Source organism: Neisseria sp. N95_16 (assembly GCF_002551535.2).
Lineage (GTDB): Bacteria > Pseudomonadota > Gammaproteobacteria > Burkholderiales > Neisseriaceae > Neisseria > Neisseria brasiliensis.
Map to the genome: position 1 here is coordinate 1 of NZ_PDBT02000013.1, position 41,491 is coordinate 41,491.

General features: G+C 47.5%; 41 protein-coding genes and 3 pseudogenes. 34 read left to right on the forward strand and 10 right to left on the reverse strand.

What is annotated here, in order from left to right; genetic code table 11:
* Positions 1–66: 66 nt before the first annotated feature.
* From CRG49_RS03345 to gatC, 5 genes and pseudogenes are all read right to left on the reverse strand, one after another.
* A complete protein-coding gene (locus CRG49_RS03345) occupies positions 67–420 on the reverse strand; it encodes an HpaII family restriction endonuclease (RefSeq protein WP_095503422.1) in 354 nt (117 codons plus the stop codon).
* Between the two features lie 6 nt (positions 421–426).
* Positions 427–1,197, reverse strand: a complete 771-nt coding sequence (locus tag CRG49_RS03350; protein WP_095503465.1) for an HNH endonuclease — start codon at positions 1,195–1,197, stop codon at positions 427–429.
* 61 nt (positions 1,198–1,258) lie between these two features.
* Positions 1,259–1,531: pseudogene (locus CRG49_RS03355) on the reverse strand (very short patch repair endonuclease); the annotation flags it as partial.
* 28 nt (positions 1,532–1,559) lie between these two features.
* Entirely contained in the window at positions 1,560–3,005 is a 1,446-nt protein-coding gene (gene gatA, locus CRG49_RS03360) for an Asp-tRNA(Asn)/Glu-tRNA(Gln) amidotransferase subunit GatA (protein ID WP_095503424.1), read from the reverse strand.
* A gap of 70 nt (positions 3,006–3,075) precedes the next feature.
* Positions 3,076–3,366 carry an Asp-tRNA(Asn)/Glu-tRNA(Gln) amidotransferase subunit GatC gene (gene gatC / locus CRG49_RS03365; protein WP_095503425.1) on the reverse strand — a complete coding sequence of 97 codons (291 nt, stop codon included), beginning with the start codon at positions 3,364–3,366 and terminating at the stop codon, positions 3,076–3,078.
* A 234-nt stretch (positions 3,367–3,600) separates the two neighbouring features.
* Between gatC and CRG49_RS03370 the strand changes: the two genes are divergently transcribed.
* From CRG49_RS03370 to CRG49_RS03405, 8 genes and pseudogenes are all read left to right on the forward strand, one after another.
* Positions 3,601–4,641 (forward strand): rod shape-determining protein, encoded by a 1,041-nt coding sequence (locus CRG49_RS03370; RefSeq protein WP_095503426.1) that lies wholly within the window; start codon positions 3,601–3,603, stop codon positions 4,639–4,641.
* 15 nt (positions 4,642–4,656) lie between these two features.
* Positions 4,657–5,508 carry a rod shape-determining protein MreC gene (gene mreC, locus CRG49_RS03375; RefSeq protein WP_095503427.1) on the forward strand — a complete coding sequence of 284 codons (852 nt, stop codon included), beginning with the start codon at positions 4,657–4,659 and terminating at the stop codon, positions 5,506–5,508.
* 4 nt (positions 5,509–5,512) lie between these two features.
* Positions 5,513–6,013, forward strand: a complete 501-nt coding sequence (gene mreD / locus CRG49_RS03380) for a rod shape-determining protein MreD (protein WP_095503428.1) — start codon at positions 5,513–5,515, stop codon at positions 6,011–6,013.
* A 43-nt stretch (positions 6,014–6,056) separates the two neighbouring features.
* Positions 6,057–8,069 (forward strand): penicillin-binding protein 2, encoded by a 2,013-nt coding sequence (mrdA, locus tag CRG49_RS03385; protein ID WP_229436969.1) that lies wholly within the window; start codon positions 6,057–6,059, stop codon positions 8,067–8,069.
* Complete coding sequence (gene rodA / locus CRG49_RS03390) at positions 8,062–9,201, forward strand: rod shape-determining protein RodA (RefSeq protein ID WP_095503430.1); 1,140 nt, start codon at positions 8,062–8,064, stop codon at positions 9,199–9,201. The genes mrdA and rodA overlap by 8 nt, the downstream gene beginning before the upstream one ends.
* A gap of 3 nt (positions 9,202–9,204) precedes the next feature.
* On the forward strand, positions 9,205–9,867 hold the full coding sequence (locus CRG49_RS03395) for a MarC family protein (RefSeq protein ID WP_095503431.1): 663 nt from the start codon (positions 9,205–9,207) through the stop codon (positions 9,865–9,867).
* Positions 9,868–10,031: 164 nt separating this feature from the next.
* Positions 10,032–11,204, forward strand: a complete 1,173-nt coding sequence (locus tag CRG49_RS03400) for a 5-methyltetrahydropteroyltriglutamate--homocysteine methyltransferase (RefSeq protein ID WP_095503432.1) — start codon at positions 10,032–10,034, stop codon at positions 11,202–11,204.
* Positions 11,205–11,366: 162 nt separating this feature from the next.
* Positions 11,367–12,722, forward strand: a pseudogene (locus tag CRG49_RS03405) (aldehyde dehydrogenase family protein); the annotation flags it as partial.
* Positions 12,723–12,988: 266 nt separating this feature from the next.
* Here CRG49_RS03405 and CRG49_RS03410 read toward each other — a convergent pair.
* Complete coding sequence (locus CRG49_RS03410) at positions 12,989–13,333, reverse strand: GNAT family N-acetyltransferase (protein ID WP_095503434.1); 345 nt, start codon at positions 13,331–13,333, stop codon at positions 12,989–12,991.
* A 55-nt stretch (positions 13,334–13,388) separates the two neighbouring features.
* Entirely contained in the window at positions 13,389–14,723 is a 1,335-nt protein-coding gene (gene ribBA / locus CRG49_RS03415) for a bifunctional 3,4-dihydroxy-2-butanone-4-phosphate synthase/GTP cyclohydrolase II (RefSeq protein ID WP_095503435.1), read from the reverse strand.
* Between the two features lie 226 nt (positions 14,724–14,949).
* Between ribBA and CRG49_RS03420 the strand changes: the two genes are divergently transcribed.
* Complete coding sequence (locus CRG49_RS03420) at positions 14,950–15,552, forward strand: DUF4230 domain-containing protein (protein ID WP_095503436.1); 603 nt, start codon at positions 14,950–14,952, stop codon at positions 15,550–15,552.
* Positions 15,553–15,765: 213 nt separating this feature from the next.
* Here CRG49_RS03420 and CRG49_RS03425 read toward each other — a convergent pair whose 3' ends face one another.
* Positions 15,766–16,992 carry a uracil-xanthine permease family protein gene (locus CRG49_RS03425; protein ID WP_095503437.1) on the reverse strand — a complete coding sequence of 409 codons (1,227 nt, stop codon included), beginning with the start codon at positions 16,990–16,992 and terminating at the stop codon, positions 15,766–15,768.
* A 201-nt stretch (positions 16,993–17,193) separates the two neighbouring features.
* On the opposite strand from CRG49_RS03425, the gene cmk reads away from it, so the two are divergent.
* The 9 genes from cmk to ispG all read left to right on the forward strand — a co-directional run bounded on the left by cmk (position 17,194) and on the right by ispG (position 26,142).
* Positions 17,194–17,853, forward strand: a complete 660-nt coding sequence (cmk, locus tag CRG49_RS03430) for a (d)CMP kinase (RefSeq protein ID WP_095503438.1) — start codon at positions 17,194–17,196, stop codon at positions 17,851–17,853.
* 220 nt (positions 17,854–18,073) lie between these two features.
* Positions 18,074–19,756 (forward strand): 30S ribosomal protein S1, encoded by a 1,683-nt coding sequence (gene rpsA / locus CRG49_RS03435; protein WP_095503439.1) that lies wholly within the window; start codon positions 18,074–18,076, stop codon positions 19,754–19,756.
* Positions 19,757–19,767: 11 nt separating this feature from the next.
* Positions 19,768–20,082, forward strand: coding sequence for an integration host factor subunit beta (locus CRG49_RS03440; protein WP_095503440.1), 315 nt, complete (start codon positions 19,768–19,770; stop codon positions 20,080–20,082).
* A 153-nt stretch (positions 20,083–20,235) separates the two neighbouring features.
* Positions 20,236–21,378, forward strand: coding sequence for a cell division protein ZapE (gene zapE, locus CRG49_RS03445; RefSeq protein WP_095503441.1), 1,143 nt, complete (start codon positions 20,236–20,238; stop codon positions 21,376–21,378).
* Positions 21,379–21,500: 122 nt separating this feature from the next.
* Positions 21,501–21,926, forward strand: coding sequence for a nucleoside-diphosphate kinase (gene ndk / locus CRG49_RS03450; RefSeq protein ID WP_095503442.1), 426 nt, complete (start codon positions 21,501–21,503; stop codon positions 21,924–21,926).
* 227 nt (positions 21,927–22,153) lie between these two features.
* Complete coding sequence (gene rlmN / locus CRG49_RS03455; protein ID WP_095503443.1) at positions 22,154–23,248, forward strand: 23S rRNA (adenine(2503)-C(2))-methyltransferase RlmN; 1,095 nt, start codon at positions 22,154–22,156, stop codon at positions 23,246–23,248.
* 3 nt (positions 23,249–23,251) lie between these two features.
* Complete coding sequence (gene pilW, locus CRG49_RS03460; RefSeq protein ID WP_095503444.1) at positions 23,252–24,007, forward strand: type IV pilus biogenesis/stability protein PilW; 756 nt, start codon at positions 23,252–23,254, stop codon at positions 24,005–24,007.
* A 3-nt stretch (positions 24,008–24,010) separates the two neighbouring features.
* Complete coding sequence (locus tag CRG49_RS03465) at positions 24,011–24,874, forward strand: helix-turn-helix domain-containing protein (RefSeq protein ID WP_095503445.1); 864 nt, start codon at positions 24,011–24,013, stop codon at positions 24,872–24,874.
* 2 nt (positions 24,875–24,876) lie between these two features.
* Positions 24,877–26,142: a flavodoxin-dependent (E)-4-hydroxy-3-methylbut-2-enyl-diphosphate synthase gene (gene ispG, locus CRG49_RS03470; protein ID WP_095503446.1), complete on the forward strand. Its 1,266-nt coding sequence runs from the start codon at positions 24,877–24,879 to the stop codon at positions 26,140–26,142.
* A 56-nt stretch (positions 26,143–26,198) separates the two neighbouring features.
* Here ispG and CRG49_RS03475 read toward each other — a convergent pair whose 3' ends face one another.
* On the reverse strand, positions 26,199–27,122 hold the full coding sequence (locus CRG49_RS03475; protein WP_095503447.1) for a pseudouridine synthase: 924 nt from the start codon (positions 27,120–27,122) through the stop codon (positions 26,199–26,201).
* A 142-nt stretch (positions 27,123–27,264) separates the two neighbouring features.
* On the opposite strand from CRG49_RS03475, the gene hisS reads away from it, so the two are divergent.
* The 15 genes and pseudogenes from hisS to CRG49_RS03555 all read left to right on the forward strand — a co-directional run bounded on the left by hisS (position 27,265) and on the right by CRG49_RS03555 (position 39,254).
* Positions 27,265–28,560, forward strand: a complete 1,296-nt coding sequence (gene hisS, locus CRG49_RS03480; RefSeq protein WP_095503448.1) for a histidine--tRNA ligase — start codon at positions 27,265–27,267, stop codon at positions 28,558–28,560.
* The gene (locus CRG49_RS03485; protein ID WP_095503449.1) at positions 28,561–29,190 is read left to right on the forward strand and encodes a tetratricopeptide repeat protein; all 630 of its coding nucleotides are present in this window, start codon (positions 28,561–28,563) and stop codon (positions 29,188–29,190) included.
* A gap of 176 nt (positions 29,191–29,366) precedes the next feature.
* On the forward strand, positions 29,367–30,836 hold the full coding sequence (der, locus tag CRG49_RS03490) for a ribosome biogenesis GTPase Der (RefSeq protein ID WP_095503450.1): 1,470 nt from the start codon (positions 29,367–29,369) through the stop codon (positions 30,834–30,836).
* A gap of 312 nt (positions 30,837–31,148) precedes the next feature.
* Positions 31,149–31,439, forward strand: coding sequence for an RNA chaperone Hfq (gene hfq, locus CRG49_RS03495; RefSeq protein ID WP_095503451.1), 291 nt, complete (start codon positions 31,149–31,151; stop codon positions 31,437–31,439).
* 86 nt (positions 31,440–31,525) lie between these two features.
* Positions 31,526–32,095 carry a class I SAM-dependent methyltransferase gene (locus tag CRG49_RS03500; RefSeq protein WP_095503452.1) on the forward strand — a complete coding sequence of 190 codons (570 nt, stop codon included), beginning with the start codon at positions 31,526–31,528 and terminating at the stop codon, positions 32,093–32,095.
* 49 nt (positions 32,096–32,144) lie between these two features.
* A complete protein-coding gene (locus tag CRG49_RS03505) occupies positions 32,145–32,516 on the forward strand; it encodes a SirB2 family protein (RefSeq protein ID WP_095503453.1) in 372 nt (123 codons plus the stop codon).
* Between the two features lie 13 nt (positions 32,517–32,529).
* A complete protein-coding gene (gene folK, locus CRG49_RS03510; protein ID WP_095503454.1) occupies positions 32,530–33,027 on the forward strand; it encodes a 2-amino-4-hydroxy-6-hydroxymethyldihydropteridine diphosphokinase in 498 nt (165 codons plus the stop codon).
* A 115-nt stretch (positions 33,028–33,142) separates the two neighbouring features.
* On the forward strand, positions 33,143–33,778 hold the full coding sequence (locus CRG49_RS03515) for a deoxynucleoside kinase (RefSeq protein ID WP_095503455.1): 636 nt from the start codon (positions 33,143–33,145) through the stop codon (positions 33,776–33,778).
* A 30-nt stretch (positions 33,779–33,808) separates the two neighbouring features.
* Positions 33,809–34,249, forward strand: a complete 441-nt coding sequence (locus tag CRG49_RS03520) for a peroxiredoxin (RefSeq protein ID WP_095503456.1) — start codon at positions 33,809–33,811, stop codon at positions 34,247–34,249.
* Between the two features lie 59 nt (positions 34,250–34,308).
* Entirely contained in the window at positions 34,309–35,181 is an 873-nt protein-coding gene (gene xerD / locus CRG49_RS03525) for a site-specific tyrosine recombinase XerD (RefSeq protein WP_095503457.1), read from the forward strand.
* A gap of 52 nt (positions 35,182–35,233) precedes the next feature.
* Entirely contained in the window at positions 35,234–35,662 is a 429-nt protein-coding gene (locus tag CRG49_RS03530; RefSeq protein WP_095503458.1) for a molybdopterin-binding protein, read from the forward strand.
* Positions 35,663–35,903: 241 nt separating this feature from the next.
* Positions 35,904–36,107, forward strand: coding sequence for a (2Fe-2S)-binding protein (locus CRG49_RS03535; RefSeq protein WP_095503459.1), 204 nt, complete (start codon positions 35,904–35,906; stop codon positions 36,105–36,107).
* A gap of 340 nt (positions 36,108–36,447) precedes the next feature.
* Positions 36,448–37,773, forward strand: coding sequence for a branched-chain amino acid transport system II carrier protein (gene brnQ, locus CRG49_RS03545; protein WP_095503461.1), 1,326 nt, complete (start codon positions 36,448–36,450; stop codon positions 37,771–37,773).
* A 238-nt stretch (positions 37,774–38,011) separates the two neighbouring features.
* On the forward strand, positions 38,012–38,986 hold the full coding sequence (locus CRG49_RS03550) for an AEC family transporter (protein WP_095503462.1): 975 nt from the start codon (positions 38,012–38,014) through the stop codon (positions 38,984–38,986).
* A 27-nt stretch (positions 38,987–39,013) separates the two neighbouring features.
* Positions 39,014–39,254 (forward strand): annotated as a pseudogene (locus CRG49_RS03555) (glutaredoxin family protein).
* A gap of 437 nt (positions 39,255–39,691) precedes the next feature.
* Here the strand turns inward: CRG49_RS03555 and rfbD are convergent.
* Positions 39,692–40,621 (reverse strand): dTDP-4-dehydrorhamnose reductase, encoded by a 930-nt coding sequence (gene rfbD, locus CRG49_RS03560; protein WP_095503464.1) that lies wholly within the window; start codon positions 40,619–40,621, stop codon positions 39,692–39,694.
* Between the two features lie 156 nt (positions 40,622–40,777).
* Here rfbD and CRG49_RS03565 point away from each other — a divergent pair, with 156 nt between their 5' ends.
* Positions 40,778–41,368 carry a LemA family protein gene (locus CRG49_RS03565; RefSeq protein WP_095503466.1) on the forward strand — a complete coding sequence of 197 codons (591 nt, stop codon included), beginning with the start codon at positions 40,778–40,780 and terminating at the stop codon, positions 41,366–41,368.
* Positions 41,369–41,491: the final 123 nt, after the last annotated feature.

A 41,491-nucleotide genomic window follows, 5' to 3' on the forward strand; every position in this document is an offset into this window, starting at 1 on the left:
AAACTTTTGCTCTGAAATTTTGCTGAACTTTTGATACTTATTTTTTAGTTTCATATTAGGAGCTTATCAGGTTTTTTGATGATTTTGCTTCCTAAGCCCCTTAGCAAAAATAATGTTGTCTGTTTGCTTGAACGACAACCGGCAGTTTTTGCTGTCAAGTAAAGACATTCTTCGGCGGAAGTCTTTTTTACCCCTGCTATTAAGCAAGCTATTGAAGTTGTCTGTAATTTCGTCATTGCAACCTTCAACTTCATAGAGAAAGTTAGCTGTCTTACTTCCAAAAATCAAGACTTTATGACTAATTAAAACTGTTTGCTTACTCTTATCGTACTCATAATTCCTACCTAAGAAATTTTCACTAAAAGGAATCTGAACTGTATCTTCGTTCACTCGTCTTAGGAACTCGAATGAAATAGACATAGAAAATCACCTAGCAATAAATATATGGTTTTGATGATATTTGACAAAAGATAAATCAGGTTCCAGTCTTTCGGGCAGCTTTATTTGCTTACCTTCATAAGGCTTAAACATTTTTTCAAAGCTGTTTGAGTTTACCTGTTTCAATTTGGGCGAAAATATCAGTGTGAAATCGTCATCCAGTGTAAGTAGCCCTCTATCAAATGCCTTATCATGTAAGGCATTCAAACATAAACCGTTTTTAGGGTTTAAACGATTGGCTTCATCAGATTTCCATGGTTTTATATGGCTGGCGACCAATAATTCAGGTAGATTTATACCTGTAATGCAGCATTGGTTGTTATAAGAAGCCAGCACACTAGCACGGAAGAAATCTTGGTTGTTGCGGATAGATACTATCGCCAAGCGTTCCGTGTTTTTTATTTTGAAATCAATTTCTCCAAGAACAGGAGTAGCAGAGTTCTTCTCTATTTCAAACTCCTGTACAACAGAATGAAACTCCTTCTCTAATTTTTCCCATTCTCCTTCAAATTCATCCCAAACTGTTTCATCCATTTTACTCCCATTAATGAGTCCTGAGATTTGTTGTGCTTTTAATGTAGGATCTAAACGTCCTAAATTACCAATTTTCATACCCAATGCGGAAGGGGTTCTTTTAATTAATTCAGCATAGCTTTGAATAACTTTGTTACTTTTGCCAACTTTTTGGAATGGAATTGTGTAATAAAGATATAGAGCAATCAGTGTTTCTTCGCGAGACCAATTTCTTTTCTTATTCATTTTAAATTCCAAATTCAGCTTTCTAAAAATTCAGTCCAAAAGTCTTTTACAAAGGCTTGAGCTTGACTTTAGCTATCCAGAATTCGCGGTTGCTTTTGATATCGGCTTTGCGTATTTCCCAATTCTTGCCGTGCCAAAATTCGCCATCCACAAAAACAGCTACTTTGTACTTCTTAAAGCTGAAGTCAGGTACTCCGAATACGGTTTTATTACTTTTTCTGTAACGCAAACCAAGTTGCCACATGGCTTTTGCTAGCAAAAGCTCGGGCTTTGTTCCCTTGCTTTTGTTGGCCTGCATACATTTTCTGCGTTGTTCGGGGGTTAATCTGTCCATATTTAGGTTCAGTTGCTTCTTACCGCAATTATAGTGGCGATTTGGTATGCCAATCACTATTCTGCTGCATTTGATTGGCTACGCCCAAGATCTTCGCTTCGGTAAAGTAGTTACCAATCAATTGCACACCAATCGGCAGGCCGTCTGAACTGAAACCGGCAGGCAACGTTAAACCAGGCAAACCGGCAAGATTTACAGCGATGGTGTAGATGTCGCTCAAGTAGGTTTCCACCGGTGTGGCGTTGGCACCAAGTTTGGGCGCAGCGGTCGGGGCAGTTGGCGCGAGAATGATGTCGCATTGGGCAAAGGCCGTCTGAAAATCATTGGCCACCAAGCGGCGCAGTTTTTGGGCTTTCAGGTAGTAGGCATCGTAGTAGCCGTGACTCAATACGTAAGTACCGATCATGATGCGGCGTTTCACTTCGCTGCCGAAACCTTCGGCGCGGGTGTTGCTGTACATTTCTTCCAAATCGCCAAATTGAGCGGCGCGGTGGCCGTAGCGTACGCCGTCGTAGCGCGACAGGTTGGTGCTGGCTTCGGCGGAAGTCAATACATAATAAGCTGGGATAGAAAGCTCGGTTTGCGGCAGGCTGACTTCTACCATTTCTGCGCCTTGAGCCTTCAATAAATCAATAGCATTTTGTAAGGCCGTCTGAACATCGGCGCTATTGCCTTCGCCGAAATATTCTTTTGGTAAGCCGACTTTCAAGCCTTTTAACGGCTGGTTCAAATCGCGGGTGTAATCTTCTTTTTCACGTTCCAAGCTGGTGGAGTCGCGCTCGTCAAAGCTGGCCATGGCGTTGAGCAGCAAGGCGCAGTCTTCGGCGGTTTGCGCCATCGGGCCGGCTTGGTCGAAGCTCGATGCATAAGCCACCATGCCGAAGCGGGAAACCACGCCATAAGTTGGTTTGATGCCGGTGATGCCGCAATGTGAGGCAGGTTGGCGGATAGAACCGCCAGTATCGGAGCCCAGCGCGGCAGGGGCTAAACGCGCGGCAACTACTGCGGCCGAACCACCTGATGAGCCACCCGGTGCGTGTGCGGTATTCCAAGGATTTTGCGTGGCACCGTAGAATGAAGTTTCATTGGTCGAGCCCATGGCAAATTCGTCCATATTGGCGCGGCCTAAAGTGACCATGCCTTCATCGAGCAGGTTTTGCACCACGGTAGCGGTGTAAGGTGAAACAAAGCTGTCGAGCATTTTCGACGAGCAGGCAGAACGCCAGCCTTGTTGTACAAAAATATCTTTATACGCAATCGGCACACCGGTGAGCGCGGTGGCATTGCCTGCAGAGATACGGGCATCGGCGGCTTTGGCTTCGGCCAAGGTCAAGCCTTTATCTAAGGTAATGTAGCCGTTGATGGCCGGATTTTTGGCATCGATGGCGACAAGATATTCTTGCGCGAGTTCGACGGCGGAAATTTGCTTGGCTTGCAGCAATTCGCTGGCTTGTTTTAAGGTATATTGAGGCATGATGGTTTCCGAATTTTGTGTTTCAGACGGCCTCTCGTTTGAAATTTATACAGGCCGTCTGAAAATAAATTTATTCTTCGATGACTTGCGGTACGATGTATAAACGATTACGCACTTCAGGCGCAACAGCTTGGTATTCGGCAGCGTGGTCGCTTTCGGTAACGCGATCATCACGTAGGCGCAGCGCGACTTCATGCGGGTGTGCCATTGGATCAACACCATCGGTATCCACGTTTTGCATTTTTTCAACCATGGCGAAAATGTCGTTTAATTCCTTTAAGGTTTGCGTTTGTTCTTCGTTGGTTAAACGCAGACGGGAAAGCTTGGCAATTTTTTCCACATCGTTTAAGGTTAAAGCCATAAAATGTCCTTGTCTGATAGCAAATCCAACCTTTATAAGGTATCATTGCGTTCATCTTCAATGAAATGAAGAATTATAACCGAAAACCCATCAGGGTGGCATGGTGATTTTGGGATGGCTTGGTTTTATTCATTAAATAATGGCAGGCCGTCTGAATTGTTGTGTCTATGTATTCTGAGAAGATTATTTAAAATAACACGTTAGGGGCGGTTGCCCGATATTTCAGGTATTTTCATGTTTCGTTTTTTATCCCGTTTTCTGTCAAATGATATTGCCATCGACTTAGGTACGGCCAATACGCTGATTTATGTGCGTGACCGCGGTATCGTATTGGATGAGCCGTCGATTGTGGCGGTGCAAACTGGTCAGGCCAACAGTAAAGCCAAAATTTTGGCGGTCGGTACCGAAGCCAAAAAAATGCAGGGTCGTGCGCCGCGAAATATTGAGATTATCCGTCCGATGAAAGACGGTGTGATTGCTGATTTTAATATTACCGAACGGATGCTGGGTTTGCTAATTAAAAAGGCGACCGGCGACCGCATGGTGGTACCACCGCGCGTGGTAATTTGTGTGCCGGGTGGCTCGACTCAGGTAGAGCGCAAAGCGATTCGTGATTCTGCATTTGCAGCAGGTGCATCCAGCGTGCATTTGATTGAAGAACCAATGGCTGCGGCTTTGGGCGCAGGTTTGCCGATTGAAGAAACCTCTGGTTCGATGATTGTCGATATTGGCGGTGGTACGACTGAAATCGGCATTTTGTCACTTGGGGGCATGGCTTATTCGGATTCGGTACGCGCCGGCGGAGATGCATTTGATGAAAGCATTGTTCATTATGTGCGCCGTAAACGCGGTGTCTTGATTGGAGAGGCGACCGCGGAAGAATTGAAAAAGAAAATCGGCTCGGCATTTGATGACGATGATATGAGTGCTTTGCGTGTGAAGGGGCGAGATTTGGCAGAAGGTACGCCGAAATCGATTGCGGTTACCACAGATGAAGTTCGAGAAGCATTGAGCGAACCATTAAATCAAATTGTCCGTGCAGTGCGTTTGGCGCTGGAGCAGGCACCACCGGAATTGGCGGGCGATATTGCCGATCGCGGCATTATGTTGACCGGTGGCGGTGCGTTACTCAAAGGCATCGACACTTTATTGGCCGATGCCACCGGGTTGCCGGTCGGTATTGCCGATGAGCCTTTGAATTGTGTGGCTTATGGTGCAGGTAAGGCTTTGGACTATATCGGCAAGTGGGATGCCATTTTTGCTGAAAATCCTTAACCGTAAAGGGTAGGTATGAAACAATCGTCTTTACGGTTTGACGGTGACAATAATAGCCGTAAGCCATTATTTAAGTTGGCGGTTTACGTGGTGTTGGGCATCGCTTTGATGATGCTCGACAGCCATTTTGCCGCCGTTCAATCTATTCGTCAGGTTGGTGCAACCATTTTGTATCCGATACAGTGGTTGGCCAATCAACCTGTGCGACTCTATCAATATGTCGGCAATTTGTCGCAATCTCAGGCTGAGCTTCTGGAGCAAAACCGTATTTTGCAGGAAGAAAATGGCCGTCTGAAAATCCGTTTGCAGCGTGATAAAGTCAACTTAAGCGAATTGAGTGAGTTGAAAAAGCTTTATGGCTTGCAACAGCGCGGCATCAGCGATGTGATTGGTGCTGAAGTGATTTCCAATGGTAAAGATCCACTTTCTGAAAAGCTGATTATCAACAAAGGCAGCAGCAACGGCGTGAAAAACGGTGACGCGGTTATCGATACCGAAGGCTTAATCGGTCAGGTCACTCAAGTGCAGATGAAAAGCTCGGAAATCAGTTTATTGTCTAGCAGTAAAACCATCGTGCCGGTGGTGGTGGAGCGTACCGGTGAACGCAGCTTGCTTTACGGCAGCGGCAGTAAATTGGATTTGCGTTATTTTCCGACGGCCTCTGATTTAAAGCCCAACGATATTTTGTTAACTTCAGGTTTGGATAGTGTGTATCCGGCCGGTATTCCGGTGGCAACGGTCAATCAAGTGGTGCGTGCTTCGGGTACGCCTTATTACGACACGACACTCACACCTTTTGCTGCGCTGCAAGGCAGCCGCTTTGTGCTGGTTTTGCCGCAACATATTTACGCGCCGACGGAACCTTAATTTCATGAACGAATTTGATGATTCTTTCCACGCTGTGCCGTTGAGTATGGTGGTTACCTTTATTGTGGCGATGCTGCTGGATTTCATGCCGTTTCCTTTCGACGTGTTTTTCTGGCTGCCGGAATTAACGGCTTTGACCTTGCTGTATTGGACCATGCAACGGCCGCAAGCTGTCGGTATGGGCGTGGCTTTTGTGGTTGGGCTTTTGGTTGATATCGGTACGGCCGCTTCTTTGGGCTTGCACGCCTTGTCTTATACGATAATGGTGTTTTTTGTGTTGAGCTATCATCGCCAAATTATGCTCTATGGTCATGTGATGCAGATTTTAGTGGTGCTGGCGGCTTTGTTGTGTAATCAAGCTTTGCTTGTTGCTGCGCGTTTGTTCCTAAACCATCAAATCATTACTTGGCAAAGTTTTATTGCGCCATTTATCGGTGCACTGCTTTGGCCTTTGCTCAGTCAATTGATGCTGATTCTGATCAATTTCAGCCGTTCCCGTCGATAAAGTCATGTTGAAACGAAATTTGTCCGCCGAGCCGGTGAAATCTATGCCTAAACCATCAGCCGCCAATGCGTCGCAATCAGATTCTATCTTGCGACTGTTGGTGGTTTTTGTGCTGATTTTAATTTTTTTCGCACTATTATTGGCACGCTTTGTTTATCTGCAAGTAGTGCGCCATGATGACTTTACCGGTCGGGCATCTACCAACCGCATCACCATCATTCCCAAACCGCCCATTCGCGGTGAAATTGTTGATGTCAATGGCGTACCTTTAGCGAAAAATTATCCGGTGTTCTCATTGGAAGTGATTCCAAGTGAAATTGAAGGCAAGATGGATGATTTAATCGAAGCCTTAAGGCAGTATGTCAACATCAGCGAAACGGATTTGAAACGTTTCAAAAAATACCGCGAAACTTATCGTAAATACGAAAATATTCCGCTCAAATTAAAGCTGACGGATGAAGAAGCTGCCAAGTTGGCCGTGCATTTGCATGAGTTTAAAGGGGTTGAAGTCAATTCGCGTACTTTCCGTTCTTACCCTTATGGCGCGTTAACTTCACATTTTGTCGGTTATATCGGTCGTATCAGCGATCGAGACCAAGAAAAGCTAAAAGAAGAAGACTTGACCGCCCTGTATCGCGGCAGCACCCACATCGGCAAATCTGGTTTGGAAAATTATTATGAACACCAGCTGCATGGTGTGCCGGGTTATCAAGAAGTAGAAAAAGATGCCTATGGCAATATCGTCAAAGTGTTGAAAGATGTGCCGCCTAAAATGGGGCAAACTTTGCGCTTAGGCATGGATATCCGCATGCAGCTTGAAGCCGATCGTATTTTAGGCGGCAAGCGTGGCGCTGTGGTGGCGATTAATCCGCAAAACGGTAATGTTTTAGCGTTTGTTTCCAAACCCTCTTTTGACCCGAATTTGTTTATCGATGGCATTGATACGGAGACATGGAAGTCGCTGAATGAAGATTGGCAGCGCCCGTTAATCAATCGTGTGACGCAAGGTCTTTATCCGCCGGGCTCGACGTTTAAACCTTTTATCGGTATGGCTTTTTTGGAAAGCGGTAAGCTGACCCAATCGACAGTATTACCTGCGCCGGGTGCGTGGAGCATTCCCGGTAGCCGACATTTATTCCGCGATGCGGTGCGCAGCGGTCATGGTTCGGCAAATTTGAGCCGAGCGATTCAGGTTTCATCAGATACCTTCTTTTATCGTGCCGGCTATGAATTGGGCATTGATAAAACACATCCTTATCTGGCTGAGTTTGGTTTAGGTGCGCAAACCGGTATCGATTTACCGAATGAATACCGCGGCATCCTGCCAAGCCGTGAATGGAAAGCAAAACGTTTTGCTAAAGCCAAATCGCCATCGGCGCGCGAATGGATGCCGGGGGAAATGGTGTCGGTGAGTGTGGGGCAGGGGTATAACGCTTATACCCCTTTACAGATGGCGCATGCCACGGCCTCTTTGGCTAATGATGGCGTGGTTTACCGCCCGCATTTGGTTAGAGAAATTTTGAATTACAACAATCGGGAAATCACCAAAATCAATCCAGTTCCTGAACGCACCATTCCATTTAAGCACGATAATTTTGAATACATCAAAAATGCGATGGTGAAAGTATTGAAACCGGGCGGCACAGGCCATCGCATCGGTGCAGGCTTGGCCTATCCCATGGGCGGTAAAACCGGTACCGCACAAGTGGTGCAAATTCAGCAGGGTAAATCCTATAATGCGGCCGCTTTGCGCGAGCAGCATCGCGACCACGCATGGTTTATTTCGTTTGCGCCGGTGAATAAACCGGAAATCGCCATTGCGGTATTGCTGGAAAACGGTGGTTGGGGTGCGAATGCAGCACCATTGGCGCGCAGTTTAACCGATTTTTATATGCTGAACGTGAAACAAAATCAGTTTCCGCCTGAATCTGAAGCATGGGTCAAACAGGCAACAATTGGTGTGCAACAAGCCAAACCGGTTCCCCCTTCGATTTTTCAGACGGCCTATCAACATTCTGTAACCTCACAACCGACAAAGGAAACGCATAATGACTGAACCTCAAAGCGTCGGTTGGGCGAAAAAAATCAAGCAAACCGTATGGGCGCCGATTGATCCTTGGCTGTTTTTTGCGATGCTGGCCGTGTACATCATGAGCCTGTTTTTGCTTTATTCGGCCGATGGGCAAGAATTTGGTCAGCTGGAAAACAAAACGCTGCACACGGTTATCGGCTTTATTTTATTGTGGGTTGTCGCGCAAGTCCCGCCCAAAACTATTGCCAAATGGGCGTTGCCGATTTATGCGGTGGGCGTGGTCTTGTTAATTGGCGTTGAAGTTGCGGGCGTAACGGTCAACGGCTCAACCCGTTGGCTTGATCTCGGTATCAGAATTCAGCCGTCTGAAATCATGAAAATTGGTTTGCCGATGATGGTGGCGTGGTTTTTCCAGCGCTTTGAAGGCCGATTGCGCTGGTGGCATTATCTGGCCGCGTTGGGCTTGATGGCGGTGCCGGTGGCGTTGATTTTGAAACAGCCTGATTTGGGCACGGCCACGTTGATTATGGCTTCGGGTCTGTTTGTGGTTTATTTTGCCGGATTGCCGTGGAAAGTGATTTTTGCCGCCATTGTAGGCTTTGTGGCCGTATTGCCCTTAGTTTGGAATTACGGCATGCACGATTACCAAAAAACGCGCGTGTTGACCTTGCTTGATCCGACTAAAGATCCACTTGGCGCGGGTTATCACATTATCCAATCGATGATTGCCATCGGCTCGGGTGGTGTGTGGGGGAAAGGCTGGCTCAATGGCACACAAACGCATCTCGACTATATTCCTGAAGCCACGACTGACTTTATTTTTGCCGTGTTTGGCGAAGAATTCGGTTTAATCGGCAATATCTTATTATTGCTGGTGTATTTGGTGATTTTGGGGCGCGGTTTGTACATTGCCGGCCGCGCACAAACTTTATATAGCCGCACATTGGCCGGCGCGTTGACCATGACCCTTTTCTGCTACGCCTTTGTGAACATGGGCATGGTGAGCGGTATTTTACCGGTGGTGGGGGTGCCATTGCCACTGGTGAGCTACGGCGGCACGGCAACCATTTCCATCATGATGATTTTGGCGTTGTTGATGGGCATTGCCAACGAACAAAAACTACCGCGACCAAAAACAGAAACACAAAAGGGATAAAACATGGAACTCGGTGTTGAAATCACCAAATTAATTGTCGCCTTTATGGTGTTGATTAATCCATTTAGTGCGTTGTCGATTTATCTCGATTTAACCCGCAACCACAGCACACGCGAGCGACGTAAAATTGCCAAAGTGGCGACTTTGTCGGTGTTTATCGTGATTTCAGTTTTTGCCGTCAGCGGCGGTTTGATTTTGAAGCTGCTGGGCATTAGTGTTGGTTCGTTCCAAGTTGGCGGCGGTATTTTGGTGCTGTTGATTGCCATTTCGATGATGAAAGGCGACGACAATCCGGCTAAGCCTGATTTGGGCACCAGTGAAGACAGTGAGATTACGATTACGGCAAAACCTAAAGATAATGTGATGTCGTTTGCCGTGGTGCCGATTGCTATTCCTATGATGATTGGCCCGGGTGGTATTTCTACTGTGATTATTTATGCCTCTGCGGCGCAAAATTATTGGGATGTGGTCAGCATCATTGCTGCCGGATTTTTGATTAGCCTGTTTTGCTATATTGTGTTGATGGCATCGGCAAAAGTCAGCAAATGGCTGGGCGATACCGGTTTGAGCATTCTCAACCGGATTATGGGCATGCTGCTGGCAGCGGTATCAGTGGAAATTATTGTGGCCGGTTTGAAGGCTATTTTCCCTCAATTGGCTGCTTAAGATACAATCAACAAAAGGTTTTCAAGGCCGTCTGAAATATTTCAGATGGCCTTTTTATGAATGAAATTCATGTTTTTTGCGAAAATTAAGCGTTTGATTGTTGTATAGAAGCTTGGGTATAGTGGGACATCTCAATAAAAAATAACGCCAGAGAAGGAAATAACATGACAGAACAAGTAACTTCAAAACGCTTTTTAACCGTAGGCTCATTCCTGCGCCCTGAAGATTTATTGGTTTTCAAGCGTGAAATTGAAAAGCGCGACGACATCCAATATCCGTTTTACGATGAATTGAAAGGCTATAAAGAAGCCGAAGACAAAGCCGTAGCCAAAATCGTGAAAGAGCAGGCCGAGCATCAATTGCCTGAAATCACCGATGGCGAATTTTCGCGCTCGTTGTGGCATTTGGATTTCGTGTGGGGCTTGGCCGGTGTCCGCCGCTTCATTGCCGAACACGGCTACTTTTTCCGCGACAACAATCCTGATGAGAAATACGAAACCCGTCGCGACGTTGGCATTGAATTTACCGACCATGTTTGCTGCAAACACCACGCGTTCATCGACCACTACAAACGCTTAGAAGCCTTGTCGCCTGAAGGCAGCGTGTTGAAACACTGTATTCCGTCTCCTTCGCACATTTATGGCGAATTGGGCATCATGTCGAAAAACATCGGCGGCAAAGTGTATGAGAGCAAAGAAGCCTTGCGTGCCGATTTGGTTGAAGCATACAAAGATTTCTTGCGTGAATACTACGCAGCCGGCGGCAAAATCATTCAGTTTGACGATTGCTTGTGGGAATTGTTTGCTTCCGATAATGAACACAGCCCGTTCAGCGGCCAAGGCTTTACTGCCGAAGCGCAAAACTTGGCACAAGATTTCATCGATTTAAACAATGAAATCATCGCTTTTGCCCACGAATTGGGCTTGAAAGTGTACACCCACAATTGCCGCGGTAACTACGATTCGCGCAACATGGCTGACGGCAGCTACGAAACCATCGCCGATTTGTTCCTGAAAAAACAAAATTACGACCGTTTTTATTTGGAATGGGACGACGAACGCGCCGGCAACCTGACCGCCTTGAAAGCCTTTGCTGATAAACCGGAAGCTGAAGTGGTATTGGGTTTCTTGTCGAGCAAAACCGCTGATTTAGACGATGAAGCGCGTACGCTGAAATTGTTGGAAGAAGCCACGCAATATGTGCCGAAAGATAAATTATACCTGTCACACCAATGCGGCTTTGCGTCTTGTGACGGCGGCAACGAATTGACTGAAGCGCAGCAATGGAAAAAAATCCAGCAAGGTCAACGCATTGCGCGCCAATTCTGGGGTGAGTAAAACCAGCTTAACCAGCTCATCAAGGCCGGCTGAAATATTTCAGACGGCCTTGAACTTTTATTCATCAGGCCGTCTGAACAATATTGCGCTATTTTATCCGGTAACAATTTCAGACGGCCTTCGTTATAATATCGGTTTACCTATAAAAAACACACGCACTCAAAGGAGCACACTTTGTTTCACAGCATAAACGTCGCCAATGGCGAAATGCTTTACCGCCGAGACGCGCAAAGTTGGGATGAATTTTCAACGGCACTGCACCAGCTTCAGCAACGCCAACAGCAATTTGCCGCACTCAATGTCACCGCGCGCACGGCTTTACTGAACAAGTTTGCCGACCGCTTGGCCGACGAGCAAGAGCGCTTGGCGGAAATGGTGTGCGAAGAAGTGGGGAGATGCTTGCATGAGTGTCAGGCCGAATTGAAAAAATCGGTTGAATTAATCCGCTATTATGTGCGACTGGCACCGGAATTGCTTGCGCACAAAACCATCGCTACGCAAGCGAGTTTGAGCCAAGTCCGATTTGAGCCTTTGGGTGTGGTGTTGGCGGTGATGCCGTGGAATTATCCGGTGTGGCAGGTGCTGCGTTTTGCCATTCCGGCTTTGTGCGCTGGCAATGCCTGCGTGGTGAAACCAGCCCCCAGCGTGGCGCGTGTTACTGCCGCTTTGTTTGACATCATCGGTGAAGATTTACCAATGATGCCGGCTTGGCTAAGCCATGACGATACGCTGAAAGCCATTGAAGCTACCGATGCCATGGCGTTTACCGGCTCGACCCATACCGGCCGCCGACTTGCCGCACATGCCGGTATGCATTTGAAGAAAACCGTTTTGGAGCTCGGTGGCAGCAATGCCTTCATTGTGATGCCCGATGCCGATTTGGCGCAAGCGGCAAAAGATGCCTGCTATTCGCGTTTTCGCGATGCCGGCCAATCGTGTAATGCAGCCAAGCGCATCATTGTGACCGAAGCGGTTGCCGGTCAATTTATTCCTTTGTTTTTGGCAGAATGCGATAAGCTGAAAAGCGGCCATCCCAAAGACACCAACACTACGCTTGCGCCTTTGCACCGAGCCGATTTGCGCGATACCGTGCATGAGCAAGTACGAGATGCAATTGCACATGGTGCAGATTGTTTGATGGGTGGTGAAATCCCCGCAGGTAAAGGCTGGTTTTATCCGGCTACGGTCTTGGATCGGGTGAATAAGGCCTGCCGCGTGTATCATGAAGAAGTGTTTGGGCCGGTGGCGATGATTTTGCGGGCAGACAGCGAAGCGCATGCGGTTGAATTGGCCAATGATTCGCCGTTTGGCTTAGGCGCGGCGATTTATTCGGGCAATACCGAGCAGGCTTGGCAATGTGCTGAACACATTCAAGCCGGTTCGGTGTTTATCAACCGCCACACCAGCAGCGATTTGCGCTTGCCGTTTGGCGGCGTAAAAGCGTCGGGCTATGGGCGTGAGTTGTCGGAATTCGGTTTGTATGAATTTGTGAACGTGAAAACGTATTGGCAGAAGTAATTCATAGTTAAAGGCCGAGACATTTACGAAACCTTGTGAATCATCAATAAAAACCAAAACGACCGTCATTCCCGCGCAGGCGAGAATCCATTTTTGAGCATGGCAACTATTGAATAAAATAAGTTTCTGAAATTTTAAGATGGATTCCCGCCTGCGCGGGAATGACGGCGGTTCTTTGTGCTATCATTTTTCAAGGAGTTTTAAAAAGTCTCAGGCCGTCTGAAAGATGATTTTTTCAGACGGCCTTCAAAATAAAATAGATGAAATCAATGCGATAAGCGGCCTTCGCGCGCCAGAATTTGTTCGGCGTAATCGCAACTGGCGGTCAAATTCAAACCGTTTTTCTCGGCTTCCTGAATGGCCGCATTCACCAAATGGCGTGCCAAGCCCTTGCCACGATGTTGTGGCTCGATGCGGGTGTGGGTAATGTCGAGCGTATTGCCAAACGTGCGGTAATCCAATTCGCCGACAATTTCGTCATCGGCCAATAAGACAAATTTTTGCGACTCGATTTGATGCTGGATATTCGGCATGACTTTCTCCTTTGTTATTGAAAATCGACGGGTTGCTTCATCAGTATAAAAGATTTGCCGCAGGGTGCAAGAAAAAATTGAGGCCGTCTGAAATGGTAAGTTTCAGACGGCCTGTTGGCTCAAAAGAATTTAATTACTGATTTTCCGCTTCTTCAAAGCCGACTACTTCTAAGCCAAAGCCGGTTAGGCCGGTGAAAGCAGACGGTTTGCCCAATACGCGCAGCTTGTTGACATTGAGGTTGGCCAAGATTTGCGCGCCGATGCCGTAGCTTTTGCTGTCCCATTTAAAAGCTTGGTTGGCGCCTTTTGGCAAGGTGCGGTCGAGCAGGGACGCGCCGTCTTCTGTGCGGTGCATTAAGATCACCACGCCGCTTTCGGCTTGTTGAATGCGGGTTAAGGCTTGCGGCAGCGACCAAGAATGGCGCGGATTCGGTGAAATAAAATCCATGGCGCTGAATGGCTCATGCACGCGCACTAAGGTTTCGTTTTCGGCAGTCGGTGTGCCTTTGACCAAGGCTAAATGGGTTTCACCGGTTAATTTATCGACGTAAACGTGTTGTTGGAATGCGCCCCACGGTGTGTTGACCGGCGAGTCGCCCATTTCTTCTAACAGGCTTTCGGTGCGGCTGCGGTATTCGATTAAGTCGGTGATGGTGCCGATTTTTAGGCCGTGTTCTTCGGCAAATTTCATCAATTCCGGCATACGCGCCATGGTGCCGTCGTCGTTGATGATTTCACAAATCACCGCTGCCGGAATCAGGCCGCACATTTGCGCCAAATCGACACCGGCTTCAGTGTGGCCGGTACGCGCCAACACGCCGCCTTTTTGCGCGCGCAAGGGGAAAATATGGCCGGGTTGTACGATGTCTTCCGGTTTGGCAGTCGGCGATACGGCGGTTTGAATGGTTAAGGCACGGTCGGCTGCGGAAATGCCGGTGGCGATGCCGTTGGCCGCTTCGATGGAGACGGTAAAGTTGGTGCCGTATTGTGCGCCGTTTTTCTGCGTCATCATCGGCAGACCCAGTTTTTCGACCATTTCTTCGGCCATCGGCAGGCAAACCAAACCGCGGGCGTGTTTAATCATAAAATTGATGGCTTCGGGCGTGACAAATTGCGCGGCCATTAAGAGGTCGCCTTCGTTTTCGCGGTCTTCGGCATCGGTGATGATGACCATTTTACCGGCTTTGATGTCGGCTAAAATTTCTGGAATGGTGGCAATATTCATGGCTTTGCTTTCTTGAGATTCGGAGGGAGTGGGTGTGTGTACGGTGTCGAGCCACATTTCGGGCACGGCGGCATCGCGCTCTATTTTTCGGGCTTTTTTCTCGCCGAAGGATTTGTTTTTCAATAAAGCGGAGAGTTCGCCCTGATTGATGCCGGTTGCCGCAACCAATCGGGCTTGCTGACCGCCGCATTGCTGGTTAATCCATAGTCGCAGATTGTGGCGGCGCAATTCGGTAATGGTCATGGTGTGTCCTGTGTGTGAGAACGTAATTGATTGTAGTCCCAACTTTACCAAAAAGCAAATTTGGTAATATGAGGTATTTATATTACTTTATGGTAATTATTTTAAATAAGAAAACAAGGCCGTCTGAAACGTAAAATTAGGTTTTCAGACGGCCTTTGTGATTGAAATTTTATCAAAAGCAAGCATATTACCATTTGATTTTATTAAAAGTTTTAAGGTTAATGCGATGAAGACATTTTTTCGCGGGCTGCTGGTGTTGTTGTTGGTTGCGGCTGCGGCGGCAGGTGGTTGGTTTTATCATGAACGCGTTGCACAAGAGCGGGCTGAAGTATTGTCGCGCGAAGGGGTGCTGACGCAAATCAAGCAGCTCAACCGCTTGGAAAGCACGGCGTTTTATATCGACACCATTATCCGCACCGAGAAAAAAGGCGACTGGCGCAAGCTGTGGCAGGATGCGCAAAGCGGTTTGTTTATCGTGCGCGGCAAAGTGTTGGCCGGCGTCGATTTGGATAAAATCACTGCTGATAATGTGAACATCATCGATGAAAAAGTCATCGTCAGCTTGCCGGAAGTGGAAATCCTCAGCGTAGATTTGGAAGATATTGAAGTTTACGACATTCAAACAGGTTCGCTGAATATTTTGCCGATGGATAAAACGGTGTTTAAAATTGTGCAAGAGCAGGCGCGCAAGCAGGTGCTCACCAGTGCGTGTAAAGCCGATATTTTGAAGAATGCAACCACGCAAGCGCAACGGCAGCTGGAAGATTTGTTTAGATTGACGCAAACGCAAGTGTCGATTTATCCGGCTGCGGTGCCGGTGTGTAAATAGGAAATGAAAGTGAAAAGGCCGTCTGAAAATGATTTTTTCAGACGGCGTGAGACCTTTGCAAAACCCTAGATTTGAGTACAGTTCAAAGTTGTAGCAGCGCAGAAAGTGAAGACATATCATCAAGATAGGCAAGCTTTCGAGCAGCGCACAACGAAGAAATGTGTCAAAGATAGGGATTTTGCAAAGGTCTCGGCCTTTGTGATACCAATAAAATTATTCAACCGGTGCGGCAGGTTCTTTCGCTGTCGGTAAAATCCAGTTCAGCAAAATCGCCAAAATCGCGCACAAGCCGACACCGGCGAAGCTGAGAGTGCCAAACTTGATAATCATGCCGCCCACGCCGGTAGTGAGTACTGAGCTGACAATCACCAAGTTTTTCGGCTGCATTAAGTCCGCTTTGGCATCAATCAGCGTTTTCAAGCCCAGTGATGCGATGGTGCCGAACAGCAAAATCATAATGCCGCCCATTACCGGCAAGGGGATCGATGCCAAAAATGCATTGAATTTACCGAAAAAGGCCATGCAAATAGCGAAAATGGCTGCCCAAGTCATGATTTTTGGGTTACTGTTTTTGGTGATCATTACCGCGCCGGTGACTTCGCCGTAAGTGGTCACAGGCGGGCCGCCGATTAAGCCGGCCACGCACACGCCCAAGCCGTCGCCGGCCAGCGTTTTATCCAAGCCCGGGTCTTTGGCATAGTCTTTGCCGGTTACGTTGCCGATGGCCATGATGCCGCCGATGTGTTCGATGGCGGGTGCAATGGCGACGGGCAGCATAAACAAAGCCGCTTGCCAGTTGACTTCGGGTGTTTCGAAGTGAGGAACAGCAAACCAAGGTGCGGCGGCAATCGGCGAAGTATCAACCAAGCCCATCATAAGTGCCAAGATGTAGCCCGAAGCCACGCCGATTAAAATCGGAATCAGCTTCATCATTTTGCTGCCGAATACCGACACGACCACGGTCACGGCAAAAGTGAATCCGGCTAAAATCAAAGAATCGCTGTATTCAATGACTTGCTGACCGCCGGATTGACCCATGGCCATTTGGCTGGCAGCAGCGGCAACAGATAAACCGATCACCATAATCACCGGGCCAATCACCACAGGCGGCAATAATTTGTGCACCGCTTCCAAGCCACGCCAGCGAATCAGTGCGGCAAAAATGAAATACATAAAACCGGCGACAAATAAGCCGAACATGGTTGACGGTAAGCCCCATTCGCCGATGGAATAAATAATCGGCGCAATGAAGGCAAACGAAGACCCTAAGAAAATCGGCACTTTGCGTTTGGTGAGCAATTGAAATAAAAGTGTGCCGATACCTGCGCCAAGCAAGGCTAGGGCGGGATTCAGGCCGGTAAGAAGGGGGACGAGTACCATTGCGCCGAACGCGACAAATAAAATTTGTGCGCCGGAAATGGCAAGTTTAAGTTGTTGCATGTTAAATTCCGTGATGATTTTGAAACAATCGGGCGCGATTATACGATGATTCTGGTAGCTTTTGTATCGTCTTTGCATGCAAAGGCCGTCTGAAACCATGAATTTGCGGTCGAGATTGTTTATAATGTCGCTAACGGCCGCAATGGTTGTTCAGATGGTCTTTGCGCTGCCTTCAAACCCAACACGATAAAGAGAACGGATATGTCGGAAAAACAAAAAGTTATTGCCATTGATGGGCCGAGTGCTTCAGGAAAAGGAACAGTTGCATCACGCGTAGCTGCTGCCTTGGGCTTTGATTATCTGGATTCGGGCGCGCTTTACCGCCTGACTGCTTTATATGCCCAAAAAGAAAATGTCGAGTGGACGGATGAAGCCGGCGTAGCCCAATTGGCGGAACGTTTGCCGGCTGAGTTTGACGGCCAAAAAGTATTGCTCAATGGTGAAGATGTTTCCGAGCAAATCCGCACCGAAGCCATCGGTATGGGCGCATCTGCTGTGGCGCAATTGCCGCAAGTGCGTACCGCTTTGTTGCAGCGCCAACGTGATTTCTTAACCGATAAAGGCTTGGTGGCCGATGGTCGTGACATCGGTTCCGTGATTTTCCCTGAAGCGGCATTGAAGGTGTTTTTGACTGCCAGCGCGCAAGTGCGCGCCGAACGCCGCGCCAAGCAAATCGGCTTGCCGTGTGAGGGTGTGGAATTTGACCGCATTCTGTCGGATATCGAAGCGCGTGACGAAGCTGACCGCCGCCGTGCTGTTGCACCGTTGCAGCAATTGCCGGATGCGCAGCTTTTGGATACGACCGAGCTGGGTATCGAAGAAAGTGTAAAAAAAGTGCTTGATTGGTATAGCAAAGTCTGAAAATTGCTGTATAATTCTTTTGCTTGATTTCAGACGGCTTTTTTATCGTAAAAGGCCGTCTGAAAAATTATAGTCGGTTAAAATAAGAAGGCTGTAAAAGTATTTCTACCGCAGCATTTTTATTTTAATCAATTTGATTTTGACGCTTGCCGTGCCAAGGGCGGTGAGCGATGTCTAACTTACCCCGCACCCCTTGGCGGTGTACCGAAAAGAGTTATTTATGTCTATGGAAAATTTTGCTCAGTTATTGGAAGAAAGCTTCACCCTGCAAGAGATGAACCCAGGTGAGGTGATTACCGCTGAAGTAGTGGCAATCGACCAAAACTTTGTGACCGTTAACGCAGGTCTGAAATCAGAATCTCTGATTGATGTAGCTGAATTCAAAAACGCTCAAGGCGAAATTGAAGTTAAAGTTGGTGACTTCGTTACCGTAACCATCGAATCTGTTGAAAACGGCTTCGGTGAAACCAAACTGTCTCGCGAAAAAGCCAAACGCGCTGCCGACTGGATTGCTTTGGAAGAAGCAATGGAAAACGGCGACATCTTGTCTGGCGTGATCAACGGCAAAGTAAAAGGTGGTTTGACTGTGATGATCAACAGCATCCGCGCATTCTTGCCGGGTTCTTTGGTTGACGTTCGTCCAGTTAAAGACACTTCACACTTTGAAGGCAAAGAGATCGAGTTCAAAGTTATCAAATTGGACAAAAAACGCAACAACGTGGTGGTATCACGTCGTGCCGTTTTGGAAGCCACTTTGGGTGAAGAGCGCAAAGCCTTGCTGGAAAATCTGCAAGAAGGTGCGGTTGTTAAAGGTATCGTTAAAAACATCACCGATTACGGTGCATTCGTTGACTTGGGCGGCATCGACGGTTTGCTGCACATCACCGACTTGGCATGGCGCCGTGTGAAACACCCAAGCGAGGTGTTGGAAGTCGGCCAAGAAGTTGAAGCCAAAGTATTGAAATTCGACCAAGACAAACAACGCGTTTCTCTGGGTATGAAACAATTGGGCGAAGATCCATGGAGCGGTCTGACCCGTCGTTACCCACAAGGTACCCGCCTGTTCGGTAAAGTGTCTAACTTGACCGACTACGGTGCATTCGTTGAAATCGAACAAGGTATCGAAGGTTTGGTACACGTTTCTGAAATGGACTGGACCAACAAAAACGTACACCCAAGCAAAGTGGTTCAATTGGGCGACGAAGTAGAAGTGATGATCTTGGAAATCGATGAAGACCGTCGTCGTATTTCTTTGGGCATGAAACAATGTCAAGCTAACCCATGGGAAGAATTTGCTGCCAACCACAACAAAGGCGACAAATTGTCTGGTGCGGTTAAATCGATTACCGACTTCGGTGTATTCGTAGGCTTGCCTGGTGGCATCGACGGTTTGGTTCACTTGTCTGACCTGTCTTGGACTGAATCTGGCGAAGAAGCCGTTCGCAAATACAAAAAAGGCGAAGAAGTTGAAGCTGTTGTATTGGCCATCGATGTGGACAAAGAGCGCATCTCTTTGGGCATCAAACAATTGGAAGGCGACCCATTCGGTAACTTCGTTAGCGTAAACGATAAAGGTGCTTTGGTTAAAGGTACTGTGAAATCTGTTGACGCTAAAGGCGCTGTAGTGGCTTTGTCTGACGAAGTAGAAGCTTACTTGCCAGCAGCTGAATGGTCTAGCGAGCGTGTTGAAGACTTGCGCAATGTTGTGAAAGAAGGCGACGAAGTTGAAGCCGTGATTGCAACTGTTGGCCGCAAAAACCGCAGCATCCGCTTGTCTGTAAAAGCCAAAGACGCTAAAGAAAACCGTGACGCTTTGAACTCAGTAAATTCTGCAGCAACTGCCAATGCCGGTACCACCAGCTTGGGTGATTTGCTGAAAGCCAAATTGTCTGGTGAAGAATAAGGTTACAGACAATGACTAAGTCTGAATTAATGGTTCGTTTGGCAGAGGTTTTTGCCGAGAAAAACGGAAATCAATTGATGGCTAAAGACGTTGAGTATAGCGTGAAAGTTTTGGTAGATACCATGACCCGTTCGCTGGCTCGCGGCCAACGTATTGAAATCCGTGGTTTCGGCAGCTTTGACTTGAATCACCGTCCAGCCCGCGTGGGTCGCAACCCGAAAACCGGCGAGCGTGTGGAAGTGCCTGAAAAGCATGTTCCACATTTCAAGCCAGGTAAAGAATTGCGCGAACGTGTGGACTTGGCTCTGCAAGAGAACGCCAACTAAAAACCTGAGTAAACAAACGCCGCAGAAATGCGGCGTTTTCTCTTATAAATTCAAGCAATAAAGAAGTTTCATACGATAAATGCTTGGAGGCCGTCTGAAATCATTTATAATGGCTGCCATTCAGTTAGAATTAATAAATAATAAGGTTCGGTAATGAGTGATAGAGAAAATCTGTTTGTCCCGCCAAGTTTTGAAAACCACAGTCCGTTGACGTGGTATCAGGCCGCTGCTCAGCAGCCTAATTTTATCCGTGATGAAGCGCAGGCCGTTGCCATTGAGCATTTAGATCGTTTGTGGACTGAATTGATGATGTTCAAACGCAAGCGCAACCGTTTTTTAGGCCGCAGTCTGCGTTCGCCGCAAGTGCCGAAAGGTTTGTATTTTTATGGCGGTGTAGGCCGTGGTAAAAGCTTTCTGATGGATGCTTTTTTCGGCTGCCTACCATATAAACGCAAACGTCGTGTTCACTTCCATGCCTTTATGGCGGAAATTCACCAGCGCTTGAAAGGCTTGAAAAGCGAAGCGAATCCATTGAAAGCCGTGGCTTCCGAGATTTCTCAAGAAACACGCGTTTTGTGTTTTGACGAATTTCACGTCAGCGACATTGCCGATGCCATGATTCTTGGCCGCCTGTTGGAAAATTTGTTAAATGAAGGTGTGGTGTTGGTGGCAACTTCCAACTATGCGCCGTCTGAACTGTATCCGCAAGGGCAAAACCGCAGCAGTTTCTTGCCAACCATTGCTTTGATTGAGTCCAGCCTGACGGTGTTGAACGTGGATGGCGGCGAAGATTACCGCTTGCGCACTTTGAAGCCGGCTGAAATTTTCTTTGTGCCGAGCAATGAAGAAAATGAAAACAAACTGGCCGAATTGTTTAAAGAAATGGCGCATACATCGGAATTGAATCCGGGTATCAGCATCATTCACGACCGTGAAATTCCGCATAAAGCCAAATCAGACAAAGCCATTTGGTTTGATTTCCGTGCCTTGTGCTTTGGTCCGCGCTCACAAGCGGATTATCTGTATTTGGCGGAGAATTACGAAATTGTGTTTGTGTCCGGCTTAGAGCGTTTGACCCCGCTGGAAAAAGCCGAAGCGCGCCGTCTGACGTGGCTGATTGACGTTTTGTATGATTTCCGCGTGAAATTGTGCGCCACCAGTGCAGTCGATGTGAACGATATTTATGTTGAAGGCGATTTTGCCGCAGAATTTACCCGTACCGCCAGCCGTATGGTGGAGATGCAGTCTGAAGTGTATTTAGAGCAGCCGCATTTGACGCTGGGTAAGAAAAAATAAGCATCATTTTTTTGACCGGTCGAAGCTGCTTTTTACCAAAAGCAAATGAAGTTTGGTAAAATAAAGCTTCGTCGAATTTTGAAAAACCCTATTGCAAAATGCAATAAATATAAGGACATGACATGGCTATTGAACGCACCATCTCTATCGTAAAACCGGATGCCGTAGGCAAAAATGTTATTGGTAAAATTTATGACCGTTTTGAAAGCAACGGCTTGAAAATTGTTGCCGCAAAAATGAAACACCTGAGCCAAGAAGAAGCCGAAGGTTTCTACGCAGTGCACAAAGAGCGTCCTTTCTTTGCTGATCTGGTTAAATTCATGACCAGTGGCCCAGTGATGATTCAAGTGTTGGAAGGCGAAAATGCCGTGGCGAAAAACCGCGAGCTGATGGGTGCGACCAATCCTAAAGAAGCCGCTGCTGGCACCATCCGTGCTGACTTTGCTGAATCTATCGACGCGAATGCCGTACACGGTTCTGACAGCTTGGAAAACGCTGCCATCGAAATCGCTTACTTCTTTAATGATAGCGAAATCTGCCCTCGTTAATTGACGCATTGTCGATTTATTTGAGGCCGTCTGAATGATTTTCTGAATGCAACTTGTATTCAGGAAAACAGGCAGACGGCTAAAAGACTTTGTCGGATAGGTTTCAGACGGCCTTTTATCAAAGGTAGGCCGTCTGAAAATAACAAAATAACAAGCTTTTAAATTAAAGCTGTATCTTGCCGTTCTATATAATTTTAATTTAACAGCTTCTCATAGTTTAAGAATACATGAAAACCAATCTACTGAATTTTGATTTACAAGGCTTGACCGAACACTTCGCCGCGATGGGTGAAAAACCATTTCGCGCTAAGCAGGTGATGCGTTGGATTCACCAATCGGGTGCCTCTGAATTTGATGAAATGACCGATTTGGCCAAATCGTTGCGCCAAAAATTAAACGAACAAGCTACTGTTGGCATCCCGCAATTGATGACGTCGCAAGAATCGACCGATGGCACACGCAAATGGTTGCTGGATGTCGGCACCGGCAACGGCGTGGAAACGGTGTTTATCCCCGAAGCCGAACGCGGCACATTGTGTATCTCATCGCAAGTGGGCTGTGCATTGGAATGCACGTTTTGTTCTACCGGTCGCCAAGGCTTCAACCGCAACTTGACCGCTGCCGAAATCATCGGCCAATTGTGGTGGGCAAACAAAGCGATGGGTGTCACGCCGAAAAACGAGCGCGTGATTTCCAATGTGGTGATGATGGGCATGGGCGAGCCGATGGCCAACTTCGATAACGTAGTCACCGCTTTGAGCATTATGCTTGACGATCATGGTTATGGCTTGAGCCGCCGCCGTGTAACCGTTTCGACTTCTGGCATGGTGCCGCAGATGGATCGCTTGCGCGACGCCATGCCGGTTGCTTTGGCGGTATCGTTGCACGCGTCTAATGATGCCGTGCGCGATGAGATTGTGCCGTTGAACAAAAAATATCCGCTGAAAGAATTGATGGCTGCATGTCAGCGTTATCTGGTGAAAGCGCCGCGCGACTTCATTACTTTTGAATATGTGATGCTGGATGGCATTAACGATAAACCGCAACACGCGCGTGAGTTGATTGAATTGGTGAAAGATGTGCCATGTAAATTCAATCTGATTCCGTTTAATCCGTTCCCGAATTCTGGTTACGACCGTTCTTCAAATGAAAATATTCGTGTGTTCCGCGATATTTTGCAGCAGGCCGGCCATGTGGTGACAGTGCGTAAAACACGCGGCGATGATATTGATGCGGCGTGTGGCCAGTTGGCAGGTCAGGTTCAGGATAAAACCAAGCGTCAGCAAAAATGGCAGCAAATTTTGGTTGAGCAACAGGGTTAAGCCATGAAATTAAATATTTTATCGTCTTTAATTGTGACCTTAACATTGGCAGCGTGTGCCGGTTCGTCAGGCCCAAGCCCACGCGAACGTGCAGAGCAGGTATCCAATATCAAAACGCAATTGGCTTTGGAATACATGCGCGTTCAGGATTACCGTCAGGCAACGCAGGCGATTGAAGATGCCTTAAATTCTAATGGTAAAAACGAAGTGGCTTGGTTGGTGCGTGCGCAGATTTACCAATACTTGAAGGTACAAGACAAAGCGCAAGAAAGCTTTTTGAAAGCCTTGTCGTTGAAACCGGATAGCGCGGAAATCAATAATAACTACGGCTGGTTTGTGTGCAGCCACATGAATAATCCGGCTGAATCGATTCAGTATTTCGACAAAGCGCTGTCGGATCCGACGTATCCCAGCCCGTATGTGGCGAATTTAAACAAAGGCATTTGTAGCGCAAAAATGGGTCAATTCTCATTGGCTGAAGCATATTTAGAGCGCGCTTTGGCTGCTGCGCCGCAATTTCCGCCCGCATTCAAAGAATTGGCACGCACCAAAATGTTGGCAGGCAGTCTGAACGATGCCGATTATTACTTCCGCCAATACCAAAGCAAGGTTGACGTATTGCAGGCAGATGATTTGCTGTTAGGTTGGCGCTTGGCTAATGCGCTGGGTAACACCCAAGCCGCTTATGAATACGAAGCGCAGTTAAGAGCCAATTTCCCTTATTCCGAAGAACTACAGGCAGTGACGACAGGTCGATAATACATGGACAATCAACAAAAAACAGCACACAACATCGAAGCAGCAAAAGCATTGGGCAATGAATTGCGCCAATTACGTGAAAAGCAAGGCATTGACATCAGCGATATTGCAGGCCGTCTGAAATTATCGGTTGAGCAAATTCAAGATTTGGAAAAAGGCGATTATTCCAGCTTTTCAGGTTTGGTATTTGCCACTGGCTTTCTGCGTTCATACGCGCGTTTGTTGAAAATGGATGAACAGCAAATTGCAGGCCGTCTGAAAACCGTTGTGCCGCAAACTGCTGATCATGTGTATGCGGTTAATCGCGAAAAAGATGCCGGTTTTAATTACCAAAGTGTCGAGAAAAACGGTTTCCCAAAATGGATTTTGGGCGTGGCGGCATTGGCTTTGATTGTGGGCGGTATTTATTTATGGCAAAACAAGTCGAATTTAGAAAGTAGCCAACAATACGCACAAGACAGCAGTGCCGTGCAAAACAGCTTGCAAGCGCCGGCTTTAAAAGCCAGCAATGTTGAAGTATCGAAAATGACCGAGCAAGGCACACAAGTGATTGCGGCTGCTTCTGCTGCTTCAGATGTCGCCGCTTCTGCGGCTTCCGAGTCGAAAGTCGAAGTGGCTGCCGATGAATTGTGGGTGAAAGTACAATACCGCAGTAATCTGATTATTCATGATAAAGATGGCAAAATGGTGTTCAGCAATATCATTCCGGCCGGCAGTGAGCGCCGCTTCAAAGGCGGTGCGCCGTATGAAGTATGGGTCGGTATCGCGGCTGGTGCCGAAGCCAATTATGGCGGCACCAGCATTCGTCCGGTTGATTACCGTGCCCCGGGCAAACAGTCTGCCACCTTTATTGCAGGAAAAAAATAAACATGAACACACTCAAACGCCGCCAAACACATCAAGTCCAAATTGATCATATTACCGTTGGCTCCAGCGCACCGGTGGTGGTGCAATCCATGACCAACACCGACACCGCTGATGCGGAAGGCACCGCTTTACAAGTTAAAGAGTTGAGCGATGCCGGTTCGGAAATGGTGCGGATTACCGTCAACAGCCCTGAAGCAGCCTCCAAAGTGGCTGAAATCCGTCAGCGCTTAGATGATATGGGCTACAACACACCGTTAGTAGGTGATTTCCATTTCAACGGTGAACGCTTGTTGGCCGAATATCCCGAGTGCGGCAAAGCATTGGCCAAATACCGCATCAATCCGGGCAATGTCGGCAAGGGTGCAAAAGGCGATGAAAAATTTGCCTACATGATTCGCACCGCGGCTGAAAACAACAAAGCCGTGCGCATCGGCGTGAACTGGGGTTCTTTAGATCAAAGTTTGGCCAAGCGCATGATGGATGCCAACATGGCTTCGGCTACGCCGCTGCCGCCGGAAGAAGTGATGAAAGAAGCCTTGATCGTTTCTGCTTTAGAGTCGGCTGAAAAAGCGGTGAGCTTGGGCTTGCCGGAAGATAAAATCATTTTGTCGTGTAAGGTCAGCGCGGTGCAGGATTTGATTCAAGTGTATCGTGAGTTGGGCAGCCGCTGCCAATATCCGCTGCATTTGGGTTTGACCGAAGCCGGTATGGGTAGCAAAGGCATTGTAGCGTCTACGGCGGCGCTGGCCGTGTTGCTGCAAGAAGGCATTGGCGACACCATTCGCATATCATTAACACCGGAACCGGGTAGCTCGCGCACGCAAGAAGTGATTGTCGGACAAGAAATTTTGCAAACCATGGGCTTGCGTTCGTTTACCCCAATGGTCACGGCTTGTCCGGGTTGCGGTCGCACCACCAGCACGGTATTCCAAGAATTGGCACAAGATGTGCAAAATTATCTGCGTCAAAAGATGAACGTGTGGCGTACGGTTTATCCGGGTGTGGAATCCTTAAATGTGGCCGTAATGGGCTGCGTGGTGAACGGACCCGGCGAGAGTAAATTGGCCGACATCGGCATCAGCCTGCCGGGTACGGGTGAAACCCCTGTTGCGCCGGTTTATGTTGATGGCGAACGCAAAGTCACCTTAAAAGGCGACAACATTGCACAAGAATTCTTGCTGATTGTCGAAGAGTATGTGAAAGAGAATTACCGTGAAGGCGGTGCCAAACGCGTTCAGCCGCGTGTGATTCCGATTAAAAATGCTTAATTCTTAATATTCAAATAAAGGCCGTCTGAAAAGCAATATTTCAGACGGCCTTTATTTTATAGCTTCTGCATGCTTTCAAATTTGCGAATATCGCCACTAATAGGGTCGCTAAACTCAATGATTTTTGCCAATAGTTTTAACGGCTTTTCATAATTTTCATCGCCAACCGCCAGCGCAACAGGATAAAGCGCATCGTTTAACAGCGGCATGCCCAAACTCATCATGTGCACTCGAAGTTGGTGTTTTTTGCCGGTAATCGGCTGCAAGCGGTAAAGGCTGGTTTCGCCACGGTTTTCAACCAATTCGATGGTGGTAAAGGCATTCGGCTCGCCATCAACTTCTTTCGTCAAATAAAATTGATCCCCACGCACCAGCCGCGATTGTATCGAATAAGGGTAAACCAAATCCGTGCGCGTGGGGGCAACCGCTTCGTAGGTTTTGCGCACCGTTTTATCTTGGAACATGGTCTGATAATCGCGGCGGCTGGCCGGATTGTGCGACAACAGCATCACGCCTGCCGTGTCTTTGTCTAAGCGGTGAATCGGGGTGATGTGCTCCACGTTTAGGTGTTGCAAATCGGGGTGTAGGCGCAAGCGAGTGAGCAAGGTTTCGTGCAGAAAACGGCCACTGGGAATCACCGGCAGGAAATGCGGCTTGTCCACCACGATCAAATGCTCGTCAATATGCAGAATTTTTTCGTCAAACGGGATGCGCGGTTCGTCTTCACGGCTGATTTCGCGATAATAATAAATCGTTTGCCCGGGTTGAAATATTGTATCCGCATTCAAAGCCATGCCGTCTGAATCGACCACAAATCCGCTGTTTAAGCGTTTGCGCCAATTGGTGTCATCAACAAACGGAAAACGGGCGCATAAGAAATGCAAAAGCGGTAAGCCGTAAAACGATTTGTCGTGCGGCAACACCAGATAGCTGGGCTTTACGCCGTCAAGCAGCGGCAGGGGATTGATGCGTGTATTCATACCGCGTATTTTACCCGAAGCCTTCTTGGCATTGAAATGATTTTCAGACAGCCTTACCGTAAGGAAGATGCCGTCTGAGAACACAATCCGCTAAAAATAAGCTATAATTACCGACTATTTGATTTAAGCATCCTGATTTGAAATGGCACAAAAAATCCAATCCGTAAAAGGTATGAATGACCTTTTACCTGTCGAACAAAAAGATTTCAAACTCACCGCTGCTTTTTGGCAGGCTTTTGAAGACATGGTCAGCCAGTGGGCGCGCACTTACGGCTATCAGCAAATTCGCACACCGATTGTGGAGCAAACCGGTTTGTTTGTGCGCTCTATCGGCGAAGAAACCGATGTGGTCGGCAAGGAAATGTACACCTTTTCCGATTCTAACGATTCACTGAGCTTGAGCCTGCGCCCAGAAGGCACGGCTTCATGCTTGCGCGCAGTGGTTGAGCATAATCTTTTGTACAACAGCCCACAGAAATTATGGTACATGGGGCCGATGTTCCGCCGCGAACGCCCGCAAAAAGGCCGTTACCGCCAGTTTCACCAAGTGGGTATTGAGGCTTTGGGTTTTGAAGGTCCTGACATTGATGCCGAAATCATCGCCATGTCGGCCGATTTATGGAAAAAATTGGGCATTAGTGATTATTTGACGCTGGAAATTAACAGCTTGGGTAATCGCGAAGAACGCGCCGCCCATCGTGCCGCATTGGTGGCGTATCTGACCGAATATGAAGCGCAATTGGATGAAGATAGCAAACGCCGTCTGAAAACCAACCCGCTGCGTGTATTGGATACCAAAAATCCGGAATTACAGGAAATTTGTAACGCTGCGCCGCGCTTGGTGGATTATCTGGGCGGAGAATCGCGCACGCATTACAGCCGCTTCAAAGCCATGCTGGATGGTTTGAATATTCAATACACCGAAAATCCGCGTTTGGTGCGCGGCTTGGATTATTACAACCAAACCGTGTTTGAATGGACGACAGACAAACTGGGCGCACAAGCGACTGTATGCGGCGGTGGCCGTTACGATGGTTTGATTGAAGAATTGGGTGGTAAACCGGCTGCTTCGATTGGTTTTGCCATGGGCATTGAGCGTTTATTGTTGCTGGTACACGAATACGGCACCTTGCAAGCCAATGCTGCGCCTGATGTGTATGCCATGCATCAAGGTGAAGGTGCCGCTTTGCAGGTGATGCAATATGCCCAAGCCTTGCGTGCCGAAGGGTTTAATGTGTTGCAGCATTCCGGTTATCAAAGCCTGAAAGCGCAAATGAAAAAAGCCGACGGCAGTGGCGCACATTTTGCCCTGATTGTGGCGCAAGACGAATTGGCCGAAGGCAAAGTGACGCTGAAAGACATGCAGGGCGAAAAAGGCCAAATTACCGTGGCCGCCGCTGATTTAATCAACACTTTACAACAATGGAAGAACGCATAAATGGCAGCTCATTTGGAAGAACAACAAGAGTTAGATAATTTCAAATACTTTTGGAAAAGCACCGGCCGCTGGCTGTTTGCCTTACTGATGCTGGCTGCATTGGGCTATTTGGGTTATACCATGTACCAAAGCCATTTGGTGAAAAAAAGCCAAGAAGCAGCTGATGTATTGGCGCAATTGGTTGAAAAAGCACAAAACCAAGGTGATTCAAAAGCCATTAATGCCGATTTACAAAATCTGCAGCAAAACTTTGCCGAAACCATTCCGGCGGCACAAGCAACCTTGATGGTGGCGGCGACTGAGTTTGATGCCGGTCGTTACGATGTGGCTTCAGGCCATCTGAATTGGGTGTTGAAAAACCAAAAAGAGCCTTTGGTTCAAGCCTTGGCGGCGCAACGTTTGGCCGTGGTGAAATTGCAGCAAAAGAAATACGATGAAGCTTTAGTGGCGTTGGATACCAAAGTAGAGGCCGATTACGAAGCCTTGCTGCTGGAAACCAAAGGCGATGTTTTCGTGGCGCAAAACAAAGCCAAAGAAGCAGCTGCCAGCTATGAGCAGGCATTGGCTAAATTGCCGAAAGATTCGGTGGGTCGCGAATTGGTTCAAATGAAATTGGATTCGCAAAAATAAGGCCGTCTGAAAGATAGATGGTTTTACCAATCTTGCATAATGGTGCCGAGTGATTAAATACGGTTATGCAGATTTAAGAGCAAACAGCAGGCTTGTCGGGTGTTGTGTCCGGCAAGCCGTTATGTGTTTTCAGACGGCCTGTAAATATAGGCCGTCTGAAAAAGGAAAGTGAAAAAATGAAACCAACAATTGCATTGGTGGGACGGCCGAATGTCGGCAAATCCACCTTATTCAACCGACTAACGCGCACTAAAGATGCGTTGGTACACGACTTGCCCGGCTTAACGCGCGACCGCCATTACGGTCACGGCAAAGTCGGCAGCAAGCCTTATTTGGTGATTGATACCGGCGGTTTCGAGCCGGTGGTCGATAGCGGCATCCTGCATGAAATGGCACGCCAAACCCTGCAAGCGGTGGATGAAGCCGATGCAGTGGTATTTCTGGTCGATGCCCGCACCGGTTTAACCCCGCAAGACAAAATCATTGCCGATCGCTTACGCCAAAGCCCGCGTCCGGTGTATTTGGCCGTGAACAAGGGTGAGGGTGGCAATCAGGCAGTATTGTCTGCCGAATTTTTTGAGCTGGCCTTGGGCGAGCCGTATGTGATTTCCGGTGCGCATGGCGATGGTGTGTATTACCTGATGGAAGATATTCTGGCCGAGTTCCCAGAGCCGGAAGAAGAGGAGGAAACCGCCAAGCATCCTGTTTTTGCCGTGATTGGCCGTCCGAATGTCGGCAAATCGACTTTGGTGAATGCTATTTTGGGCGAAGAGCGCGTGATTGCGTTTGACATGGCCGGCACCACGCGTGACAGTATCCACATCGATTTCGAGCGTGAAGGCAAACCGTTTACCATCATCGATACCGCCGGTGTGCGTCGTCGTGGCAAAGTAGATGAAGTGGTGGAAAAATTCTCGGTAATCAAAGCCATGCAGGCGATTGAGGCGGCCAATGTGGCGGTATTGGTATTGGACGCGCAGCAAGACATCGCCGATCAAGATGCCACGATTGCCGGTTTCGCTTTGGAAGCAGGTCGTGCTTTGGTTGTGGCGGTCAATAAATGGGACGGCATCAGCGAAGAGCGCCGTGAGCAAGTGAAGCGCGACATCAACCGTAAATTGTATTTCTTGGATTTTGCCAAATTCCATTTTATTTCCGCTTTGAAAGAACGCGGCATTGACGGTTTGTTCGACAGCATTCAGGCGGCCTATGACGCAGCCATGATTAAAATGCCGACGCCGAAAATCACCCGTGTGCTTCAGACGGCCATCGAACGCCAGCAACCACCGCGTTCAGGCTTGACCCGTCCGAAAATGCGTTATGCCCACCAAGGCGGCATGAATCCGCCGGTGATTGTGGTGCACGGCAATTCGCTGCACGCGATTTCCGACAGCTACACGCGCTATCTGACGCAAACTTTCCGCAAAGCCTTCAATCTTCAAGGCACACCGTTGCGCATTCAATATAATGTTTCGGAAAACCCTTACGAAGAAAAAGAAGACAAGCCGAAGAAAAAACCGTTGCGCCGCGCGGCTTACAGTAATCGCATTGCCAAACGTGAAGAGCGCAAAGATGAAAAAGTGCGCAACAGCGGCGGTAAAGCGAAGAAACGCCAAGTCAGCGTGAAAAAACAGCACAGCAAATAAAGCCAAACCGGAAAGCGATAGTCAAATTCGTTTTCCGGTTTTTTTTGATATGCGTTGAGTAAGTCAGTCGTGAAACATGCCGGATAGGAAATAAAACTGAAAAAGAAGAAAGAGATAAGCGTAAATAGAGTAAATATCTAAACAAATCAGCGCCGAATATCAGCTAAATCAAGCGGGGGCAATAACTAAACCATGTTAAAAAGTTTGCATATTCTTACCCAAAATTGTTGGTAAAAATCGACATTCAAGGCTACAATCACCCATAAAGCTATTCACGGCTTTCCTTAAAATCATAATAACGGAGTAAAGAATATGACAGCTAAAGGACAAATGTTACAAGATCCTTTTTTGAATGCGTTGCGTAAAGAGCACGTACCGGTTTCGATTTACTTGGTTAACGGCATTAAGCTGCAAGGCCAAGTTGAATCATTCGACCAATACGTTGTTCTGCTGCGTAATACTTCAGTGACCCAGATGGTTTACAAACATGCTATTTCAACCATCGTTCCGGCTCGTGCGGTAAGTTTGCAGCACGAAAACAAACCGGCTGCCCAAGCACAAGCAGCTGCGCCGGTGCAAGTGGAAACACAGTCAGCAGAATAATGCAGGTCATTATTTTAATACCTTACCGATAACGGTAAGGTATTTTTATTTTCAGACGGCCTTTTAAGTCATACCAAGAGAATGTGATGTCAATTCAGAATATTCTTCCTTTTACCCATCAACTATTAACCCAACATTTAAACAATGGCGACACGGCCTTAGACGGCACGGCTGGTAACGGTCACGATACGGTTTTTTTGGCCGAAGCCGTAGGTTATCGCGGCAAAGTGTGGGCGTTTGACGTGCAACAGCAAGCCATTGAGCAGACCAAAGCCAGATTGATGGCGGAAAACCTGCTGAGCCGCGTGAATTTGGTTCACGACAGTCATCAATATATTGAACGTCATATCCGACAAGGCTTGGATGCGGCAGTGTTTAATTTTGGCTGGCTTCCGGGGGGCGATAAAAACATCACCACATCAGCCGACAGCAGCCTTGCGGCGCTCAACAGCACGTTATCACTATTAAATCCCAATGGCATTGTGGTAACAGTGTTATACCCCGGCCATGATTCGGGGTGTGTGGAAGCAGCAGCCATTGAAGCATGGGCGCAATCTTTGCCACAGCAAGAATTTGCTGTGTTGAAATACCATTTTATCAACCGTCAAAACCATCCGCCTTATGTGTTGGCGATACAAAAGTTACGTCAGAAATGAATGTTTAGGGTAAAATAGCGGCATTCTTAAACCAACCATCATCACTGCCATGCAATATTTAATTGTCAAACACAGCCACATGCTTTTTGTGGCGATTACAATTTTATTGTTTAACCTGCGTTTTTTCTTGTTGTGGAAAAACCCGCAAAAACCTTTGGGTGGCCTGCTGAAAGCCTTGCCACACTTAAACGACACCATGTTGTTGTTTACCGGCTTGTGGCTGATGAAATTGACCCATTTCACCCCGTTTAATGCGCCTTGGTTGGCAGTGAAAATCGTTTTATTGTTGGTATATATTGGTTTTGGCGTGGCGATGATGCGTTCTGCACCGCGTTCAAACAAATTCTATGTGACTTATTTGTGCGCCATGGCGTGTGTGGCGACGATTGTGTACATGGCTTTATTCAAACCTTATTTCTAAGGCCGTCTGAACCATGTTAAACCGAAAATCTGCCATTATTGCGCTGGGCAGCAATCTACAGAACCCAGCCCAGCAAATCCGTGCGGCATTGGCAGCGGTTGCCGCCCATCCACAAATTAAGCTTGAACACACGTCGTCACTCTACATCACCGCGCCCGTTGGTTATGATGACCAGCCGGATTTTGTGAATGCCGTGTGTGCCGTATCCACTGATTTGAGCGATGTGGCTTTGTTGGCGGTGTTGAACCGAATCGAAGCCGATTTTGGTCGCGAACGCACATTCCGCAATGCACCGCGCACCTTGGATTTAGACATCATCGATTATGATCATCAAAGCAGTGATGATCCGCATTTAAGCTTACCGCATCCGCGTGCGCATGAGCGCAGCTTTGTGATGAAACCATTGGCCGAAATTCTGCCGGATTTCAAATTGGGCCAACACGGTAATGCTGCCGATATTGTCGCTCGATTAGGCGATGATGGTATTCGCTTATTGAGTGAAGCGGAATAATAAATAGGCCGTCTGAAAGTTTGAAAAGCTTTCAGACGGCATTTTGATACTGTTCAGCATTGCAGGGTCTGATAAAATACGGCCTGACAATAAAAAGACAGAGTAGGAAATCAACATGAACTATCGTTATATTGCGGTTGAGGGTGCGATTGGTAGCGGCAAATCAGAATTGAGCCGCCGCTTGGCCGCTCAATTTAATGCACTGCATTTGACCGAAAATGCCGACCAAAATCCTTTTCTAGCGCAATTTTATGCCAATGCCAATAATCACGGTTTGGCAACCGAACTGTTTTTCTTGATGCGCCGAGCCGACAGCGTGGACGTGATTAATGCCGAAGAAGAAAAAGGCAGCGTGATTGTGGCCGATTTCTTATTGGAAAAAGACCAAATTTTCGTGCCGGTGGTGCTGAACGATAAAGAACAAACCCTGTTTTGGGAGTTAAAACGCCGCGCCATGCCGCAATATCCTGTGCCGGATTTGGTGATTTATCTGCAAACCGCCGCCGATACCAACCGCAAACGCTTGCAAAAACGCGGCGATGGTGTGGTCAACCTGTTTCCGGCCGGCTATCTCAACCGTATTCACGAAGAATACAGCCGCTTTTTCCACCTTTATCAAAACGCGCCTTTGCTGATTGTGAATGCCGACGAGTTGGACGTTAACGGCAACGACGAGCATTTTGATTTGCTGCTGCGTGCGATGAGCGATTTGCAGGGCAGTCGCAATTATCTGAATTTGAGTGAAAAATAGCCTGATAGGCCGTCTGAAACGGAATTGATTATGTCAACATACGAATTTACCCTTCCATCCAGCAGCGGTGAAGATTTCCACTCTGCCGAACACCTGCCTTTGATTGTGTATTTCTACCCGAAAGACAGCACCCCCGGCTGTACCACCGAAGGCTTGGATTTCAATGCCCGCTTGGAACAATTCAAAGCATTGGGCTACACCGTGGTCGGCATTTCGCGCGACGGTGTGAAAGCGCACCAAAATTTCTGCGCCAAACAAGGCTTTCAATTTGAGCTCTTGAGCGACAAAGACGAAACCGTGTGCAAAATGTTTGACGTCATCAAGCTGAAAAAGCTTTACGGCAAAGAATCGTTGGGCATCGAGCGCAGCACCTTTGTGTTGAACAAGTCTGGCGAAATCGAACACGAATGGCGCAAGGTCAAAGTGGCCGGACATGCGCAAGAAGTGTTGGAAACGGTGAGCGAGAAATAGCTTTAAAAGTTTCAGGCCGTCTGAAAACCATATTCAGACGGCCTCAATATTAAATTCTTATGAATACCTTAATCGACAAGCTTTTAGAGCACCTCTGGCTCAATCACCGCCTTAGTCAAAACACCCTGCAAAGCTATCGTCGTGATTTGGAAAAAGTGGCGGCACGTTTAAGCCAGAAAAATCTTGACTGGCTGAATGCGGCGCGTGAAGATTTGGCGGATGTGGTGTACGATGCCGCAGAAAAGCCAAGTTCGCAAGCGCGCTCATTATCTGCGTGTAAAAGGCTGTATGCGTGGCTGGAAGAAACCGAGCAGCGCCATGACAATCCCACCACTTTTTTAAAAGCACCAAAGCAGGCACAAAAATTGCCGAAGCTGATTACCGAAAGCCAAATCGATCGGTTCTTGAGCGCGCCCGATACTGACACGCCGCACGGTTTGCGTGATAAAGCCTTGCTGGAAGTGATGTATGCCACCGGTTTGCGTGTGACTGAAGCCGTGAAATTGCAATTGGGCGATATTGATTTAAATAAAGGTTGGATTCGAACCATCGGCAAGGGCGACAAGCAGCGTATCGTGCCTTTGGGCGGTGAGGCCGTATATTGGATTGAACGCTATGTGCAGGAATCGCGCCCGTTGTTACTGAAAGACAAAATGTGTGACGAACTGTTCGTCAGCCAAAAGCGGGTCGGCATTTCGCGCCAACTGGCGTGGATGATTGTGAAAGAATATGCCGAGATGGCAGGGATTACCGCCTTAAGCCCGCACGGTTTACGCCATGCTTTCGCCACACATTTGGTCAATCACGGCGCCGATTTGCGTGTAGTGCAAACCTTATTGGGGCATGCCGACATCAGCACCACACAGATTTACACCCATGTTGCCAACCAGCGTTTAAAAAGCGTGGTCGAGCAACATCATCCGAGAAACTGACTTTCAGACGGCCTTTTATCAGGATAGGCCGTCTGAACATAAAGAGAACATCATGAAAACCAGCGCACGCAACCAATTCGCAGGCATTGTTAAAAGCATTCAAACCAGCGGCATTCACAGCCAAGTGGTGCTGACTTTGCCGAGCAATCATGAAGTGGTCGCCACCATCACCAGCGAAAGCTGCGCTGAATTGGGTTTGAAAGAGGGCGATACGGTGATTGCCTTGATTAAATCCACCAACATCATCATCGCCACCGATTTAGACCACATCAAACTTTCCGCCCGCAACCAGCTCAAAGGTGTCATCGCACATGTCGAACGTGGCGCAGTCAATTCGATTGTGACCTTGGATTTGGGCAGCAATATCCATATTCATGCGGGCGTTACCGTGCAAAGCACCGAACAGCTTGATTTGCACCCGGGGCAATACGCCACAGCGGTGTTTAAAGCAGGTAGCGTGATTTTGGGTGTGTTAGCTTAATCTATAGACAATTAAAAGATCTTAGGCCGTCTGAAAGCAAATCATGTTTTCAGACGGCCTTTTTGTATTGAAAACAGATGGTTATTTAATATTTGACTAATTTTATCAAGATTGGAAGTTTAATAAAAAAATTCCAACGATTTTGTGCAAACAACCGATTGCAATAGGAACAGTTTTTATTTATATTTACGTTTAAGAATAAAACTAAATCTCATTATGAGATGGAATCAGGAGCACTCACATGTTTGTATGCATTTGTAACGCCATTACTGACCGCGACATCAAAGAATCTGTTGCCGCAGGTGCCGCGACCATGAGCGATTTGCAAGACCAATTGGGCGTAGCCACTTGCTGTGGGTGTTGCAGCGATTTGGCTGCTTCATTCCTGAATGCCGGTACATCTGCCCAAACTACGGTGACTGCAGGCATCAACATTCAAGCCTAATTTTATAAAATACATCAAGGCCGTCTGAATTTTTCAGACGGCCTTTTCATTGTATAGAAGAAAAACGATTCATCTAAAGCACGCAAAGCGGTGTGGTTTCAGTTTACCGCTCGGCGAGAAATATTTGAAAATCATTAAAAATAAGTTGCTGATTTTGGAAAATTTGACTATTCTTGACACCTACTTTACATTTTATGGTGCGCCCATTGGCATTTTCAAGCGGCTGATGTTGGTTTTTGCTTAGTAAAAGTAAAGCTTGAATTGGTCATGTCTGTGGCGGTGTCAAACCGAAATAGCGCATGATATTTGATTGTACAGATAAGAAAAACAGGTGGTACACATGAATTCTTCAGGAAATCAAAAGGCATCGCTCTGGGCTGTCGGCCTGATGCTGTTTGCTTTGTTTTTTGGTGCCGGTAATTTGATTTTCCCTGCATTTTTGGGACAACAGGCCGGTGAAAATTGGTTTTCGGCCATGCTCGGCTTTTTGCTGACCGGTGCCGGTTTGCCTTTATTGGGTGTGATTGCGATTGGTTATTCCAACTCGCGCGACGTGCAGGTATTGGCCTCACGCGTGACCCCTTTATATGGTATTTTGTTTGCTTCAGCGCTGTATTTGGCGATTGGTCCTTTGTTTGCCACGCCGCGCACGGCAACGGTATCGTTTGAAATCGGTGTGGTGCCTTATATCAGCGAAGAAAACAAAACGCTGGCTTTGGCATTGTTTAGTTTATTCTTTTTCGGCGTGGCTTATTGGCTGTCGTTGTCGCCGGGCAAACTGGTCGGCCGTATCGGTAAAATTTTGACACCTGCGTTGTTGGTGACCATTGCCATTTTGATGGGCTATGCCGCGATGAACCCGATGGGTGCGCTGACTGCGCCACAAGGTGATTTTGCCATTCGTCCGTTTGCTAAAGGTATTTTGGAAGGCTACGGCACCATGGATGCGCTGGCATCGTTGGTATTCGCCATCATTGTGATTGATGCCGTACGCGCCATGGGCGTGGACAACCGCGCAGAATTGTTGCGCACTACCACCGTGGCTGGTGTGGTTGCCGCGGCATGCTTGGCTTTGGTTTACCTGATGATTGGCTACATGGGTGCCACCAGCGTGGCCGGTTTGGGTATGCAGGAAAACGGTGCGGCAGTGTTGTCGAAAACTGCGCAATTTTATTTTGGCAACGCCGGCAATATTTTGCTGAGCGTGATTGTATTCTTGGCGTGTTTGAGTACAGCAATCGGCTTGATCGTAGCCAATGCGGAATTCTTCAACCGCTTGTGCCCGGGTATTTCTTACAAAACATTTGTGACCATTTTCACTTTGGTATCGATGGGTTTTGCCAACAAAGGTTTGGCCGGTATCATCAGCTTCTCGATTCCGGTGTTGATGCTGCTTTACCCGCTGACCGTGGTGATTATTTTGCTGGCGTTCTTGCATAACCTGTTCGGCGGTGGCCGTATTGTGTATATCTGCACCATCTTCTTCACCCTGATTGTGGGTGTATTGGATGCCTACAAAGCCGCATTCGGCTTTAGTGATGAAACAGCTGCTGCGATTAACAACGCTTTGCCGCTGTACGATATCGGTTTGGGCTGGGTAGTGCCTGCAGTAGTTGGCTTTATTTTGGGCTGCATCCTGAATGCAGTGTTTAAAAAGAAAGCTTAATCTGCTTGCCGGATAAATAAAAAAAGGCCGTCTGAAAAAAGATACACGAAATCTTTTTCAGACGGCCTTTTTATCGGCATTCTGTTTTACAATAGCGATTCGCTTATTTAGAAGTATGAGACCTTTGCAAAACCCCGAATTTGAGTGCAGTTCGAAGTTAGAGCAGCGCAGAAAGCGCAGACATATCACAAAGATAGGCAAGCTTTCGAGCAACGCATAACGAAGAAATGTGCCAAAGATGGGGATTTTGCAAAAGTCTCAGTATTTGATTCCGCCTACTTGGATTAATTATGTCCGCCATTTTTACCATTATCGCCCCCGTTTTTTGATGATTGCCATCGGCTATGGTGCGATGCGGCAACAGATTTTTAGCCGTGAACAGCTTGATGGCTTGGGCAAATTTGTCATCAAAATCGGTATGCCCATGATGGTGTTTAACGCCATTGCTACACGGCCAATTGCCGATGTGTTTAAGCCGGAATATTTCTACGGCTACACGCTGGCTTCAGGTTTGTTGTTTTTTATCAGTTGGTACGCCACGAAAAAACGCGGCTTGGATCCGAAATTGGCTGCGTTAAACGGTTTGGCGGTGGGAATGTCGAATTCCGGTTTTGTCGGCTATCCTTTGCTTCTGATGGCGATTGGTCTGGCGGCCGGCGTGTATTTTGCCATGAACGTGCTGACGGAAAACCTGCTGATTTTGCCATTAATGTTTATTTTTCTGGATTTGGCTAAGGGCGGGCAGACCAATTATTGGGCATTGTTTACCCGAATTGGTAAGGGCTTGCTGACCAATCCGATTATTATTTCCATGCCCATCGGCTTGATTTTTGCTTTTGGCTGGCTACCATTGCCAGCCTTTATGGACAAACTTTCCGCCATGCTGGCCACGGCTACATCACCGCTGGCTCTGTTTATGATTGGTGGCAATCTTTACGGCATGAGTATTCGTGGTAATGTGAAAGACATGGCGTGGGTGACGTTTGGCAAATTGGCTTTGTGTCCGCTGGTGGTGTTTGCCTGCTTGTGGTTGATGGGCGCGGATAAGGATATGTTGTTTGCCGGCGTGTTGTTTGCGACTACACCAATGGCCAGTCTGTATGCGCTGTTTGGTGGCATTCATGGTTTTGTCAAGGAAACATCGGGCGCAATGCTGATGGCGACTTTGCTGTCGATTATCCCGATTTCACTGGTGTTGATGTGGCATCATTAAATAATGATAAAACAAAGGAAACGATAAATGAAATTAACGTTGATGTTCCGCGAGTATTGCAGCTTGTGCCACAAAATGCGCGAGCAATTGCAGCCGTTCCAGCAGGAATTTGGTTTTGAATTGGATGTGGTTGATGTGGATGAAGATCCGCTTTTAGAAGAAAAATACAATGAATTAGTGCCGGTGTTGCTGCATGGCGAGCATTGAGATCTGCCATTGGTTTTTAGATGAAGACAAATTAAAAGCCTATCTTCAAGCGCAATCTTGATATAACTATGCCGTCTGAAATTTCAGACGGCATAGTAGAATGGTAAAGGTGCAACCCAGCATGGTGCACCTTGATTTTACTTAACGACTTTGCACTTGTGCAGGAGTCGTCGGTTTGTTGCTAAAAGAGGCGCGTTTGGCGGCCTGGAAAATTGACTGACGTCGACGATGTTGCATAAAGATACTTCCTTTCACTTTGTTGCTTTTTGCAGATTATGTTTTTTTATCAAACCTGCAATATTTATCGTGAGATGTTATGTTGGCATAATAGGCGCTTTTCACAGAATTGAATACAGCAATTATGTAAAGTTGCTGTGTTTTTCTGTTAGTGCGTATCATAGCGTACAATAATGACAAGATTTTGACGTCAAATAAAAAGGCCGTCTGAAATGATTAAATTAGTTTCAGACGGCCTTACTTGATTGTTGATGGGTTTGCTTAGTTTAATTTACCCATGATGTCGTTTAAGGCTTTTTGCCAGTCGGACGCTTTTACCTTGAAATCACGTTCAATTTTATGATTGTCCATCACGCTGTATGTCGGACGCGGCGCGGGAACAGGGTATTCACTGCTTGGGATGCCTTTGAGCTCAGGCATTTTGAAGCCATTAATATGCTTGGCTGCAGTTTGGAATACGGCATCAGCAAATTCGTACCAGCTCACTGATTTGTTGCCGCAATAGTGGTAAATGCCGCGATGCATTTCCGGTTCGCCAATGATGCTGACAATGGCAGCGGCCAAGTCACCGGCATAAGTCGGGTTGCCGGTTTGATCGTTGACGACAGATAAGCTGTCGCGCTCGTCGGCCAAGCGCAGCATGGTTTTGACAAAGTTGTTGCCGTATTCGCTGAATAACCAAGACGAGCGGATAATCACTGCTTCGGGGTGTGCAGCCAAGGCCAACAGTTCACCCGCGAGTTTACTCTTGCCGTAAACGCTTTGCGGGTTGGTTGAGTCGGTTGTGCGATACGGGCTTTTGGCATTGCCGTCAAATACGTAATCGGTGGAAACATGAATAAAGCGCGCGTGGATTTTTTGCGCGGCAGCGGCTAAATGATGTACAGCTTGAGCGTTGACGGCAAAGGCATTGCTGACATCGGTTTCGGCTTTGTCGACAGCAGTATAAGCAGCGGCATTGACCACAACATCGGGTTGGAAATTTTGCACCATGTTGTTCACAGCTTCGGCATCGGTAATATTCAAAGAGCTTGAATCCGTGGCAATCAATTCCCAGCTTTCAGGTAAGCGGTCGCGTAGACAATGGGCTAATTGGCCTTTCGAGCCGGTCAGTAAAATTCGCATATGGGCTTCTCCTTGCTGTCGGAACAAATAAAGTAGTAGGCTGTAATTAGTCGTATTATAGAGCAAATTTGCCTAATCGATTATCCGGAAATTTATTTTCTTATTTATTTTTTTAATCAAAAAATAATTTTTAGGTTATACTCGAAAACAAGTTTTCAGACGGCCATCAAAAATGATGGCGTGATGGAAAATTTTTTGACACATTATGTGATGGAGAGTGCAATGTTTAAAAAATGGTTGGCCGTTTTGGCCGTGATGACATCAATGTTCAGCTTGAGCGGTTGCGGTTACAATACCATGCAAACGCAAGACGAAGCAGCCAATGCGGCTTGGTCGGAAGTGTTGAACCAATATCAACGCCGCGCGGATTTGATTCCGAATCTGGTGAATACGGTAAAAGGTTATGCGACTCATGAAGAAGAAGTGTTTACCAAAGTCACCGAAGCGCGCAGCAAAGTGGGCAGCATGCAGTTGAGCGCTGAAGATGCCAGCAATCCTGAAAAATTGAAGCAATTCCAACAAGCGCAGGGTGAATTGAGTGGTGCGTTGTCGCGCTTATTGGTGGTGTCGGAAAACTATCCGCAATTGAAAGCCGACCAAAATTTCCGCGATTTGCAGGCGCAATTGGAAGGCACGGAAAACCGTATTTCCATCGCGCGCAACAGCTACATCAAAGCGGTGCAAACTTATAACACCACTTTGCGCCAGTTCCCGCAAAACATTACCGCAAAAATTTTCGGTATGCAGCCGCGTGCGAACTTTAGCGTAGAGAATGAAGGTGCGATTTCGAATGCGCCTGCCGTGCAGTTTTAAGCGTTAACTTTTCAGACGGCCTTACATTCGCATTTCAAGTGCAACGCTCAAATGCCATTGGCAAGGGCTGCTGAAAACAGATCACCCGGTGTCTCATAGTCCAATGTCTTTCTCGGTCGGCGG

Bases quoted from the DNA above. Each gene is read 5' to 3' on its own strand.
- CRG49_RS03345 (WP_095503422.1), bottom strand. From the start codon at position 420: ATGTCTATTTCATTCGAGTTCCTAAGACGAGTGAACGAAGATACAGTT.
- CRG49_RS03350 (WP_095503465.1), bottom strand. From the start codon at position 1,197: ATGAATAAGAAAAGAAATTGGTCTCGCGAAGAAACACTGATTGCTCTA.
- gatA (WP_095503424.1), bottom strand. From the start codon at position 3,005: ATGCCTCAATATACCTTAAAACAAGCCAGCGAATTGCTGCAAGCCAAG.
- gatC (WP_095503425.1), bottom strand. From the start codon at position 3,366: ATGGCTTTAACCTTAAACGATGTGGAAAAAATTGCCAAGCTTTCCCGT.
- CRG49_RS03370 (WP_095503426.1), top strand. From the start codon at position 3,601: ATGTTTCGTTTTTTATCCCGTTTTCTGTCAAATGATATTGCCATCGAC.
- mreC (WP_095503427.1), top strand. From the start codon at position 4,657: ATGAAACAATCGTCTTTACGGTTTGACGGTGACAATAATAGCCGTAAG.
- mreD (WP_095503428.1), top strand. From the start codon at position 5,513: ATGAACGAATTTGATGATTCTTTCCACGCTGTGCCGTTGAGTATGGTG.
- mrdA (WP_229436969.1), top strand. From the start codon at position 6,057: ATGCCTAAACCATCAGCCGCCAATGCGTCGCAATCAGATTCTATCTTG.
- rodA (WP_095503430.1), top strand. From the start codon at position 8,062: ATGACTGAACCTCAAAGCGTCGGTTGGGCGAAAAAAATCAAGCAAACC.
- CRG49_RS03395 (WP_095503431.1), top strand. From the start codon at position 9,205: ATGGAACTCGGTGTTGAAATCACCAAATTAATTGTCGCCTTTATGGTG.
- CRG49_RS03400 (WP_095503432.1), top strand. From the start codon at position 10,032: ATGACAGAACAAGTAACTTCAAAACGCTTTTTAACCGTAGGCTCATTC.
- ribBA (WP_095503435.1), bottom strand. From the start codon at position 14,723: ATGACCATTACCGAATTGCGCCGCCACAATCTGCGACTATGGATTAAC.
- CRG49_RS03420 (WP_095503436.1), top strand. From the start codon at position 14,950: ATGAAGACATTTTTTCGCGGGCTGCTGGTGTTGTTGTTGGTTGCGGCT.
- CRG49_RS03425 (WP_095503437.1), bottom strand. From the start codon at position 16,992: ATGCAACAACTTAAACTTGCCATTTCCGGCGCACAAATTTTATTTGTC.
- cmk (WP_095503438.1), top strand. From the start codon at position 17,194: ATGTCGGAAAAACAAAAAGTTATTGCCATTGATGGGCCGAGTGCTTCA.
- rpsA (WP_095503439.1), top strand. From the start codon at position 18,074: ATGTCTATGGAAAATTTTGCTCAGTTATTGGAAGAAAGCTTCACCCTG.
- CRG49_RS03440 (WP_095503440.1), top strand. From the start codon at position 19,768: ATGACTAAGTCTGAATTAATGGTTCGTTTGGCAGAGGTTTTTGCCGAG.
- zapE (WP_095503441.1), top strand. From the start codon at position 20,236: ATGAGTGATAGAGAAAATCTGTTTGTCCCGCCAAGTTTTGAAAACCAC.
- ndk (WP_095503442.1), top strand. From the start codon at position 21,501: ATGGCTATTGAACGCACCATCTCTATCGTAAAACCGGATGCCGTAGGC.
- rlmN (WP_095503443.1), top strand. From the start codon at position 22,154: ATGAAAACCAATCTACTGAATTTTGATTTACAAGGCTTGACCGAACAC.
- pilW (WP_095503444.1), top strand. From the start codon at position 23,252: ATGAAATTAAATATTTTATCGTCTTTAATTGTGACCTTAACATTGGCA.
- CRG49_RS03465 (WP_095503445.1), top strand. From the start codon at position 24,011: ATGGACAATCAACAAAAAACAGCACACAACATCGAAGCAGCAAAAGCA.
- ispG (WP_095503446.1), top strand. From the start codon at position 24,877: ATGAACACACTCAAACGCCGCCAAACACATCAAGTCCAAATTGATCAT.
- CRG49_RS03475 (WP_095503447.1), bottom strand. From the start codon at position 27,122: ATGAATACACGCATCAATCCCCTGCCGCTGCTTGACGGCGTAAAGCCC.
- hisS (WP_095503448.1), top strand. From the start codon at position 27,265: ATGGCACAAAAAATCCAATCCGTAAAAGGTATGAATGACCTTTTACCT.
- CRG49_RS03485 (WP_095503449.1), top strand. From the start codon at position 28,561: ATGGCAGCTCATTTGGAAGAACAACAAGAGTTAGATAATTTCAAATAC.
- der (WP_095503450.1), top strand. From the start codon at position 29,367: ATGAAACCAACAATTGCATTGGTGGGACGGCCGAATGTCGGCAAATCC.
- hfq (WP_095503451.1), top strand. From the start codon at position 31,149: ATGACAGCTAAAGGACAAATGTTACAAGATCCTTTTTTGAATGCGTTG.
- CRG49_RS03500 (WP_095503452.1), top strand. From the start codon at position 31,526: ATGTCAATTCAGAATATTCTTCCTTTTACCCATCAACTATTAACCCAA.
- CRG49_RS03505 (WP_095503453.1), top strand. From the start codon at position 32,145: ATGCAATATTTAATTGTCAAACACAGCCACATGCTTTTTGTGGCGATT.
- folK (WP_095503454.1), top strand. From the start codon at position 32,530: ATGTTAAACCGAAAATCTGCCATTATTGCGCTGGGCAGCAATCTACAG.
- CRG49_RS03515 (WP_095503455.1), top strand. From the start codon at position 33,143: ATGAACTATCGTTATATTGCGGTTGAGGGTGCGATTGGTAGCGGCAAA.
- CRG49_RS03520 (WP_095503456.1), top strand. From the start codon at position 33,809: ATGTCAACATACGAATTTACCCTTCCATCCAGCAGCGGTGAAGATTTC.
- xerD (WP_095503457.1), top strand. From the start codon at position 34,309: ATGAATACCTTAATCGACAAGCTTTTAGAGCACCTCTGGCTCAATCAC.
- CRG49_RS03530 (WP_095503458.1), top strand. From the start codon at position 35,234: ATGAAAACCAGCGCACGCAACCAATTCGCAGGCATTGTTAAAAGCATT.
- CRG49_RS03535 (WP_095503459.1), top strand. From the start codon at position 35,904: ATGTTTGTATGCATTTGTAACGCCATTACTGACCGCGACATCAAAGAA.
- brnQ (WP_095503461.1), top strand. From the start codon at position 36,448: ATGAATTCTTCAGGAAATCAAAAGGCATCGCTCTGGGCTGTCGGCCTG.
- CRG49_RS03550 (WP_095503462.1), top strand. From the start codon at position 38,012: ATGGGGATTTTGCAAAAGTCTCAGTATTTGATTCCGCCTACTTGGATT.
- CRG49_RS03565 (WP_095503466.1), top strand. From the start codon at position 40,778: ATGTTTAAAAAATGGTTGGCCGTTTTGGCCGTGATGACATCAATGTTC.